Source organism: Hyphomicrobium sp. MC1 (genome assembly GCF_000253295.1).
In the GTDB taxonomy this organism is placed as follows: domain Bacteria; phylum Pseudomonadota; class Alphaproteobacteria; order Rhizobiales; family Hyphomicrobiaceae; genus Hyphomicrobium_B.
Genome location: NC_015717.1, coordinates 4664100 through 4721046 on the forward strand (window position 1 = coordinate 4664100; position 56947 = coordinate 4721046).

Here is a 56947-nt window from a genome sequence, read left to right on the forward strand (position 1 = left end):
TGGCATTGCGAACCTCGAGATCTCGATCTACAGCGAACTCTATTATAAGCGACTCACCCCGATCCGAGACGAGGCGGGTTAATCGGGCTTCTTCGGCGAGGCGGTGGCGCGCGATGATTGCGCTGGGATTGGCGCAATCCGATCGTGCGTTACAATTGTTCGCCCCGTGTCGGAGCGATGTGCTCTGTCGTCTATCTCGTGCTTCTGCGCGGCTAGTTCTGATGAAACGACAGGCCGGGAAGTCGAAAATCAGGCAGCGCAAACCTGCGGGGCTTTTTGTCTTTTTTTGCAGCGAATGTGGGGTCACGCAGTGTAGGCGATATTAGCACCGTACGTTCACGCCCTCGCGATACTTGATGTGGGTCATGGACTTTAGTCGGATTGATCCGTGTCCAGTGCTCTAGTGAACCTTAAGCTCGCGGCCACGGAGCGGACATTCCGGAAGCTCCCAGGCTGTGAGACCGCCTTCTAAAGTTCTTCGGCAGAACCTTCGCACCGTTCGGCCCGCTGGTGGATCTCAGGGAAGCATTTCAGGCTTTCGTGCGGCGAGTTGTGCCGAGTTTTCTGTTCAGCTGACCATGAGGGGATTTTGGCGTTTTGAGGTCGCTTGCTCGTGCCGCCGTCATCCCAAAGTTTGCTGCACCGAAATCGGAGCGTTCGAAGAGCGAAATCCATCTGCGCCGGGAATATTGAGCAGGTAGGAGCAATCATGACGTGCGAACAGGAACCTGTGAACGGCAATGCTGGCCGGCACAAGTTCAGGCGGCTGGCCGCGTTGGCGGCGATCGTCATTACTGTGTCGACGCCGGTCGTTTTCGGTGTGGCGTATGCCGACGGTAGACCAGCGTCGACTGTTACATTCGATGACAAGACGCTGGCCATCATCAAGAGCGGGGATGCAACGCGCGGCGCGGCTCTCGCCATTCAATGCAAGGCGTGTCACGGCCACGCCGGACTGAGCAACGCTGGATTGATGCCGACGCTTGCCGGCATGAATCCGCTGACCATCTACAAGCAGCTTCAGGATTTCAAGAACGACGATCGTCCTTGGCGGGACATGATCCAGATATCGCGTCTGCTTTCCACGCAGGATATGGCGGACCTTGCCGCCTTTTGGTCGGCGCAGCCGGGTTTGGGTAAGCCGCCATCAGGCGACGCGAACAGTCCAGGCGCCAAGCTCTACAATCAGGGCAATGCGGACAAAGGGATTCCGGCGTGCGCGTCGTGTCACGGTCCGGATGGACAATCGACGGGCGCTCCGCAGCTTGCAGGCCAGCAGGCCCCCTACATCCAGCAGCAGCTCGTCGAGTTCGCGTCCGGTATGAGGCACAACGATCTCGATGGGCAGATGCGCGGCATCGTCGGTTCCCTGACGCCGGAGGATTTTCGCGCTGTCGCAGCATATCTGGGCACGAACCAGCCTTGATCGCGCGCAAACGCCGATTCTTTGCACCCAGTCGGATTTTCACATCGTCCCAGAATTCGGGACTTACCGCGCCGGTATCCAGGCCTGCGCAGGAGAGACCTTAAATGCCAGAGAAACAATCTTCGGCTTCTATCGCGTTTCAGACGCCACGCAAGAACCTTCACTCACTCGCCGTCTTGGCGGCATGCGCCACGTCAGCGCTGGTTTTGCCATGGACGGCACACGTCCAGGCTGCTGAAGTCAATACGGCGCGCATCGTCCACGCCGACAAAACGCCGGGCGACTGGCTGACCTATGGTCGTACCTATAGCGAGCAGCGCTTCAGCCCGCTCAAGGGCATCAACGACAAAAACGCCAAAGACCTCGGTCTTGCCTGGTACGCAAACCTTGAGACCAATCGTGGCCAGGAAGGGACGCCGCTCGCAATCGACGGCAAGCTTTTCGTCTCGACGGCCTGGAGCATCGTCAAAGCCTATGACGGCAAGACAGGTGCACTGCTCTGGTCATACGATCCACTGGTGCCGCGAGCGAAGGGTGTCGATGGGTGCTGCGATTTCGTTAACCGTGGTGTCGCTGCCTGGAACGGCAAGATCTATATCGCGACCTTCGATGGTCGTCTGATCGCGCTCGACGAAAAAACCGGCAAGCCGGTCTGGAGCGTGCTGACGGTCGATCCCAAGGCGCCCATGACGCTGACACAGGCTCCGCGCGTCGCGAATGGTCGCGTGTTCCTTGGCGTGAGCGGCGCTGAATATCACATCCGTGGTTACACCTCGGCTTATGACGCCGAGACGGGCAAGCTCGATTGGCGCTTCTACACCATTCCCGGCGATCCCTCGAAGCCGTTCGAAAATAAAGCCATGGAAATGGCGGCGAAGACCTGGGACGGCGAGTGGTGGAAAGTCGGCGGTGGCGGCTCGGTTTGGGACGCGATCTCTTACGATCCGGAACTCAATTACGTCTATTTCGGCACCGGCAACGGACTCGAATGGAACCACGCCGTTCGTAGTCGCGGCGAAGGCGACAATCTGTTCGTGTCTTCGATCATCGCTCTGAAAGCCGACACGGGTGAGTACGTTTGGCATTATCAGGTGACGCCCGGCGAGGAATGGGATTACGACGCCGTCCAGCAGCTGATGCAAGCCGACCTCAAGATTTACGGCCGGACTCGCAAGGTTCTGATGCAGGCTAACAAGAACGGCTTCTTCTACGTTCTGGACCGCAAGACCGGTAAGCTGATTTCCGCAAACAACTTCATTCCCCAGACCTGGGCGAAGGGGATCGACATGCGGACCGGCCGTCCGATCGAGAACCCGGAAGTTCGCTACGATCAAACTGGCAAGCAGGTGACGATCCTGCCGGGACCGCTCGGCGGGCATAGCTGGCAGGCGATGTCGTATAGTCCGAAGACGGGCTTCGTGTACATCCCGACGCAGGAAATTCCTTGGTTCTACGGTCCGGATAAGAACTACAAGACCCAGGTCCAGGGCTGGAACTTGGCGACGGCCTCCGGCGCTTCTCCCGACCAGCCGGTGAAGGGTTATCTCCAAGCGTGGGATCCGGTGAATCAGAAGGAAGCCTGGCGCGTTCCGCATAGGGGGCCGTGGAATGGTGGCACTCTGGCGACTGCGGGTAACCTCGTGTTCCAGGGCACCGCGGCGGGTGACATCAACGCCTATCGCGCCGACAACGGGCAGCAGCTCTGGCTGTTCGATACGCAGTCGGCCGTAATCGCGCCGCCGATGACTTATGCGGTTGATGGCGTGCAGTACGTTGCGGTTCTCGTTGGCTGGGGCGGCGCCTATCCGCTGATGGAAGGTGTGAACTCAAATGCATCCGGCAATCTCCGCAACATCAGTCGGCTGATGGTGTTCAAGGTCGGTGGCACGGCGAAACTGCCTCCGCTTCCGCCGGAATCGAAGTTCGTCCTCAACCCGCCGCCGGAAACGGCAAGTCCGGAGACGGTTGCCAAAGGTGAGGCACTGTTCGATCAGTTCTGTGCGGTTTGCCATGGCGGCGGCGTTGTCAGCGGTCGCGTCAATCCCGATCTGCGCGCCTCGCGCTTCCTGAAGGATGATGCCTGGTTCGACATCCTGCTCAAGGGTGGTCTGCAGAATGCGGGTATGGCGTCATTCGCCAAGGTGCTCAATCATGACGATGCGGCTGCGATTCGAGCCTACGTCATTCACCGCGCAAACGTCGATAAGGACACCGGTAACGCGGCACAGTAATTCCCCTACCCCCAAGACTGGTCCGGACACAGCTTGCTGTGCCCGGACTTTTTTTATGCCTGGAGGAGCGCTGAGCTTTTTTATTCTAGCGCAATTTTAGGCTAAGCCCGATTGTGCACAGGCGTGTGATAATGTGATCCAGAAGCCCTATTTTGGTTTTGGTTACCGCGGGTGCGATGCTCATTACGGCCGGCGGCGGGGAGCGCTGGCGCAATCCGATCTCACCGCGGCCAATTCATCGGTGTCGGCTATCGTGGCCTTTCCGCTTCGGGCGCGAGGGACATCTTGAGATCCGGCGGCCAATGGAGGTTGCGGTGTTGTCTGACCGGATACGCTTGACGGCTAGCGCCCATGGACATTTGAGGTTCGTCTATGATCGATAAGTGTTTTGCCGTCATGATTGCCGCCGTTGCGTCGGTGTTTGCGACGCTGGGGACACATCCGGCGGCGGCTCAGTCTGCTTTCTATCAAGCGTCACCAGCTGAGATCGCCGGTCCGCCCGGTTCGATTATCCGAACGGAGCCGATGCGTGACAGCTGGTTCGGCGCGCGGACCCTGCGCGTGCTTTATCGCTCGACAGGTCTCAAAGGCGAGCCGATCGCCGTATCGGGCGCGGTGATCGTTCCTGGAGGAACGCCGCCGCCCGATGGATGGTCTGTGGTGGGTTGGGCACATCCGACGACGGGGATCGTTCCGCGTTGCGCACCGACGCTCGCGATCTTTTTCTTTCAGCAGATTCCGGGTCTCCGTATGATGCTGGAGCATGGCTTTGCCATCGCGGCGACGGACTATCCGGGATTGGGTACTCCGGGTCCGCATCCTTATCTGGTGGGAGACAGCGAGGGGCGCGCGGTTCTGGATTCGATCCGGGCGGCGCATGAGCTGCCGGGCGCGAATATCAGCACGCGATCTGTTCTGTGGGGGCATTCGCAATGTGGGCAAGCCGTGCTTTTCGCGGCGAAACTGGCGAAGAGCTATTCTCCCGATCTTTCGGTTCTCGGTGTGGTCGCGGCTGCACCGGCGACAGAACTCGGGGCACTGATGCGCGACGACATCGCGACGGCGGGGGGCAAGAACCTACTCGCGATGACATTATGGTCGTGGGACAGAGGCTTTGGCGCGCCAATGAGCGAGATCATCGTTCCGGAAGCGGTCCCGGACGTCGACAGATTGGCGAACATCTGTCTCGAATCCATCATCGATATTCGGCCGCGACAGACAATCGGCAAGGAGCTGACGCAACAGTTTTTAAAGGTCAAAGATCCGACCGCCATGGAGCCTTGGAAGCGTCTGCTGGCTGAAAATACGATCGGCACGCTGCCGCCGAGCGTTCCTGTTCTGATCGCGCAGGGGGCTGCCGATGTCGTCGTCGATCCACCGGTGACGGCTGTTTATGCGAAGTCGCTCTGCGCCGCGGGAAGCCGCGTCGCGATGTTGTCCTATCCCGGCGTCGGCCATGGAATGATCAGCCGCGATGCTGCAAAGCCGTCGGTCGATTGGATGGCAGATCGCTTCGCGGGGAGGAGCGCGCCGAGCGATTGCAATCACGCCGACTGATGCGCCTCACCTCGTAAACCAAGCCATTTTCGGATGGATTCCAATCGTCTCAATACGAGATCTTCGATGAGAAGCACGAGCGCAAGCGTCAGGCCAAACATCGGCATATAGACTGCGAGCAGCAGGATCGACACGATGAGAGCGGCGCCGACTTTCGGTCGCGCAAGCGCCATCGGCGCACCCAAAGTTCCAGCCGGACGCCGCTTCCACCACATGACGACGCCTGACACGGACAGGCCGACGAGGAAAAGCGCTGTCAGCGTACCGACGATCTGGTTTGCGATACCGAACAGCTGGCCTTCGTGCGCGGCAACGCCGTAGCCGATCGTCTGATCGATCCAGTGCCGCTCGGCGAAATCAGTTCGCTCGATAATGCGGCCTGTCGCGCCGTCGATGGTCAAATTACTTCGCAGCGGCCGATTGGCGGCTTCGGATGCAGCGAGCCACGGTCCTCCCGCTGCCGCAGGCGGTTTGATTGATACGGGTTGCGCGAGGTTCAATGGCCGGACCGTGGCAATGACCCGTTCGAGTTCGCCGGGACGACTGACGGATGCCATGTTTCCAACCGACATGTGCCCATGGTGCTCAGGTGTCATTGCGGCGGCTTTTGGGGGCTTGCCGCCAATGGTCCAATCGACCGGGCCACGCGCGCTGCCTGTGAGTTCGCGAATCTCGGTCAGGTAGGTTCCCCAGCCTTTCGCCCAGGGCAGTCCCGTTACGATCAGGAACAGCGCGAAGAACGAAATCCAGAAGCCCGCGGTCGCGTGAATGTCGCGCCATAAGCCGCGGCCGCCGCGTGACAGCCGCGGGTAGACGACGCCCGCCAGCCCGCGTCCACGCGGCCACCAGAGGTACATGCCGGTTATCAGCATCACGATCGTCCAGCAGGCCGCGATCTCGACCAGATAGCTTCCCACTGCGCCGGCAAGCAGTTCGCCGTGAAGGTGGAAGATCACTCTGAACGGGCGGCTCTCCTCGTCGGCGACGTTGAGTACTTGGAGCGTATAGGGATCGACGTAGACGCGAGACATTGCGCCGTCTTTGCCGACAAGAATTCGCGTCGCGTCAGTCGGTGATTGCGGAAGATAGTATTTTCGCAGCTGTGATCGAGGGACGGCTTTAAGAGCGGCGGAGACTTGAGCGTCGGGCGATGCAGGTGCGCCGTTGACTGAGAGGTTGTCGTAGGGCCGGTCGAGCCAGGCTTCGATCTGTGGACGCCACAAGTAAAGCGCGCCGGTGCAGGAGAGCCAGATGACGAACGGCATGCAAAAGAGACCGGCATAAAAGTGCCAGCGCCAAACAGCATTATACCAGCGCGAAGTCATGGAATGAACTTTCGTTACATTGAATTTGGTTGGAGGAGACGTTTTGTGGCGTCACAGGAGGCGCGGCGACATCGAATGCCGGCGCGACGGACATGAATGATCCTACTGACTACGACACGCACGGCATCAACCGCGTGCTGTCGCAAACAGGTTCAGGAGATTTGAGGTGGTGCGCGGGAGCCAAGGGCCGGTCCTGCTCGCGCAGGCGGCAAGACCTCGAATATTTGACCCCGCGTAATGACAGTCGCGAGGGCGCTTTGAATAATTGCGATCGTCGTCAGCGGCAGGTCGGGGACTGCAGAAATGGAAAATGCACAAGGCTGATGCTTTGAGCCGCCTGGCGTGGCGGGAAGCTTATGACCATTGGCGTCAAGGTCGATGGTTTGTTGTCCCAAGCCTGTGCAAATAACAATGCGGAAGGCGCCGATCGAAGTGCCGCTGAAGTCCGGCATGAAGCCGACGGGGATGAGCGAGCGAAGAACAAACACAAAAAGCACCAAGTGGCTAAGCCATTGGCGCATCGAGTCCGACCGTCTAACATCCCCTCGGATGTTCATTTTAAGCCTTGCCGAGCGAGGAGTATTCGCAGTTTTGGTTCGCAGCGCCGTCTAGCCTAACTGGCGGGCGTGTTTGGCTCAACTCCTCGTCAAGGCGATAGTCGCCGACGAGTTACCGTCCGAGCACAGTTCTGTGCCTAAGCCTGATTGGAAGCAGGCCCAATTTCCCATCGCATAGGATGCCTTCAAGAGGCGAGCTTGCGCATTGTGATCCGAATGATCGCGCGCAGAACTCATCGCTCTGGCCGAAACGCTGAGCGGCATTGAGCGCGCCAACACTTGGAGTCGATGATCGCTTTGGGTCGTGGGTGGCCGTTTGCGCGCAATTTCTATTGCTTCGTTTGTGCGTGGAACGCCGACGACATCCGTTTCGGGGTGGGGTGCTCCAGGTGCGAAGTAACTTTTAAAATATCAGTAAAGGGGTTATCTTGACGCAGTTAACTTGTTAAGGCAGGTTTCAGTGGTTACTTCGTGATGCGCGCTTACCTCATTCGCGAGCGGGGCTGAAATTTGGGACTGAAATGAGTGATCAGCGGCCTCCGGCGATGTTCATCGCAGATGCTCCGGGTTTGGACTTTCTGAATTCAATCGGCGTGCCATTCGACGAGACCGTTGAGTGGATTACAAATGGCGATGATTTGCTCGCGTGGCTGACTTCGGCAAAATTCATCTCTCCCGAAATTGGAAGTCTGCTCCGGAAGAATTCTGTGCCTGGCGAGCTTGACGCTGCGGCTGCACAGGCGAGGTCTTTCCGCGAATGGTTTCGTGGCTTCATATACGAATATAAAGGTCGGCCGCTGAAACGCGGCGCGCTCCAGAAACTCGGTCCGCTTAACCATGTCCTTAGTCGCGACGAAGAATTTGGGCAGATCGTCGTCACGACGGATTCGAAAGGCGGGAAGCAAGGTCGATCTGAACTTGCTTGGTTGCCGGAACGCCGCTGGCGGTCGCCGGAATCGCTCCTTCTTCCCATTGCAAAGGCGTTTGGAGACGTCATCTGCTATGAGGATTTTCGCTACATAAAGAAATGCGAATCACCAACATGCACGATGCTGTTTGTCGATAAAACCCGCGCCCATACCCGCCGGTGGTGCAGCATGGCGCTTTGCGGCAATCGTGCGAAACAGGCCGCCCACCGGGAGCGCGTTCGCGGCGAATAGAGATCCCGCGTCTCGCAAATAGAGAGACGAGGTCGACCCAATGCTTCCGGGGTCGATAGCCGTCGTTCCGCCCCGTCTCTGGTCGCGGGACCTTTCCGACATCCCTTTCGCAAATGGAACCCAAGCAGCACCGCAAGGTAATGCTCAAGGTGTCGCGCCGCCGTTTTTCAGGCGTTTATGTGGTCGCCCTCACGCTCAGTTGCCGGAGTGGAGGGCCAAGACATCCAAGGCTCTCAAATTTCTCAACCTATCCTCTCGCGGTAACCTTGAAAACGCAAATTGACAAGTTACGCGCCCGCTAGTAACCCAGTAAATACTGTTTTGAAGGTTACGTAAAAAGCCTTTCAGGAGACTGGTCATGAGTGCCGTGCGGTATGCCAAGGTCGATGTGGATGGTGTTAACGTTTTCTATCGCGAGGCCGGAGATGCAACGAAGCCGGTGCTGCTGTTGCTGCACGGCTTTCCGAGTTCCAGCCACATGTTTCGCGATCTCATTCCACTATTGTCGGATCGCTTTCATGTCGTGGCTCCAGACCTGCCAGGGTTCGGCCAGTCTGACATGCCATCGCGCCAGAGCTTCACCTACAGCTTCGATAACATCGCGACGGTCATCGACCGCTTTACCGAGATTGTCGGTCTCAAGAGATTCGCGATCTACATCTTTGACTACGGCGCGCCGACGGGCTTGCGCATCGCTGTGAAGCATCCTGAGCGGATCACGGCAATCATCTCCCAGAATGGCAACGCCTACGAGGAAGGTCTGAGTGAGGGGTGGAATCCCATCCAGGCCTATTGGAAAGAACCGTCAGAAGCCAATCGCGCCGCGCTTCGCCCGTTTCTCGCTCCCGAGACGACGCACTGGCAGTACACGCATGGCGTTTCCGACGTCTCGGTGATCTCGCCGGACGGGTATGGTCTCGACAACTTCTATCTTGCGCGACCCGGCGCCGATGACGTTCAGCTTGATCTCTTCGGCGACTACAAAAGCAACGTTGCGCTCTATCCGAAATTTCAAAACTTCTTTCGTTCCCATAAAACGCCTCTTCTCGCCGTTTGGGGCAAGAACGATCCATTTTTTGTTCCTGCAGGTGCGGAAGCGTTCAAGTGCGACAATCCGAACGCGGTCGTCAAATTCTACGACACGGGTCACTTCGCTCTCGAAACTCACGCGGATGAGATCGCGGCGGACATTCGCAGCTTCTTGTCTTGATCCTTCACACCGTCGGTCGCTGGGCTGGTCTGCTGACGACCACTTTTTTCTGCGGAGTATTCATCATGCGTGCCATCGTTCTTGAGAAATTCGGCGGCCTGGACAGCCTCGTCTATAAAGACATTCCGGAGCCCGAGCCAAAGGCGGGTTACGTTGTCATCGAAATCAAAGCTTTCGGTATCAATCACGCCGAAATGCATATGCGTCGAGGCGAATGGGCGGAAGCCGCCGAGGTTAGCGGGATTGAATGCGTCGGCATCGTAAAGTCGTGCCCCGGCGGTGAATTTCCCGTCGGTGCAAAGGTCGCTGCGCTCATGGGCGGCTTGGGTCGCACGATCAACGGCAGTTACGCGGAGTACACGCGTGCGCCGGTTTCGAACGTCGCGTTGATCGAATCCAATCTGCCGTGGGCTGAGCTTGCGGCGATCCCCGAGACATATGCCACGGCCTGGACTTGCCTGTTTCGCAATCTCGAAATTCAGAAAGGGCAGCTTTTGCTTGTCCGCGGCGCGACGTCGTCGTTTGGCTTGGCGGCGGTTAAGATGGCTGTGAACGCCGGCGCTCGCGTGATCGCCACGACACGGAGCAAGGAGCGGTTTGCCAAACTCGAGGCGCTCGGTGTTGAGCGGTGCGAAATCGAGGGGCCGAAAATGTCCGAGAGGCTGGCGGAGAGCAAGACGCTCGACGCCATCCTCGATCTTGTCGGTAACAGCACGATCATGGACTCGCTCAATATGCTGAAGCGCGGCGGCCGGGCCTGCTTGGCAGGCTGGTTGGGCGGTCTCGAACCGATACACGATTTCAATCCGCTTCTGCAGATGGCGAGCGGCGTCAACCTCACGTTTTTTGGCAGCTTCGTTTTTGGAAATCCCGGCTTTCCGCTGTCGGATGTGCCTTTGCAAGACATCGCGCGGCAAGTCTCGGAGGGAAAGCTGAGTGCGAAGCCTTCGCGAATTTTCAAATTCGAGGAAATCCGTGAAGCGCACCGCGTCATGGAAGCCAATGAGGCGAATGGAAAGCTGGTTGTCGTTCACGGCTGAAACATCAGCGCAGTGAGAACCGTATGGGCGTTGCCGACAAATCCAAAGCAGCGCGGAGAGATGGTAATTATGTCTGAAGTAGAAGACGTCGACGCCCTCATTTTGGGGAGCGGCCAGGGCGGCAAGCAGCTGGCATGGCACCTGGGCCGATCCGGAAAAAAGGTTGCTGTTGTCGAGCGGCGCTGGGTTGGCGGTTCTTGTCCGGCCGTCGCATGTCTTCCGAGCAAAAATGAGCTCTGGAGCGCTAAAGTCGCCCACATCGTGCACAACGCGAAAAATTTTGGCACCGAGATCGGTAGCGTGACGACGAACGTCGCAAAGGTTCGTCAGCGAAAGAATGACATGGTTGATCGCGAGAAGGTGCTTCACCTCAGCGCCTACAAGGCGAGCGGCGCAGAGCTGATCATGGGGAGTGGCCGGTTCACCGCTCCCAAGACTATTGAGGTCGGCTTGAATGATGGCGGAACGCGTATTTTGAGAGGCAACGACGTCGTTATTAACGTCGGCTCTCATGCTGCCATTCCGAATGTTCCAGGGCTGCTCGAATCTCGTCCTCTGACGCATATCGAGGCGCTGGAACTCGACTATGCTCCCGAGCGATTGATCATTCTCGGAGGCGGATATGTCGGAATCGAAATGGCACAAACGTATCGCCGCTTTGGCAGTCGTGTGGTCATCATAGAGCCCGGAGAGCAACTGATGGGGCGCGAGGATGCCGATGTCGCGTCCGAGATGCTGGGAATCTTGGTGTCCGAAGGGATCGAGGTTTTTCTCGGCGCAACTCCAATCGACGTCCAGGGAATGTCGGGGGACGCTGTTGCCGTCGTTATCCGTTCATCATCGGGAGATAAAAGGATCGAAGGCAGCGATTTGCTGGTTGCTGTTGGACGTGCGCCGAATACGTCCGGGATCGGATTGAATGCGGCCGGTGTTGATGTGACGGATCGCGGGTTCATTCGTGTCAACGAAAGCCTGCAGACGACGGCGCCTGGCGTTTGGGCAATTGGTGAGTGTGCGGGAAGCCCGCAATTCACGCATGTTTCCGTCGATGATTTCCGAATTGTGCGCGAGAACATGGCTGGAGGCACGCGGAAGACGAGCGACCGTCTCGTTCCCCACGTCATGTTTACCGATCCACCGCTTGCTCGTGTCGGCATGGATGAGGGAGAAGCTCAACGGCAAGGCGTTCCGGTACGCGTCGCCCGACTGCCGATGAGCCACGTGTTGCGCACGAACGCGACAGATGAGGTCGAGGGCTTTATGAAAATTCTGGTCGGCGCAGACGATGATCGAATCCTCGGATTTTCGATGATTGGAGCCGAGGCAGGGGAAGTGATGACGACCGTGCAGACCGCGATGCTTGCAGAGCTTCCCTATCCCAAGCTGCGTGATGCCGTTATTGCCCATCTCACCTATGCCGAGGGGTTGGGGCCGCTGCTTGGAAATGTGCCCGGCAGCGCCTGACGGACGATTTTGGCAATTGCTCCATGACTATAGTGGAAATCGAAGCGCCGTCATAAGCGCTTCGGTTTTCGTCTTGTTACGTTACTGATGGTCGAAAGACGCATCATTTTTTCAAGCTTTTGGCCATTCGCTTGAGAGATCGATGGTGAATGACGCGGACCGTCGCTTCCAGCATGTCGAGCTTCTTGGCCAGATCGCGTGCGGAATCTCCATTCAGCGAAATTCCCGCGACTATTTCCTGATTTCGTTCTGGCAGAGCTTTGATAAGCCGCTCAACATCGTACCTGGCGAGAGACTCTTCGGCGGTCGCGCTGACACTGACGGCCAGTTCTGCGAGCTTGCCTGGAAGCACATGGTGTCTACGTCGCCGTCTTAATTCATCGACGATTTTATTTTTTGCGATCGTTACAACCCAAGGCATGACCGGGAGTGATGTATCCCAGCGATGCCGCTGGGCGTGGAAAGCGATGAGAGTTTCCTGAAGGATATCGTCGAGGTCGCCGGTCGAAAGCTGATACCGCTGTAATTTTGAAACCAAAGCGGCGCGCAGCATTCCAGGAAGGCGCTTCAATAGCTCGCTGTATGCCTGATCATCGCCGGCAACGGCACGTCGCATCAATCCAGTGCAAAATGTCTCTTGCTGCTCTCGATGGGCCCGCCTCGGCGTGCTCGATGCGAGCGACTCGACGTTTATCGCCGCGCCACCGCGCGAGCGGTCGGCTGTTCGTTGCGAGTTGGGATTGTGTCCGCCATTGGCGTCTTGAGATCTCGATCGAGGCATCCGCGATATCTGACAGCAAAGATGTTCGAAGAGGGTTTTGACGCCGGCTCGTGGCGTCATTCGAAGTCTGAGATTGTGACTGCCGCTGCAGTTTCTGACGACTTTTATAGTAACCTAATAAATAGGCATGTAACGGTTATTATTTGTGAGCCGTACATGTCAACCTGAGGCAACAAAATTTAGCGAGGCGAATTGGCTCATGGCGATTTATCGCTGTTTTTATGGCGAGTTTTGCGACGGGAAGCAGAAGTCGCAATGTCCGATTTCCCCAAGGCAATCAGACCTCCATTCGTAACTGATAAATAAGATAAAAAGAGGTTATTAATGCGTAGAAGGCTGGCGAGGACTTCTAAGTGGCGGCATGCCGGAAAACACGGTCACGCGCCCATCTTTCTAGCTAATGCGGTCGCTCTCGATTTCCTAAACGCGCTCGCGCCGCCGCCGGGCGCCGAGATGAGGCCGCTTAAGTCAGGAACAGATTTTCTGCACTGGCTAGAGAGCGCGGAGCTGGTTTGCTCTAACGTTGCGCGGTATTTTCGCGAGGCGGTCAATTCCTCAGATCTGGATATTGTCGCGGACGACGCCAAGCGGCTTGGCGACTGGTTTCGCAGTTTCATAAATGAATATGCAGGTCGTCGGTTATGTCCATCTGCCGTGGAAGATCTGGCGCCGCTCAATGCGATCTTGAGACGGGATGCGCGCTTCGGTCAGATCGCGCAAACGACATGCGCAGAGCCAAAATTGTTCTGGGAGTTTAAGCGGCGTTTCATGACGCCGATGGACTTGTTATTTCCCGTTGCGAACGCGATGGCCGAGATGCTGTGCAAAGATGATTTGGCAAAAGTTAAGGTGTGCGAGGCAAAAGAATGCACGCTGCTTTTTCTCGATCGGACACATGGCGGCAAGAGACGGTGGTGCAGCATGAGTGCTTGCGGCAACCGCGCGAAGCAAAAAATCCGTAGGACACTGCCGAAGCCGCCGGAATGATTGACTTCGAATATGCTTGCCTCGTGCGGGAGGACTTTGGTGTCATCTCGAAATTTTATGTTCGGCGTGAAACGTCCTGCGTGAACCTTCCGAAGTTGGGCTTTGAGTACCTGCAAAAGCTGCAGCCGCTCGTGAGACCGTATTTCAGTCAGGAGGTTCCGTATGTCGACTTTTCTCAGATGCCTTTTCGTAGCGGTCGTCTTGTCCGCGATCGCAGGCAGCTTGGCTGTCGCCGGCGGCCACGATGATCCGCGCGCGTGTGACGATCACGCTTTCCGGCACTGCCGTTGATGCAAGACGTTCATCTATTGCGCGCGCAATGGATTTTTAAGTAGAGATTTGGGTGTCTGTGGTGGTCCGCTCCGCTGACACGGCTAGGGGCGGCTCGGGCTGAGTGAGCGATCCGGTTATTTCCAACGCTAACCGGATACTGCGATCCGCTCACTAAATACGAAATACCGTTCGCGTTCCGCTCTGTTGCAGGAGCGCGTGAGCAAGCTGGTCTCCGGCGGCGGTGAGCTGACCGTTCGCGTCGAGCCAGCCATGATCGGTCGCAAAGCGTGCCACTTCGTCGGCGCTGCCTCCGCCAGAGAGCATTCCAGTAAAGCCTAAAACGACACTCAGATGATCTTGGGAGGCCACGTCTTTATGATCAGGAGGTTGTTGCACGAATTTCCTCCGCTCGCGGTTAACTTCAAAGGGAGATCATCCCGGCTGGCGTGACGGTGCGCTATAAATTTGCTCCCTCGTCACCGGGGGGACGGGAACAGCTATATCGGTTTTAAATTCGTCAGGTAGGATCGATTGTTCATGGCTGTCGTGTCGTGCACGAATGCGCGCTCTCGCTATAGAGAGGGCTAGCCGCCTCATTGCTGGCCGCAGCCGGGCCCGATGGAAGGCACAAATTTTTTTGTTTTTTGAAATGGCGCGCCCGAAAGGATTCGAACCTCTGACCCCCAGATTCGTAGTCTGGTGCTCTATCCAGCTGAGCTACGGGCGCTTTTTTCGTTGCGGAGGGGCCGGATGCCCATCCGGCCGTAAGGCCGGGCGACGAAGGAACCCTCTCTAGTGGCTCACGGCGGCGAGCGCAAGACCCCTCTTTCGCAAGCATCGTGACGTCTCGCCGCGCTTGCAAGGGGCGGGCCGATCTCCGGCTTGCTCAGTCGACAGGTCGGTCCGGCAACTCGATGCGAAACCGGGCGCCGATTGCGCTGTCGACGAGCGTCAGGCTGCCGCCGTGGGCCTGTACAAGCTCAGCCGCGATGGCGAGCCCGAGGCCGGTGCCGCCCTTCTTCGTCGAAGCCTGAAAGGCCTTGAAAAGGTTCTCGCGTGCCTTCTGTGGCACGCCTGCGCCGTTATCCATCACATCAATAATGACCTTGCGGCTCTCGCGGTGGGCGGTGACGCGCACCTCGCCATCCGTTTTGCCTTCGATGCTCTCGATGGCCTGCACAGCGTTGCGGATGAGGTTCGAGAGGACACGGAACAGGTGCTCGTGGTCCGCATCAATCAGGAGTGCAGGGTCGATATCGGTCGTGAAAGCGATGGTGCCTTCCCGCGGCAGGCCTTGGCTGTCGGCCACCTCGTCGATGAGCGGTTTCAGCGGCATCAGCTCGCGCCGGGGTGCGGCCTCCGATACGCCGCCGAACTTGAGCGATGAATTGCAGAACTGAATGGCGCGGTCGAGCGAGGCGATCAGCTTCGGCACGAAGCGCTGCACAGTCGGATCGGGAATGGCAACGAGGCGATCGGAGATCAGCTGTGCGTTCGCCAGCATATTGCGGAGATCGTGGTTGATCTTGGAGACGGCCATGCCGAGTTGCGCGAGGCGGTTCTTTTGTACGAGCAAGCTCGAAAGCTGGCGCTGCATGCTTGCGAGTTCGCGCTCGGCAACCCCGATTTCATCGCGGCGGCCGGTATCGGGCATGATGCGGCTTTGGTCTTCGGGGTTCTCCGAAAAGTGCAGCATGTTGGTCGTGATCTGCGTCAGCGGCTTCACGAACAGGCGGCTCAGCGCGAAATAAACGACGACGGCCGTCAGCAGCGAAAGGATAATCGACAGCCACAGGATATTCATGCCGTAGCGGATCATCGCGGCTTTCAGCGGTGCTTCGGGAATGACAATTTCGATCAGGCTGTTGTTGTCGGGGCCGCTGTGGCCGATGACGCGGATGGTGCGATCGTTCGACAACAGGGTCGTCACGGCATCGCGAGCCTGCTCGATATGCGTCGACAGGCTTTGCCAGAAGGAATTGGATTCGGGCGGCAGGTAATAAACGTAGTCGATCGATAGGTCGCCGTCGGGCGGATAGACAAGACGGCGTTCGTTGACGGTGCGGGAGGCGATCGCCTTCACTTGTGCAGTTCGGAGAAGGTCGGCGCGCAGAGCCGAAGGGATTTGACCTCCTGGGAACGCATCCGATGCCAGTGCTGCAAGCTGGGCGGCGGTCAGGCGTTCCTGCAGCCAGGTCACGCGATAGCTCGATATCGATGGCAGGAAGATCAGGGCTTCGGCGACCAAAACGAAGATGGCCGTCAGCAGAATGAGTTTGGTCGGGAGGCCACGGCTTTCCCAGAAACGCGCCACGGCACGCCACGGCGCCACGAAGACCGAAGCCGCTCCCTTGGCGTCATGGTTGTTTTTATCGTCGCCGTTGAAAATTGCGCGCTGCACTGGACCGAGCATCTCCTACGCGGAGATCATTAACCGAGCTTCGCGAGCAACGCGATGACTTTACGCAAAAAGGGGTTACTCGGCACTGTTGCAAAGTAACGGATCGCCGCTTTTTTATTGATCTCGGAAAATGTCGGATAGGGCGAGATCCATTGCGTCATCGCTTTGATATTCAGGCGCTGGGAAATGGCGAGCGACCACATCTGAATGATTTCTCCGGCTTCGGCGCCGACGATGGCCGCGCCGAGAATTTGGCCGCGCTTCGTCGTGATGACTTTAATGTGGCCCTCCGTCTTACGCTCGATCTGAGCGCGGTCATTTTCGTGATAGGGCCAGCGCAGAACATTGACGCGGCCGTATTTGGTGCTGGCTTCAGCCTCGCTCAGGCCGACGCACGCGAATTGCGGTTCGGTGAAGACGACGCGCGGCGTGGAACGGCCAACCGTTTTTGCCGACTGACGAAACAGGGAGCGGCGAAGCACGACGTCGGCCTGCTCAGCGGCAACGTGTGCGAAGCGAAGGCCGCCTGCGGCATCGCCTATGGCATAGACGCGCTTGTTTGTGGTCATCAAGCTTTCGTTAACTTTGATCGCGTTGCCGGCGACTTTGATGCGGGCATTGTCGAGGCCGAGGTCGGCGACGTTGGCTTTGCGGCCTGCGGCGACGAGAATCGCTGAGCCTTCGATCCGTTCCGTTTCGCTTTCGCCGTTGCCTGCGATTTCGACCGTGATGTTGCCGACCGTGCCGGAGACGCGCGTGATGCGGACGCCTTCGCGGAATACGATGCCTTCAGCGGCAAGCTGCGTCAGCAACACGACAGCCAATTCAGAATCTTCATCGCCAAGCGCGTCGGCAGCGTCGATGACGGTGACACGGGAGCCGAGGCGCCGATGGGCCTGCGCCAGTTCGATGCCTGTCGTCCCGGCACCTACGACGATGAGATGCGGAATGGGCGCGTTGTTATCGAAGATCGTCTCGTTGGTGAAATAGGGAACGTCGGCCAAGCCCGGAATTGGCGGGATGGTTGGTGAGGATCCCGTTGCGATGACGAAGCGGCGCGCGGAGATGCGATATTCACCGGCGGCAACTGTGGTCGGGTTCAGGAATTTGGCGGCGGCGGAAATCACCTGGATGCCCATGCCGCCGAAGCGCTCGACCGTCGTGTTCGGCGCAATGCGGGCAATGACGTCCGTAACGTAGCGGTTGACCGCCGCATGATCGATCAGCGGTTCGACACCGCGAATACCGAAGGGCGATGCGGTCCGCATATCTTGGGCGCGCTTGGCAGCGGCCAGAAGAGCGTTGGCGGGAATGCTGCCGTAGTTGAGGCCATCGCCCCCCATCTTATGTTTTTCAATGAGCACGACTCGCTGTCCGAACGCAGCTGCCGTCGTCGCGACGGCGACGCCACCCGCGCCCGCGCCGATGACGCAGAAGTCAGCATTGACGGTGTGCGTCTCGGGATGGGGTTCGACAGTATCCTTGGGCATGGAGAAGGTATCCGGTCATCGCGAGGCCATAGCGATTAGATTAATACGGCGGCGCGACTTTTCACGCTGGAGATCGGGCCTATCCCCTGCCGGAAATGGGGGATACGAGCAGATGTCGGCCAATTTCGACGATGTGCAAATGCAAGCGGGCGGCGTTTTCTATCGTTTGCGCGCGCACGGCCTGCGTTGACTTGCCCGCGCAGCCCCACTATAAGAGCCCGAATTCCGGAGACATGCGCAATCGGCTGGGGTTTTTGCCCAGGCGACGCGTTTTTGTAAACATCGGAAAAATAATAGCAATTATGCTGCTTGGGCCGGCGCGGTAAGCGCCAGGACCGGTGGCTTTGAGAGACTTGGACGGAGACTTCCGTGAAGCGCACATATCAACCGAGCCGCCTTGTCCGCAAGCGCCGCCACGGATTTCGCAAACGCATGCTGACGGCTGGCGGTCAGAAGGTTCTGGCACGCCGTCGCGCGAAGGGCCGCAAGCGTCTTTCGGCCTAATCGGGTCTAAGGCCTAGGCCCCGCTGCCCGCGTCTTGCGGCTCTGGAGGCTGTCATTCCTATTTTGCCAACGCTCAAGGCGCGATCCGAATTTCTCGCTGTCCGCGGAGGTCGGCGTCAGTCTACGCCGGCATTCCTGATCGAAATGCGCGAACGCTCCGCTGCCACCATGCGTGGCGGCGGCTTTGTCGATTCTGCGGGGCCGCGCTTCGGGTTCACGATCACCAAGAAAATCGGCAACGCCGTTACGCGGAACCGTATCCGCAGGCGTCTCAAAGCGGCATTCGCCGCTGAAACCAAGGCGAAGAGCCTGGGCGCCTGCGATTATGTCGTGGTCGCTCGGCATGCCGCGCTTGACCGGCCGTTCGATCTGCTGCTTGGCGACGTCAATCGGGCGCTCGCCGCATTGCACAGTGTTAAGTCGCGCCACGCCGACCGAACTGACAAAAAAGGGTCAGCGTGACTGGGTGTCTACTTCCCTTTATGACCAGTTTCCTCCATCGCTTCCGGGCAACAAAAGGCCTGAAGAAGCCCGCTCCAGTTCGAGGATTTGATGAGCACGCCTAGCGATCCAAAAGACCAGAACAACCTGATCATCGCCGTAGTGCTGTCGATCCTTGTGTTGATCGGTTGGCAGTATTTTTTTGCAGCACCGCAGATCAAGCACGAGCAGGCGAAGCAGGCCTATAACAAGCAGCTCGACGCGCAGAACAAAGGCACGGCGACATCGGAAAGCCCGCCAAACGTTGCGAACGCTCCGATCGCGGGACCGTCTGCGAGCGTGCCGGCGAGCGGCCAGCCGACGACGGGTCTGCCGGTTAAATCACGCGAAGAAATTTTGAAGGAGACGCCGCGCGTACCGATCTCGACGCCGTCGCTTGAAGGCTCGATCGATCTCAAGACCGGCCGCATCGATGACCTCGTGCTCCGGAAATATCACGAGACGGTCGATCCCAACAGCCCGATGGTAACGCTGCTGTCGCCTGCGGGGTCGTTCGATCCCTATTTTGCGGAGTTCGGCTGGGTGCCGCAGGTCGGTTCGACGATCAGGGTGCCGGATCGCGATACCGTCTGGAAAGTCGAAAGCGGCGCGAAGCTGACGCCGGAGACGCCCGTTACCCTCGAATGGGACAACGGCCAGGGCGTCATCTTCCATCGCACGATTTCGATCGACAAAGACTACATGTTCAAGATCGTCGACGAGGTCGAGAACAAGACGAGCAGCGATATTTCGCTGCTGCCGTATGCGCGCGTGCATCGTAGCGGCCATCCGCCCGATCACGCTTATTACGTTCTGCATGAAGGTCTCGTTGGCGTTTCGGGCGATCACGGCCTGATCGAGGACACCTACGCCAACGCCGTCAAGGAAGGCGTGCCGCGCACGTTCGAAAACGTCGTCGGTGGTTGGCTCGGCATCACCGACAAGTATTGGGCGACGGCGCTCGTTCCCAATCAGACGGCGCCCTATCGCGCCATGTATTCAGCGCTTCCGGCGCGCGATCCGGCAGGCCGCGATGCTTTCCAGACCGACTATCTGCTCGGCGCGGTAACGGTTCCGCCCGGCGAGCGCAAGGGCGTCGAAGGCCATCTTTTTGCCGGCGCCAAGCAAGTGTCGCTGATCGACGGCTACGAAAAGGCGCTCAACATTCTGCGCTTCGACCGGCTGATCGACTGGGGCTGGTTCTATTTCATCACGCGGCCGCTCTTCAGCCTGATGGAGATGATCAACGGCGTGGTGCACAACTTCGGCATCACCATTCTCGTGCTGACCGTGATCGTGAAGGCGGCGTTCTATCCGCTCGCGAGCAAGCAGTATGAGAGCATGGCGCGCATGAAGAAGATGCAGCCGGAAATGCAGCGGATCAAAGAGCAATATAAAGACGATCCGCAGCGTCAGCAGAAAGAGATCTTCGATCTCTACCGCACGCAGAAGATCAATCCGCTGGCGGGATGCTGGCCGATCCTCTTGCAGATCCCGGTGTTCTTCGCGCTCTATAAGGTGCTGTTCGTCACTATCGATATGCGTCACGCGCCGTTCTTCGGCTGGATTCACGACCTGTCGGCGCCGGATCCGACGACCGTGTTCAACCTCTTCGGTCTGCTGCCGTATGACGTGCCGACGTTCCTGCACATTGGTGCGTGGCCGCTCGTCATGGGCATTACGATGTGGGTCCAGATGCAGCTCAACCCGCCGCAGCCCGATCCGATCCAGCAGCAGATCTTCCAGTTCATGCCGGTGATGTTCACCTTCCTGCTGGCAAGTTTCCCGGCCGGTCTCGTGATCTACTGGGCGTGGAGCAACACGCTGTCGATCTGCCAGCAGCTCCTGATCAACAAGAGGAGCGGCGCGGAGATTCATTTGTTCGGGAATCTCAAGCGAGCGTTCGCACCACTGTTACGACTATTCGGGGCGAGCGGCAGCGGTAGCGGCGGCTCCGGTAAGTAGCATTTCTCAAAGGCCCGGCTCGTTCCGGGCCTTTGCAATTGGAGCCTGGTCATGGCTGAAACAGAGACCCTATCGGCAGATGAGATCGAGAATGGACGGCGGCTTTTCACGCGCGCGTGGACGTTCTCGCGCGGCACGCCCGATCTCGATCATCTCCCGCCCGACGACCGGCCGGAAATCGCGTTCGCAGGCCGGTCGAATGTCGGCAAGTCGAGCCTGATCAATGCGCTTGTCGGACAGCTTCGATTGGCGCGCGCCTCGAACACCCCAGGCCGCACGCAGGACCTCAACTTTTTCACCGAACCCAATGACGAGCTCTATCTCGTCGATATGCCGGGCTATGGCTTCGCGGAAGCGCCGAAGGACAAGGTTGCGGCGTGGAACAAGGTGCTGCGCGCCTATCTCGCTGGGCGGCGCACGCTTCTGCGCGTGTTCCTGCTGGTCGATGCGCGGCACGGGCTGAAGCCGGTCGATGATGAGATCATGGCGCTGCTCGACGGCGCGGCGGTGTCCTATCAGGTGGTGCTGACGAAGGTCGACAAGATCAGCAAGACCGATCTCGAAAAAGTCGCCGAGCGGACGCAGGAGGCGCTCGCGAAGCACCCGGCGGCGTTTCCGCAGCTCATTCTGACGTCGTCGGAAAAAGCCCTCGGTTTCGAAGAGCTGCGCGGAACGATCGCGCAGTTGCTTGCATCCCACGGCAGCTAAGGCTCAGTGGCCGAACTTCTTCATCAACGTCGTCACGATCGCCATGCCTTGCTCGCCGAACGTCGCGAGCGCGCCGCCGATCACGGCTGCGACCGTCCAGCTGAAAATGCGAACGATGGTGCGGCCGATGTTGGCGCGAACTTTCACTTCAACGATTTGATCGGGAAGTGCCGTTTCAGCGGCAACGCCGTCAGCGCCGATCGAGCGTGCCGAGACGATGATCTGGAGATCCGACCAGCCGCGATACTGCGGCGTGATGTTGAAGCGCCAGCTCGCGAAATCATCGCTCGAATAGCCGAGATTGCTCTCAATCCACTGCGTCTCGGGCGAGGTCGATTCAATATAGAAGCCGCCATCGGGCGCGCGGATGCGGACTGACATCGCCTTCGTCACGGCGACCGTGTGCTGCCAGACCTGACCGCCGCCATCGAGACCTTCCGTCAGAGCTTTCACGGAAGACTTCGCGATGCGGATCTCGGCGCGGACGGTTTTGCCGACGCGCATTGCGCGCGGAATGTTTTCAGCAAGCTGACCGGTTTCGACGTTCGCGCCTTTGCCACGCTTCGGTGCGGGAGCGCGGCGCTGGGCTTGCGGCGGTGCCGGCGATTGCGGTGCGGAGGGCGCGCCGATCGGTGCGCCAGGACGAAAGACTGTATCCTGCCCGAGATTCGGTCGCTGAGCCTGGATGGGTGCAGGTGCTGCGCCTGGAGCGCCCATTGGAGGCGCGCCCATCGGGCCTGTTGGCGACAGGCTCGGTCCGGGCGGCCCGAATTGCGGCGATCCGCCTTGCATTGGGACTGGTCCTTCCGGACGCGGCCGGGCCGATGCCGGACCACCTAAGCCCGGCGCGGGAATTGGCGGCGGCTGGACGGACGAGGGCTGCGGGCGTGGCGGCAGATCGAACATGCCGCGCTGGTGCGGAGCGACAGCGCCTGGATTTCCTGCCGGTCCAGGAGGTGCCGATTGCTGGTCTCCGGCCGGCTGATAGGGCGAGGGAAAAGCTTGTGGGCCCTGCGGCGCACCGGGACCGGGCTGTTGCGGCTGCCGCGAGGGCAGCCGCAGGGACGGTTCGCGCGGATACTGCGCTGGTGTACCAATTTGGCCTGGGCCGGGGGCAGGGCGCGGTCCGGCACCCTGGCTGGGTCCGCGATCCAAGGCAGGGGCGGGCGCCCCGAACGATGGTTCATGCCGCGGTTCTTGCTTCGGCTCGCCGACGCCGGTCGGCAGACGCGGTTCCTGGGCCGCTGGTGCCGGTGTAGAAAACGGCCGCGACGGCATGGGCGCAGGGGCGGGTTCGGCTGCAGCCGGAGATGATCTCGGAGGTTCGGCTTGGTGCGGTTCCGCTCCGGGGCCGGCGTCGAACGAATGCGGTGCCGGCGGACCGATCGGCTCGCCCTGCTCCCCGCTGGACGCGTCCCGGCCAAATGGCCCGTCGAATGCGGGGGTCTGAGGAAATGGCGGCGCGGGGATGGGATCTGAGTGTTGGGACTGCTCCGGAAATGCCGTTTGCGGAGAGGGATCATGCGCCGACGGCGGAGCGGTAGGCAGCGGATCGGAGCGCTCGGATAGCGGATGCCGCGGCATGTCCTTCATGATGTCGCGCAGAGACGGTGCGGAGCGCGACTGCACGCGTTCGCGGGCGCGGGCCAGGACATCGTCGGCTACGGGCGGCTGGGGCTGTTGCGGCGGCGCTGGTGCTTCACGCGGCGGATTGAGCGCAGCTTGAAGCGCACGAATGGCGTTTTCGAAGGTCAAACCGTGCGCTTCGAGGATTTCAGCGGCAATGCTTCTGGCATCGCCGACGATGGCGGCGAGCACGATGGCGCCGTTGATGTCACGCCTGCGGCTGCCACGCGCTGCGGCCGCTGCGGCTTCGAGAATGCGGCGAACCTCGGCCGAGACGCCGAGCGAATCCTGCGGCGGTGCACCGCTCGGAGTGCCTTCGAGCACGCGGGAAATGACGTCGCCTTTGATCCGTTCACCGCTGATATGGCTCGCGTCGAGCACGGCAACGGCATCGGGATCGTCACAAAGGGCTGCGAGCAAATGCTCAAGCGAGACCTCTGACGCCCCCGTCGCGCCGGCAAACTCGGCGCCGCGCGCCAACGTTGCCGCCAGTTCCGACGACATCGGGATTTGGGTAATATCTGGTGCCGTCACGCCCACGACATCTCCTGAAACGAAGGCCAAGACGGGCAGACTGGCCAAGACTCGTTGCGATAGCGTGTCGAAAACACACGCTGATGGCAAGGTTATAGCAATGGCACGCGCGTTGGCAGGCCGAGAATGGTTTTCGTCCCCAGATGGCGGGCGTTTACCTGCGTCAGGACCGCCCGCAGGGCAACAACGCCTGGAAATCCATTGAGACCCGCCACCGAGCCGCTATAAGACCGCGACAACGCGCCCGGCTCCCCGCCAGGCGGTGCATTTTGGCCATAGGGGGAAACTCGTGACGTCAGCGAAACCTCTCTCGGAAAAAGTTGCCGCAACTCAAGCCGCTTCGTCGGCCGAAAGTCCGCTGACAGCGCATCAGCAGGCGCGCATTCTCGCGGAAGCGATTCCACACCTCATTGATTACGACGAAAAGAACGTCGTCATCAAATTCGGCGGTAACGCCATGGGCGATGAGGCGCTGTTCAAGGCGTTCGCGCAGGATGTCGTCTATCTGAAGCAATCGGGCATCAACCCGATCGTCGTGCACGGCGGCGGGCCGCAGATCGGCAATATGCTGCAGAAGCTCGCGATCAAATCCGATTTCGTCCATGGGCTGCGGGTGACGGACAAGCCGACCGTCGAAGTCGTCGAGATGGTGCTTGCGGGCAAGATCAACAAAGAGATCGTGTCGGCGATCAACCGGCAGGGCGGCAAGGCCGTTGGCATCTCGGGCAAAGATGCCAATCTGATGATCGCGAAAAAGATCACGGAGATGCCCGATCCGCAGTCGAACATCATGAAGCATGTCGACATTGGATACGTCGGTGATCCGCTGGAAGTTAATCCGCATATCGTCGAAGTGATTTCGAAGTCCGATCTCATTCCGGTCATCGCGCCGGTTGCGATCAGCCGCGAAGGCGAGACGCTGAACGTCAACGCCGATACGTTCGCTTCGGCGCTTGCGGCGCGCATGCAAGCCAAGCGCCTGCTGCTGCTGACCGACGTCACGGGTGTTCTCGACGAGAACAAGCAGCTCATTCCGAGCCTGACGATCGACGAAGCGAAAGCGATGATCAAGAAGGGCGCGATCTCGGGCGGCATGATCCCGAAGATCGAGGGCTGTATCGAAGTCGTCGAAGCAGGTGTCGAGGGCGTCGTCGTGATCGACGGGCGGGTGCCGCATTGCGTGCTGCTCGAGCTCTTCACCGAGCATGGTGTCGGTACACTCGTCAAACGGGCCGAGCGCAAGAAGGGCCGTAGCTAATGGCAGCTCCGGCAGGACAGGCAGGCTTGCCGGCTGCAGCCATGACGCGACCTGGTTTCGATCACGTCGAGACGTGGATTTTCGATCTCGATAACACGCTCTATCCGGCGTCGTGCGATCTGTTCGCGCAAGTCGATCAGCGCATGAGCGCCTTTATTGCGAAGACGCTAGGTGTGCCGCGTGAGCATGCGCGGCATTTGCAGAAGGCGTATTACCGGCAATTCGGCACGACGCTTGCGGGCCTGATGAAGGTGCATAAGCTGCAGCCAGGGCCGTTTCTCGAATACGTGCACGACATCGATTTGTCGGTGGTGCCGGAGTTGCCCGATCTTGCCGCGGCGATTGCCGCGCTGCCGGGGCGGCGGTTGATTTTCACCAACGGCTCGCGGCGGCATGCCGAGAACGTGGCGCGGAAGCTCGGCGTGCTGCATCTGTTTGAGGATATCTGCGATATCGCGGCGCTCGACTATGTGCCGAAGCCCGAGCGCGAAGCGTTCGACAGAATGCTGAAGCTTCACGCCGTCTCGGGCGCGCGTGCGGCGATGTTTGAAGACATGCCGCACAATCTGGAACCGGCGTCGAGCCTCGGCATGACGACGGTGCTCGTTCATTCCGACTACATCGACCATCCGGCGCAACTGAAGGTTCGCGAGTGGCGCGAGCTTCCAGAGCACGTGCATTACCTGACGCGGGATTTGACGGGGTTTTTGACGACGGAAGCGAAGCCGAAGCTCTCTCGCTGAAGCGGCAATGGTTATCTCAACCGCGGCCGATGAAGGGCATCGTGGTCGCCATCAGCGTCATGGATTGAACATTGGCGTCGAGAGGCAGGTTAGCGATGTAGAGTACGGCATCCGCCACATGCGAAACGTCCATGCGCGGTTCGATCATGGTCGTGCCGTTCGCCTGCAGAATGCCGCTGCCCATCTTTGAGGTCAGGTCCGTTGCGGCGTTGCCGATGTCGATCTGCGAGCAGGCGATGTTGTCGGTGCGGCCATCGAGAGACAGCGATTTCGTCAGCCCAGTGATGGCATGCTTGGTCGCCGTATACGCGACCGAGAAGGGGCGCGGGACTTGAGCCGAAATCGAGCCGTTGTTGATGATGCGGCCGCCTTTGGGATCTTGCGCCTTCATAATACGAACGGCTTCGCGGGCGCAGAGGAAACATCCCGTCAAATTCACATCAACGACGCGTTTCCATTCGCTGAGCGGCAGTTCGTCGATCGGAACGCCTTGGGTGAAGGTGCCGGCGTTGTTGAAGAGAAGATCGAGGCGGCCGAACGTTTTGCGGGTTGCGTTGAAGGCTTTTGCAACCGCCGTTTCATCCGCGACGTCAGCAGGCGCGATGAGGCATTTGCCACCATCGGGCGTTGCGAGGTTTGCCGTTTTTTGCAGCTCATCGACGCGACGACCGAGCAGCGCGACGTCGAAGCCGTTGGCCTGAAGTTTCAGGGCCACCGCTCGGCCGATGCCGGAGCCGGCACCCGTCACCAAAGCTACGCGCTTCGTATGAACCATGTTTTCATTCCATCCCGACGGCGTTGGCGCTGCATAGCGTGGAATGTCCGCGGGCGCCAGTTTCTGGCGTCGGGCGGCCATGCTAAAGGTGCGCCGGACCTGAGCGCTGCGTGGGGGCACGATCATGACCGAGGCGGGAATGGCAAGCGCGCGTTTTTGCGCCAATTGCGGGACGGCTCTGCAGGGAAAATTCTGCACTTCCTGCGGGACGCAAGCGGCCGCGGCGTCAGCGCCGGCGCCAAGCTCCGAAGGCTGGGGCAGCCTGTCGTCGGAATTTTTCAGCTCGCATGGTCGCAACGGTATTCACTCCGTCGCGCTGTCGTTTCTGCGCCATCCTGTCGATACCATCATCCGGTTGACGGACGATCCGACCTATCGCTCGCAGTGGGGGTTTCTGACGGCCACGGTCGGCGCGCAGATGACGCTCATCTATGTGTTGCTGCCGCGCGCCTTTGCGGCGCTGTTTCATGTGCCCAACACGGCGAACAGTTCGGCGGTCATCACGAACGAGATCGTGCAATACGTCGGCATGGCGATCCTGACGCCGATCCAATATTACGTTTGCCGGTGGCTCGGGACGCGGAAACGGTCGCCGATGTCGTATGTGAAGCTTTGCGTTTTGAGTGTTAGTTATGGCGCGCTGCTGTCGAGCCTTGTCGCGATCTTTTTCTTTCTGCTCGCTGTCGGCTTGTTGAAAAACGGAACCGCTGTCGATCTCGGAACGCTATGGCAAGGGCTGGCGGTGCTGACGTTGATTGCCATCCTGGTGTTCGTCACCGAAAGCCATCGTCGGTTCTGGGGGATGGCGTGGCCGATTGCGATCGGCGTGACGATCTCAATCGCGGCGCTGTCGTGGCTGGTCGTCTATCCGGGGCTTGGGGCGCTGATCGAACGCGGCGGCATTGCGGGCGCAGTCAGCGGGCTTTTCGGAAGTTGATGCGTTAGCGTGTCGGGACGGGCTTCTCGCCGCGGTAATCGTAGAAGCCGCGCTTGGTCTTGCGGCCGAGCCAACCGGCTTCAACGTATTTCACGAGCAGCGGGCAGGGGCGGTATTTCGAATCCGACAGGCCTTCGTAAAGCACCTGCATGACGCTCAAGCAGGTGTCGAGGCCGATAAAGTCGGCGAGTTCGAGCGGGCCCATTGGATGGTGGGCGCCAAGCTTCATCGCCTTGTCGATGGCTTCAACGGTGCCGACGCCTTCATACAGCGTGTAGACGGCCTCGTTGATCATCGGCAGCAGGATTCGGTTGACGATGAAGGCCGGAAAATCTTCCGACACGGCTGTGGTCTTGCCGAGGCTTTCGACGAAGGTTTTGGCGGTCGCGAACGTTTCGTCTTCCGTGGCGATGCCGCGGATCAGTTCGACAAGCTCCATCACCGGCACCGGGTTCATAAAGTGCATGCCGATGAAGTCTTCGGGACGATCGGTGCCCGACGCCAAGCGCGTGATCGAAATCGACGAGGTGTTGGACGCCAGCATCGCCGTCGGCTTCAGGTGCGGACAGAGTGCTGCGAAAATTTTGTGTTTCAGACTTTCGTCTTCGGTGGCGGCCTCGATGACGAGATCGCAATCGCCGAAGGCTTCGAGCGTCGGCGCGAAGGAGATGCGCTCTAACGCCTGGTCGCGCTTTTCCTCGGTGATGAGGCCCTTCGAGACCTGACGCGCCAGGTTCTTTGTGACGGCCTCAAAGCCCTTGTCGTAGGACTCTTTCTTGAGGTCGTTGATCGCGACCGAATACCCCGAGAGGGCCACGACGTGGGCGATGCCGCTGCCCATCTGGCCGGCGCCGATGACGCCGACCTTGCTGATCGTCCGGGCAGGCTGGACGCTGACCTTGCCTTTTTCCATCAGCTTCTGAGCTTGCGACATGAAGTCGGGTCCTCGCGGGTTTCGATGTTGTCTAGCGCGTTTATCTCAGGCCTTGGCTTTCTGCAGTTCGGCATCAAGCTCGGGCAGCGCCTGGAACAGGTCCGCGACAAGCCCGTAGTCGGCGACCTGGAAGATCGGCGCATCGCCGTCCTTGTTGATTGCAACGATGACTTTGGAGTCTTTCATGCCGGCGAGATGCTGGATGGCGCCGGAGATGCCGACCGCGATGTAGAGGTCGGGAGCGACAACCTTGCCGGTCTGGCCGACCTGCCAATCGTTCGGCACGAAACCGGCATCGACGGCGGCACGCGACGCACCCATCGCGGCGCCAAGCTTATCGGCAATCGGCTCGATATACTTCGTGAAGTTCTCGCCGTTGCCCATGCCGCGGCCGCCGGAGATGATGATCTTGGCGGACGTCAACTCCGGGCGATCCGACTTCGACAACTCGGCCTTCTCGAAGGTCGAGATGCCGACTGCAGCCGGAGCCGAAATCGTTTCGGCGGTGGCTGAGCCACCATCTGGCGCGGCCGCGAACGCAGCGGTGCGGACGGTGATGACTTTCACCGGTTCAGCCGACTGCACGGTCTGGATGGCGTTGCCGGCATAGATCGGACGCTCGAACGTGTCGGGCGCGACGACCTTGGTGACGTCGGAGATCTGCATCACGTCGAGCTTGGCGGCGACGCGCGGCAGTACGTTTTTGCCGAACGCCGTCGCAGCAGCAACAATTGCGGAATAATCCTTCGCAATCGACAGGATGACCGCGGCCACCTCTTCCGCCAAGCCATTGGCGAGCTGAGGGGCGTCCGCGACGAGAACCTTCGAAACGCCTGCGAGCTTGGTTGCGGTCTCGGCGGCGCTACCAACGTCGGAGCCAGCAACCAGGATGTGGACGTCTCCGCCAAGGTCCTTCGCCGCGGAAAGCGCTTTGGCAGTGGCAGGTGCGAGCGTCTTGCCGGAAAGTTCGGCGAGGAGAAGTGTCGTCATGATTAGAGAACTCCCGCTTCGCTTTTCAGCTTCTCGACCAGCTCTGCAACGCTGCCGACCTTGACGCCTGCTTTGCGCGTCGCCGGTTCGGCAGTCTTCAAAACTTTGAGCCGCGGTGCGATGTCGACGCCGAAGTCTTCCGGCTTCTTGACATCGAGCGGCTTCTTCTTGGCCTTCATGATATTCGGCAGCGACGGATAACGCGGCTCGTTCAGCCGCAGATCGGTCGTGACGATCGCGGGCAGGTTGAGCTTGATCGTTTCCAAGCCGCCATCAACTTCGCGCGTGACAGTGATGGAGCCTGCTTCCGGCACGACTTTCGAGGCAAACGTGCCTTGCGGCCAGTCGAGCAAGCTGGCGAGCATCTGGCCCGTCTGGTTGCTGTCGTCGTCAATTGCCTGCTTGCCCAGGATGACGAGATCGGGCTTTTCGGCTTCAACCAGTGCTTTCAAGAGCTTGGCGACGGCGAGCGGTTCGACGACGGCGCCTTCAGGCGTTTCGATCAGGATGGCGCGGTCGGCGCCGATGGCAAGCGCGGTGCGCAGCGTTTCCTGCGATTTGGCCGATCCGATCGAGATGGCAACGACCTCTTTGGCGCCGCTTTTTTCCTTAAGGCGCACAGCCTCTTCGACGGCGATTTCATCGAACGGGTTCATCGACATCTTGACGTTCGCCAGGTCGATTCCAGAGCCGTCCGGCTTGACGCGAATTTTAACGTTGTAGTCAACGACGCGTTTGACCGGCACTACGATCTTCATGCCTTCCGCCAGATTCTCTGGCGCTCCCCTGTTTGTTGTTTCCCGCGTTTCGGACGAACGCGGGTTTCTTCACAGTGCATTTCCGCTCGCGGGTCGAGCGGGACGCGCCCGCGGGGTTCAAGTTCCAGCAAAAAAGCGCGATTTTCGCAACTGCGAAGAGCGAAAGCTAAGGTTGGGTTGGGTTCAAGTCAATCGTCGCTTGCGTCGCGGCGGAGGTTAACAAGGCCAGCCTTGGATAAGTCTTTCGCCTAATGGCGCGCGACGTCTATTAGAATATTGCGAAGCTTGGGGTTGTGCGGATTTGCCCATGCGTGCAGGGCTTTGGCGTCAGCGATTTTTCCCCGGAACCCACAGGATATCGCCCTTGCCGCGGTCGTTGACGTAGCGGCTTGCGACAAAGAGGAAGTCGGACAGACGGTTGATGTATTTCAGGGCCGGCGCGCTGACCGCTTCGTCGGGCACGGCGGCCAGTTCGACCATCATCCGCTCGGCGCGGCGCGAGACGGTGCGCGCTACGTGCAAGGCGGCGCCTGCTGGCGTGCCACCGGGAAGAATGAAGGAGCGCAGAGGTGTCAGCTCGGCATTCATCTGATCGATCTCGGCTTCGAGGCGCGTCACCTGGGCATCGGCAACACGAAGCGGCTCGTATGCCAGCTTTTCACCCTTGTCAGGAACGCAGAGATCGGCGCCGAGATCGAACAGGTCGTTCTGGATGCGAAGGAGCATGGCGTCCACGTCAGGTTCGCTCCCGGCGAGGTGGGTACGAGCGACGCCGACGGCCGCGTTTGTTTCGTCCACGGTGCCGTAAGCCGCTATTCTCGGAGACGTTTTCGGGACGCGCTCGCCCGTTCCGAGTGCCGTCGTGCCGGCATCGCCGGTCTTGGTATAGATGCGATTGAGTACGACCATCGTCTCAAATCCGGTTTATCTTGTTTCGCCATAAATCGGCGGTGACGCCCCGGAGGGCACTTCGGCCATTAGTGGGTCACAATGACGTAGGCAAGAATAATGAGAATCGCGACGAACTGGAGCCCGACGCGCCATCGCATCAGCTTCTGGCTCAGGTTGGGGCTGCTGCCGCGCATCATGTTCCACAAGCCCAAGAGCAGGACGATCAGAACGGCAAAAACGGCAACCGTAGTGGCATGATAGAGAAAATATTGCATTCAGCCTGTCCGCAGCGAAATCGAACGATGTGCTTAAGCCTTCCGGAGGGGCAGGGCAATCTGCAAGTGGCCAAGGCGTCGAAGACTGTCCGTCCGCATAGCATTACGCATTTGAAATTTGCTCTCCGCTGCAAATCCCTTAATTTTTCAGCCGCATCATTCGCACAACCGGTTTCAAGGCGGGCGAGATCCGTCCTTCCCGGTCCTATGCGCCCATCAACCTGAGGCCTCGTGTCAAAGAACCAACCTGCGTTGCGGACGTTTCGGCCTCGCATCGGCGACGTGAGCGGACGCGTGGGTTTTGCCGGCGTGCTGGCGCTGTCGTTCGCGCTGCTGCCGTCGCCGCTGTTCGCTGAGGATCCGCTGCCGACCGATGCCGAGACGGCCAAGCGCGTCCTGCAGGAAAAGAAGCACGAGCTCGACGTTAACGCGGCCAAGGAGCTGACGATCCAATCGGACGTCGCGCAGCTCGATGCGGAACGCGAGCAGTTGAATGGCCGGCTTATCGATACGGCTGCTCTCATTCAGCGCAGCGAAGGCAAGATGACCGCGATCGAAGGCCGGTTGTCGGAACTCGAAGAGCAGGAGCGGATCGTTCGCGGTTCGCTGGCGCAGCGGCATGTCGAGATCGCGGCGCTGCTCAGTGCACTTCAACGCATGGGGCGCAACCCGCCGCCGGTTCTCGTGACGCGACGCGAGGATGCGCTCAAGATGGTTCGCAGCGCGATGCTGTTGTCGTCGGCGTTTCCGGGGCTCAGAGATCAGGCGGTGGCGCTTGGAACGCAGCTCGCCGATCTGCAGCGCGTAATGGGCAACATTCGCACCGAAGGCGCGCGACTTCAGGCCGAGACGGACCGGCTCAATGAAGCTCGCACCCGGCTCGCGAGTTTGATGGAAGCCAAGAAGCTGACGTTGCAGGACCGGAAATCGCAGCTTGCGTCGGTGCGCACCGCGACCTCGGACATTTCCAAGAGTGTCACAAGCCTTTCCGATCTCATCAACAAGCTCGACACGGCCGTTTCTGAAAAGACCGGACTCGGCACTTACGATGAAGAGCTGAAAGCGCGTCAGCGGACGCAAAGCCAGCAGGTGGCGTCGGCTGCTCCGGCATCGGGACCGCAGATCATCAAGCCACCACCGGCGGACGACGCTGCGGTCAAAACTGCCAAGGTCGCCGAGGCGACGCCGTCAGTGCAGCCTGCGCCTCCGCCTGCAACAGCAGCGAAAGCGGCAACGGCCGCCGCGGCGTCGAAGGTTGTGGCTCAAGGCACGCAGCCAGCGTCTGCCACCACTGCCCCCAATGGCCAGAAGGTTGCGATGGTTGAGCTTGAGCCGGGGGGAGCATCGCTCATTCCCGGTAGCCCGGGCCGCATCAAACCGGCCATCCCGTTTTCGGATGCACGCGGCAAACTGCCGTTACCGGCCCAGGGTCGGCGGGCCCTTGGATTCGGCGAGAAAACGCAATTTGGCGGACAATCCAAGGGGATTGTCATCGAGACGCGGTATTCCGCCCAAGTTACGTCGCCATGCGATGGCTGGGTTGTCTACGCCGGTGAATTTCGCAGCTATGGGCAACTCTTGATCATTAATGCAGGCGACGGCTATCATGTTCTGCTCGCGGGCCTATCGCAGATCGATGTTCAGCCGGGACAGTTCGTACTGACCGCAGAGCCCGTCGGTACAATGAGTGGTGGTCAAAAGAATTCGTCGTCCGCGACACCAGTAAGCGGACCCGTATTATACGTTGAACTTCGTAAAGATGGACGTCCTATCGATCCCGATCCCTGGTGGGCATCAGGTCAGCAGAAGGTACAAGGCTAATGCGCAAGACAGACTATGCATTCTGGACATTCCTGCTGATGACGGGTTTGGCCGGAGCGACAACGCTCCTGAATGTCACCCAGACGTACTCGGCGACGTCATCGCAGAATTCCGAACTCTATAAGCAGCTCGATCTTTTCGGCGACGTTCTTGAGCGCGTTCGCTCCGACTACGTCGACAAGCCCGACGATACGCAGCTTATCGAAGCCGCGATCAACGGCATGCTGTCGTCGCTCGATCCGCATTCGTCTTATATGAGCCCGAAGAATTTCCGGGATATGCAGGTCCAGACGCGCGGTGAGTTCGGCGGTCTCGGCATCGAAGTGACGATGGAGAACGGCGTTATCAAAGTCGTTTCGCCGATCGACGATACGCCTGCCTCCAAGGCTGGCCTGATGGCCAACGACCTCATCACGCATCTCGATAACGAAGCCATCTCGGGTCTGACGCTCGAGCAGGCGGTCGAGAAGATGCGCGGTCCGGTCAACACGCCCATTACGCTGACGATCGTCCGCAAGGGCAAGGATGAGCCGTTCGACGTCAAGGTTGTGCGCGACGTGATCCGCATCAACCCGGTCAAGTCGCATGTCGAAGGCGATGTCGGCTACATCAAGATCTCGACCTTCAACGAGCAGACGCATGCCAACCTCGTGAAGGCCGTCGAGAGCCTCGACAAGGAAATCGGGCCGAACATCAAGGGCTACATCATCGACCTGCGCAACAATCCGGGCGGTCTTCTCGATCAGGCGATCGCGGTTTCCGACGACTTTCTGGAGCAGGGCGCGATCGTGCTGACCAAGGGCCGCAACAACGAAGAGACGCAGCGTGCGAACGCACGTCCCGGCGATATCAGCGACGGCAAGAAGATCGTCGTGCTGATCAACGGCGGTTCGGCTTCGGCGTCTGAAATCGTTGCTGGTGCTTTGCAGGATCACAAGCGTGCGACGGTCATCGGCACCCGCTCGTTCGGCAAGGGTTCGGTGCAGACGATCATTCCGCTCGGCGCCAACGGTGCGATCCGTCTGACGACGGCGCGCTACTACACGCCGTCGAACCGGTCGATCCAGGCTAAGGGCATCGATCCGGATATCAACGTCGCCGAGGCTGTGCCGGATGACCTGAAGGACAAGATCGCTGCTGAAAAGCCGCGCGGTGAAGCGAGCCTTCGCGGCCATCTGAAGAACCCGAGCAATCCGGACCAGACGAAAGACGACGATCTGGCGGAACCGTCGGGCTCGCCGTCCTACGTCAACAAGGACGCGGCGAAGGATACGCAGTTGCAGTACGCAATCTCGTTCCTCGACGGCAAGGCGAAGGGACCGGAGACGTCCAGCGCGGCGCCGTCTCCTTCGGACACGCCGGCCGCCAAGCCGTCGACCGACGCTGACGACAAGAAGGCCCCGGCGGCACCGTCGTCCGACGACGACAAGAAGGTGACGCCGAACTAAGGCTACGCCGTCTGAACTCAAGGCATTCAAAGGGCGCTGGAAACGGCGCCCTTTGTGTTATGGAGCGGCCGGAACAAGGGACGAGGCAATCGCACATGAGTAAGTCAGGGAAACCGAACATCAAGCCCGAGGATCTGCCCTATCGGCCGTGTGTGGGGCAGATGGTCATCAACGCCGAAGGGCTCGTTTGGGTAGGCCGCCGCGCCGACATTCCGGGTGATGCGGAAGGGCGCGGGACCTGGTGGCAGATGCCGCAGGGCGGCATCGATGCTGGCGAAGAGCCCGCCAAAGCAGCGAGGCGCGAACTGTTTGAGGAAACGGCGATGGTTTCCGTCGAACAGATCGGGGAGCTATCGCGCTGGGTCACTTACGACTTGCCGCCTGAATTGATCGGCGTCGCCTGGGGCGGTCGCTATCGCGGGCAGAAGCAGATATGGTTTGCCTATCGCTTCCTGGGAACGGACAGCGAAATCAACATCACGCCCGGCGAAGGGCTGGAACCTGAGTTCGTGGAATGGCGTTGGGCTAGCGCGCATGACCTTCTCGACCTTATCGTTCCATTCAAGCGCGCGGTCTACCGCGAGGTTCTGAGGGAGTTCGCGCCGTTAGCGCGCCCGACGCGCGGCTAGCGTCGCCCTAACGCTGCATTTTTGCTTCAGATTCTGATTAAAAAAGCGACTTGTCCTCGCTTCCTGTTTATATGACAGTCTAATGTCATACGGCTGCTACGTTTTTCTGCAGAATCAGGATGCGCCATCAATCAACTCACAAATGCGAGGGTTGCAACCAGGAATGACAGTGTTGCCGACACCAGCCAGCTTGTCTCCGAATGCTCTGCCTTTCCGGACCGGCGTCGGCATCATGCTCATCAATCGCGACGGTCTCGTTTGGGTTGGCCGGCGGCGTCCGAAGTGGGCCAGCGACGGCCAAGCGCATATCTGGCAGATGCCGCAGGGCGGAATCGAGAAGTTCGAAGCGCCGCGCATCGCCGCGTTGAGGGAGCTTCGCGAAGAAACCGGCGTGACGCATGTCGAGATGCTGGCCGAGCACCCGGAATGGCTGTCGTATGAACTGCCGCCTCACCTTCTCGGCGTGGCGCTGAAGGGCCGTTATCGCGGCCAGCGGCAGAAATGGTTTGCGATGCGCTTCCTCGGTGAGGACAGCGATATCGACATTGCGGCGAAGGCGGAAACCAAAGCCGAGTTCGATATGTGGCGCTGGGCGCCGATGGAAACCCTTCCCGAACTGATCGTGCCGTTCAAGCGCGGGATTTACGAGCGGGTTACGACCGACTTCGCCTATCTGGCGCGTCCGGCGACCGAGCCGTCTGCGGAAGACTAAAGTTTTGCTGGCTTGTCGGTTCAGACGGTGAGGCCAGCTTGCGTCATCAGAAGGCGCATCAGGCCGGCGACCGCGCCGAGCGCCAGCACGCTCAACGTCCAAATCAGCACGAGCCAGCCGACGCGCCGCGCCCAGGATGGGGGCTTCGTTTCGGCGTTGCCCGGCATCAGTGATACCCCTCTCCCGCTTTCACTTTGCCGCGGAACACGTGGTAGGCCCAGGCGGTGTAGAAGAGAATGAACGGGATCGTGAACAACGCGCCGACGAGTGTGAAGCCTAAGCTTTGCGGCGGCGAGGCTGCGTCCCAGATCGAGATCGACGGCGGCACGATGTTCGGCCACAGGCTGATGACGAGCCCGCTGTAGCCCAGAAAAACGAGACCCAACGCGAGCAGGAACGGCATTGCGTGCGTGTCGCGTGCGATGGCCCACAGCAACGCCACTGCCGCGACGACAACCAAAATCGGCACCGGCGAGAAAAATACGATGTTGGGGAAGGAAAACCAACGCGTGGCAATCTCAGGATGGCTCAGTGGCGTCCATAGGCTGACGATGGCGATGGTCGCAAGCAAGGCCAAGACGATCGGCTTGGAGAGTTCACGCATGCGTTCGAGTAAAGCGCCCTCGGTCTTCAGGATCAGCCACGTCGCGCCAAGCAGCGCGTAGGCGACGATCAAGCCCAGTCCGGAAAAAATTGCGAAGGGCGTCAGCCAGTCGAAGGCACCGCCCGAATAGACGTGATTTTCGACCTGGAAGCCGTTGATGAACGATCCAAGCACGACGCCTTGCGAGAATGTGGCGATGTACGATCCGCCGGCGAACGCCTTATCCCAGATCGGCTTGTGCGCATCGTCGGCCTTGAAGCGGAATTCGAATGCGACGCCGCGCAAGATCAATCCGAGCAGCATGGCGATGATCGGCAAATACATGGCCGAGAGAACGATGGAATAGGCGATCGGGAAGGCCGCAAGAAGACCGGCGCCGCCAAGCACCAGCCACGTCTCGTTGCCGTCCCAGACCGGAGCGACGGTATTCACCATCGTATCGCGGTCGGTGCGGTCTTTGACGAAGGGAAAGAGAATGCCGATCCCGAGGTCGAAGCCATCCATGATGACGTACATCATCAGGCCGAAGCCGATGATCACGGCCCAGAGAAGCGGGAGGTCGATACCGATGTCCATGGTTCGCGTCTCCTCAAATGGCCGGATTGTCGATTTTGTCTTCGACCGCAGAGAGCGGGCGCGCAGGACGCAGGTGCGGATCTTTGTCCGCATCGGGTTGCGGTCCGCCGCTTTCGTCGGGGCCTTGATCGACGACCTTCAGCATGTAGCCGACACCTGTGCCGAACACTGCGAAATAGACAACGACGAAAGCGCAGAGCGTGATCGACAGCGCAAGGACCGAATGGTTCGAGACGGCGTCGGCGGTCCGCAATTGCCCATAGACGACCCAGGGCTGGCGGCCGATCTCCGTCGTTAGCCAACCGGCGAGAATGGCAATCAGCCCCGCCGGACCCATCAGCAATGCGAAGCGGAGGAAGTAGTCTGACGAATAGAGCCGCTCCTTCCAGCGCAGCCACAGGCTCCAGACGCCAAGTGCCACCATGAGCAGGCCGAGCCCGACCATGATGCGGAACGTCCAGAAGATAATCGTGGAGTTCGGACGGTCTTGCGGCGGGAATTCCTTGAGGCCTGGAATGTGGCCGGTGAGACTGTGCGTCAGCACGAGCGAGCCGAGTTCGGGGATTTCAAGCGCGTAGCGCGTCGTCTCGGCCTTCATGTCGGGCCAGCCAAAGAGGATGAGCGGGACGCTCTGGCCCGGCTCGTTTTGCCAGTGTCCTTCGATGGCTGCGATCTTGGCGGGCTGGTATTTCAGCGTGTTCAGGCCGTGCTGATCGCCGACGAGAATCTGGATCGGCGCAAGGATCAGGATCAGCCACATCGCCATCGAGAACATGGTGCGGATCGCAGGCGATGATCGGCCTTTAAGCAGGTGCCACGCGGCGGAAGCGCCGACGAACAAGCCAACGGCAAGCTCGGATGCAACGACCATATGCGCGAGGCGATAAGGGAATGACGGATTGAAAATGACTTTCAGCCAATCAACGGGAACGACGCGGCCGTCGATGACCTCGAAGCCCGCGGGCGTCTGCATCCAGCTATTGGATGCTAAGATCCAATTGGCCGAGAGCAGCGTTCCGAGCGACACCATGATCGTCGCGAAGAAGTGGAGGCCGGGACCGACCTTGTTCCAGCCGAACAGCATGACGCCGAGAAAGCCGGCTTCGAGGAAAAAGGCCGTCAGAACTTCGTACGTCAGAAGCGGGCCGGTGACGCCGCCAGCGAAGGCCGTGAAGCCGCTCCAGTTGGTGCCGAACTGGTAGGCCATGACGAGGCCCGAGACGACGCCCATGCCAAAGTTGATCGCAAAGACCTTCGACCAGAAATGATAAAGATCGCGGTAGGCCGTATCCTTCGTTAACAGCCACATCCCCTCAAGAACGACGAGATAGGTTCCGAGGCCAATGGTGATGGCGGGAAAGATGATGTGGAAGGAGACGGTGAACCCAAACTGGATGCGAGCGAGCTCAAACGCACTCAATGCGGATACGGTCGTTATCATTTGCGCCTCGGCATCTCGTCGTGACACGACCCTGCATTCGACGCGATGCCGAACCGATCGCCTTGCCTATGTTGAGCCATTCGTCGCCGAATAGAAAGAACGGATGCGACGCTGACTTAATACGGGTTCTTCAGCAACGGTCTGACGGGCGCATATGTCTGGAGGACAAGCGCCATAAGTGATGACGAGCAGTCCGCTATGGACTGTCAATTAGAAAAGCCGATGCGTGTTGCGAAGTAGACAAGACGCCCAACCGCGTATGCCGGACGCGTTTATCGTGCCAATCGGAAATCGGGGCGTGCCAATTGGCAATTCGCCTAACGGCGATTGCTTCGCATGCCGGTATTGCCCGTGACGGGATTTCCGAACCGGCCATAGCTCGCAGCGGGGTTGTTATAATTCTGCAGTCGCGGCGGATACATCGATGTCGGCGCGCCGACATTTCCGGATGTCCCGTAGCTGCTGCCATTATTGCTGCTCGACGGGGTTCGAATGATCGATTCAGTTCCGCCCGTCGGCGCCGGACTGACGCTTTGCTGCGCGTGAGCCTGGACGACGCTTCCCAGAACCAGGGCTGCAGCCAATATTCCTGTTCTCATTGTGACGCTCCTACCGTTTAGCCACGAGACCGCGTCTATCCCGCCTGAGACATAGCCTACGCAAAACATAGGACGTCCGGGACTGGCTGCAAGCAGCCGCCCCGCCAGCACGAAGTGCGTTGCGGCCTTCTTTGGATACAACCCTCAGCGGACCAAAAAGATCGTCCAGGTCGCTATTGCAACCAGAACAGCGCACAGGACCGTCAGCATGACGGGTGAGTTGGCTGGAGGCCGGCCGCGGTTGTCGGAAGGATCGGGAGTTGCCATTGAGCGGATCAAATTCGAAATAGATTTAAGGCGAGAATGAAAGAAACTTTAGCCGATTTTTCAGCGATATAGTTGCACAACGCTCTTCGCTGGTTGACGAACGGTAAATTACGCAAAATCAATGGCGCAGGTTCGTTCGTCATCCAAATAACGTATGAAAGTGACCGATCCGTTGGGGAATTTGGGTGAAAAGTTGGGGTCACATGTTTATTTTCGTCGCAGGTCAGGAAGGGGCCGCAAAAGGCCAAGGAGCATAAGATGCAGCGTTATCGCAAACTTCGCCGCGGTTCCCTGCTGATGACGGTCGGCGCATTGGCGATCCCGGCGATCGGGAGCCTCGCATTTGCCGATTCCGTCCCGGAAAGCATTCGCATTCAGGAAAAGGCCGAGAAGGCCTATGAGTCCGCCCCCGTTGTTCCGATCGAACGGGGCAATGCGCACCATCGCGATCTAAAGGACGAAGATGGTGGCGATGGCGGCACGGGCGGATCCGAGGCGCTTCCTCCGCCGGAGCCGCCGGCAGCCAAGCACAACAAAACGAACAAATAGAGCGTGGGGGACTCCGGGCTTCTGTTCACGGCTGCTGATGCAACATCGGCGGTGCGCGGTGTACCTAATGCATAAAATCCCGGCGATCTGGGGAACCCCGGTTTAACGGCGCGAGGGCTATGCTCAAATCCGAAATTTTCGGAGGGGTCATGTCATTCGCAGATGCTTATAGCAAGCGCCGTCGCGTCCTGATCGAGATCACACCGTCGTTGGGGGCTCGCTTGCGCCTCTGGATTCACAAGCTGCGGCATCCGCGCCATCGCTGGTTCGCAGGTCGCGGCACTGGCGCGACCAAGCCCGCATCCGGTTCGCAGTCTTGAGCGTTCAATCCTGACGGCCTCTCGGGCCGGGATGCGCGCTCGACCGGCCTTCGCTCCCCTCTAAAACACACGTCATTGCATCCTCGGGCGCCGAAGTGGCTTGGCAAACCCCCGGGGATCAAGGCAAAAGCTTTGAAAAGCCGTTTTCTGCGTCATTGGCACATTGGACAATTTGCCTAATGCCCTCGGGCGGGAACCCGGGACAGAAGCTACGTTGAGTGGCTCGCGAATATTTTTGCGCGCAGAGCCAGAGCATGGTTCAAGGAGCATGAGCGGCCGATGAGTGGAGCCACAGCCACGTTCGAGCGGAACACAGCATCTGCGGATGGCGGGCACGGCGATGTCAGCCCGGGCGAAATCGCCATTGGCGTCATCATTGGCCGGACTTCGGAATTTTTCGACTTTTTCGTTTATGCCATCGCATCGGTCATCGTTTTTCCGAAGCTCGTCTTTCCGCATCTCGATGCCCTGACCGGGACGCTCTATTCGTTCGCGATCTTCGCGCTGGCGTTCATTGCCCGTCCGGTCGGCACGGTCATGTTCATGGCCCTCGACCGCAATTACGGGCGCGCGGTGAAGCTGACGTTCACGCTGTTCCTGCTCGGAACCTGTACGGTCGCGATTGCCTTCTTGCCGGGTTACGAACAGATCGGCCTGGCGTCCGCCGTTCTGCTGGCGATCTTCCGCATCGGCCAGGGTCTGGCGCTTGGCGGCGAATGGGACGGTCTGCCGTCGCTGCTGGCGATGAACGCGCCGGAGAATCGTCGCGGCTGGTACGCCATGATCCCGCAGCTTGGCGCGCCGCTCGGCCTGATGGTCGCGGCCGCGCTGTTCGCTTATTTCGCAGCCAACCTGTCGAGCGAAGATTTCCTGGATTGGGGCTGGCGCTACCCGTTCTTCGTTGCCTTCGCGATCAACGTCGTGGCGCTGTTCGCGCGTCTGCGCATGGTCGATACACCGGAATACATCGAGCACTTCGAGCAGCAAGAGCTTGAGCCGATGCCGATCGGCGAGACGCTGCAAAAGGAAGGCCGCCATGTTATCATCGGCGCCTTTGCACCGCTGGCGAGCTTCGCGCTGTTTCACATGGTGACGGTGTTCCCGCTGTCGTGGGTATTCCTCTTTACGACCCAGAGCCCGTCGCGCTTCCTCGTCATCGAGATCATCGGCGCCATCGTCGGTCTATTCGCGATCGTGGCGTCGGGGTTCGTTGCGGACCGAGTCGGCCGTCGTAACCTGCTCTCGGCCACGGCGGCGGTAATCGCGGTGTTCAGCGGTTTCGCTCCGCAGCTCCTCAACGGCGGTGACGTCGGTGAGATCGTGTTCATGGTGCTGGGCTTCACGCTGCTCGGTCTGTCGTTCGGACAGGCGTCGGGCGCCGTCGCCTCGAACTTCGCCAAGATCTACCGCTATACCGGCTCGGCGTTGACGACCGACTTGGCGTGGCTGGTCGGCGCCGGGTTCGCGCCGTTCGTTGCGCTCTGGCTGTCGAGTCACTTCGGCCTGATGGCGGCGGGCGGCTATCTGCTCTCCGGTGCGGTCTGCACGCTGATGGCGCTCGCGATGAGCCGCCAGCTCGAGTCGGGCGATCGCTAACGCCAGCCGCTTCAGCTTCGGACAATAAAAAAGCGCCCAGTGATACCGGGCGCTTTTCTTTGTCTTCATCGCCCTAGCGCGTCAGGCGAGGCCAAGCTTCTGGGCCAGGCCGATACGCTGTAGCTTGCCTGTCGCGCCCTTGGGGATCTCCGGCAGCAGCAGGATCTTGCGGGGCACCTTGTAATGGGCGAGGTGCTCGTTCGCGAAGTCGCGAAGCTCGCGCTCGGTCGCTTCCTGGCCTTCGCGCAGCACAACGGCGGCGGCGACATCTTCGCCGAGCTTGTCGTGCGGCACGGCAAACGTCACGACCTGCAATACGGCGGGATGATCCATCAGGACTTCATCGACTTCGCGCGGGGAAACCTTCTCACCGCCGCGATTGATGATCTCCTTCAGACGGCCGGTTATCGTGATGTAGCCGTCGGCGTCGATGGTGCCCTGGTCGCCGGTGCGGAACCAGCCGTTGGTGAAGGCTTCGCCGTTGGCCTTGGCGTTGTTCTCGTAACCGCTCGTAACGTTGTCGCCGCGAATGACGATTTCGCCGACTTCGCCGGGCTGCAAGAGATTGCCTTCGGTATCCATGATGGCGACCTCGGGTCCGGCGGCCAGGCCGACCGTGCCGGGCTTGCGGACGCCACCGATGGGGTTCGACGCCATCTGATGCGAGGCTTCCGTCATGCCGTAGGCTTCGACGACGGGGGCACCGAAGGTCGCTTCGAGTTCGCTCAGGACCTGCGGCGGGAGCGACGATGACGAGGAGCGGATGAAGCGCAGCTTGTGGCGCGCGATCGTCTCGGCGTTGTGGCTGGCGCGCGAGAGGATTGCCTGATGCATGGTCGGGACGCCAGTATACCAGGTCGGCGCCGCCTCTTCCATGGCGTGGAAGAACTTCAGCGCATTGAAGCCCGGCGTGCAGAAGATCGAGCCGCCGCGAGACAGCGGGGCCAGCACGCCCGCGATCAGACCGTGGATGTGAAACAGCGGCATGATGTTCAAGGCGCGGTCGCCGGCCGAAAGCTGCAATGCGGTGGCGATATTGCCAGCGGAGGCCGCAACGTTCTTATGGCTGAGAGGCACGATCTTCGGACGCGACGTCGTGCCCGACGTATGCAAGATCAATGCGGTGTCGTCGCTCTGCGCCGGGCCAGTCTGAGCTGGTTTCTCGGCAGGCGTTTCAGCCGACAGCGTGAATGCGCCGGCGCCGCTCGCAGGATCGGGCTTCAGCGTGATGAGCATGATGCCGCGCTCTTTCGCAACGGCGACTGCGGGTGAAGTGCTGCCATCCTCGACGATGAGCGCCTTGGTGTTGATGTCCGACATGTAGAAGTCGAACTCGTCGTGGCGGTAGGAAGGATTGAGCGGCGCGGCCGTCGCGGCCGATGCCGTTGCAACGAAGGATGTCGCCATCTCGGGGCCGTTCGGCAGCACGATCGCAACGCGGTCGCCGCGGCCGATGCCAAGCGCATTCAGGCTGTCGATGGTTCGCGTCACAAGGTCGCGAAAGCCGGCGTAGGTCAGCGCTTCGATGCCGGACGCCCGGATGGCCGGCGCTCGGCCGTCTCCGGCATTCAGAAGCTCATGCAGTGTCGTGGGTGTTGCCATCGTCGTTCTCATATCTCCGGTGCCTGTGCCGTCGGCGGCGTTGTCAGGCCTTTTCAACTCTCAATCGTCCGCCTTCGCGCGATAAGGTCGCGGAAAGCAATTTCACGCAGGCATAGATCGTTTCGATCTGTGGCGTCGGAACGTTTGCGACCTGACCGAGCTCTATCACCGAGCCGATCAGTGCGTCGGCTTCGATGCCGCGACCGGCTTCGATGTCCTGCAGCATCGACGTCTTGTGTGGCCCGACGGCTTCGGCGCCTGCAATGCGCTTTTCGAGCGGGATGCGGAAGCGAATGCCGAGTGCTTCGCCGACGGCCTGGGCTTCCCTCATCATGCGGGCAGCGGCATCGCGGGTCGGCTGATATTTGCAGATATCTTCCAGCGTCGCATGCGTCAGTGCGCTGATTGGATTGAAGCTCAGATTGCCCCAGAGTTTCGTCCAGATCTCGGCGCGAATGTCGGAGACGACCGGGGCTTTGAAACCGGCTTTCTGCAACGCCTCCGAAACGCGGGTGACGCGCTCGGTTTTCGAATTATCGATTTCGGCAATCGAGAACCGGTTGCCTTCGATATGCTTAATTACCCCCGGCTCGGCGATTTCGGCCGCGGGATACACCACACTGCCAAGAACACGCTCAGCAGGCAGATTATCTGCGACCACGCCACCGGGATCGACGCTTTCCAAGCGATGGTTTTCGTGCGGCCCGCTGACGCGCATGAAGTACCACCACGGAATGCCGTTCTGGGCGGTGAGCACGGCCGTGTCGCGACCATACATCGCGGGAAGATCGCGCACGACGGCTGCGACCTGATGTGCCTTCATTCCGAGGATAACGAGATCCTGTTCGGAAACGTCGGCGATCTTATCTGTTGCGGCAATGCGAGAAACGCTCTCGCTACCGTCCTCTTCGATCAGTTTGAGGCCATTGGCGCGGATCGCCGCAAGGTGCGGGCCGCGGGCGATCACGGTTACATCTTCGCCCGATTGCGCAAGCCGCGCGGCGAGCAGGCCACCGATTCCGCCTGCGCCGACGACGCAAATTTTCATCGAACTTCGTCCCTCGATTTCTGTGTGGCGGTGCAGCAAAAAACTTTGTTGGCGCTTAGCTTTAATGCTGCACTTGTCGAACGTGATTTTTCACGTTTTATGGTTGGGCGCTTTTAGTGCGAAATGAAAAAGAATTACAAGCCCGAGGGGACTGCCAAGGATGACTATTCAAACGGAGTCGCGCGCTCCGGCTTCTGGCATTGCGACGTCAACCACCGGACGGTGGGCGCAGCTCGCGCTGGGGGTGCTGTGCATGACGATGATCGCCAACCTGCAATATGGTTGGACGCTCTTCGTCAATCCGCTTCACGCCAAGTTCGGCTGGGAGATGGCGGCGATCCAGTGGGCGTTCACCATCTTCATTCTGACCGAGACGTGGCTCATTCCCTTCGAAGGCTATCTTGAAGATCGCCTCGGGCCGCGGCCGCTCGTCCTGGTCGGCGGCATCATGATCGGCCTATCGTGGCTTTTGAACTCGCAGGCGGACTCGCTGGCGATGCTCTATGTCGCGCAGGCCATCGGCGGTATCGGCGCAGGGTGTGTTTACGGCACGTGCGTCGGCAATGCGCTCAAATGGTTTCCGGATCGTCGCGGTTTGGCGGCCGGTGTGACGGCAGCCGGCTTCGGCATGGGCTCGGCACTGACGATTATTCCAATCTCGATCGTGATCGCATCGCAGGGATACGAAGCGGCGTTTCTTTATTTCGGTCTGCTGCAGGGCATCGTCATCATTCTTGTGTCGTTCCTATTGCGGTCGCCGTCGAAGGATCAGTTCGGTGCGCGCGTCGAGCTGCTTTCGGCCAAGCGGTCGTTCGCACCGACTGAGATGCTGAAGACACCGGTCTTCTGGATCATGTATTTGATGTTTGTGATGATGGCGGCGGGCGGCCTGATGGCGACGGCGCAGCTCGCGCCCATCGCGAAGGACTTCAAGGTTGCAGATGTTCCGGTGTCCCTCGTCGGCATTACGCTTCCGGCGCTCACGTTCGCGCTGTCGCTCGACCGCATTCTCAACGGCGTCACGCGTCCGTTCTTCGGCTGGGTGTCGGACAAAATCGGCCGCGAAACGACAATGTTCATCGCGTTCGGCATTGAGGGCGTCGGCCTGCTGGCGCTGGCGCGCATGGGGCACGATCCGATCCTGTTCGTGGTGCTGACGGGGCTGGTGTTCTTTGCGTGGGGTGAGATCTACAGCCTTTTCCCGGCAACGTGCGGCGACACCTTCGGCTCGAAGTTCGCAACGACGAATGCGGGCCTGCTCTATACTGCCAAGGGCACCGCGTCGCTGCTCGTGCCGTTTTCCAGTCTGCTGACACAGGCGACGGGCAACTGGCATGCCGTGTTCTATACGGCGGCCGGCATGAACATTCTCGCGGCGATTCTCGCGCTTGCCGTTCTACGCCCGATGCGTCAGCGGATGGCGCGGAACATCTAACAGCTCGCTTTTGGGTGCAGTTTTAGAAGGGTCGGAACTCTGTTCCGGCCCTTTTTCGCTTTTTTCAGGGGTGGTGCTCAGGCGGTTCTTGGCGGGCCGCCGCGGCCTCTGAAGAGCAGCGCAATCGCGAGACCGGCAACGAAGCCGCCGACATGCGCCATGTAAGCGACGCCGCCGGCGTCGGCAGTTTCATCGGTATGGGCAATGGAGCCGACGCCGCTGAAGAGCTGAAGCACGAACCAGAAGCCGATCACGATCAGCGCCGGCATCGACATGACGGCCCGCGCGACAAGCACATCGACGCGAGCCTGCGGGAATAGAAGCAGGTAAGCACCGAGCACACCGGCGATCGCGCCCGAAGCGCCGACGTTGGGAATGTTCGAGTGCGGATTGAAATAGAACTGAGCGAATGTCGCTGCGATACCGGCGATCAGGTAGAACGCCAGATACTTCACATGTCCGAAGTTTTCTTCGACGTTGTCGCCGAAGATGTAGAGATAGAGCATGTTGCCGAACAGGTGCATCCAGCCGCCGTGCATGAACATGGCGGTGAAGATGGTCGGCCAGTTCGACGCGGGATCTTCGGCGAAGCGACTCGGGATGAACGACCAGCGCTGAATGAACTCGTTGCCGCCGTTCAGCTCGATCAGGAAGAAAAGCACGTTGACGACGATAAGCGCCGTCGTAACGATGGGCGAAATGCGGACCTGCGAATCATCGTCCCCGATTGGAAACATCGCACCTTCCCCCTCTCAATGCGTCGCCGAGTGGGCGAGCGCCGTCACGATGGTTTCGGTTTCCGTGCCGACATCAGATAGTTCACGTCCGTATTCGGATTGCGCGACCAGGAATCCTGCAGCGGATTATACGTGATGCCTTCGAACCGGACATCGTCGAGCCCCGCGGCTTTGACGTAACCGGCCAGCTCGGCCGGGGTGATAAAGCGGTCCCACTGGTGCGTTCCGCGCGGTAGCCAGCCGAGCACATACTCGGCGCCGACGATGGCGAGCGCCCAGGCCTTGAAGGTGCGGTTCATCGTCGAGAACACGCCGAGGCCGCCGGGCGCGACGAGGCTCACGCATTCGCCGATGAATTTCGCCGGGTCTGGGACGTGCTCTACAACTTCGAGGCAGGTGACGATATCGAACGTGCGGCCTTCGGCGACGAGGTCTTCGACGCGCACGGCACGATAGTCGATGGCGATGCCCTGACCTTCGGCGTGCGATTTCGCGATGGCGATGTTCTTTTCCGACGGGTCGATGGCAGTGACGGTTGCGCCCATGCGTGCCAAAGGTTCCGCGACGAGGCCACCGCCGCAGCCGATATCGACGGCCGTCAAGCCGGTGAGGGGCCGGAGGGCCTTGGGATCGCGGCCGAAGCGTTCGACGGCGCTATCGCGGATGAATGACAGCCGCGGCGGCCCGATCTGGTGCAAAGGGCGGAATTTTCCACGTGGGTCCCACCATTCGGTGGCCATGCGGGAAAAGCGCTCGACCTCTTCGGTATCGAGGGTGCGTTTACCGGCGTCGGATTGCTGCGTTGCGGTCATTGTCGTCTCCGTCTTCCGCCATACACGTCAACCCGGCGGTCATCTTGTCAAGCTATTGTCCCGGATGGGTCAATTTTCGGTTGTTGCCGGGGGGCTCGCGAGCCGCTAATAAGCGCCGGACTCAATCCAAATCTTAATGCTCGTCAGACCCATGCCAGGGGCCGTGCGGGCATGCACAGGCCAAGGGAAGCGCTTCGAGAATGGCGACCGTAGTCATGAAATTTGGCGGCACGTCGGTCGCCAACATCGAGCGCATCCAGAACGTCGCACGTCACGTGAAGCGCGAGGTCGACGCCGGCAACAAGGTCGCAGTCGTCGTCTCAGCCATGGCCGGGGTGACGAACCAGCTCGTTGCCTGGGTCAAGGAAGCCTCTCCGCTTTACGATGCGCGGGAATACGATGCCGTCGTCGCCACCGGCGAGCAGGTGACGGCGGGGCTTCTCGCCATCACGTTGCAGGCGATGGGCCTGCACGCGCGGTCGTGGACCGGCTGGCAGGTTCCGGTGAAGACCGATACGGCGCATGGTGCGGCGCGAATTCTCGATATCCCAGGCGCCGAGATCAAATCGCGGATCGAAGCCGGCGAGATTGCCGTCGTCACCGGCTTTCAGGGCATCGAGCCCACCGAGAACAGGATCGCAACGCTCGGCCGGGGCGGCTCGGACACGAGTGCGGTCGCGATCGCCGTCGCGCTCGAAGCCGACGTTTGCGATATCTACACCGACGTTGACGGCGTTTACACAACGGACCCGCGCATCGTTTCCAAAGCGAAACGGCTTGCGAAAATTTCCTACGAAGAGATGCTCGAAATGGCGTCGCTCGGCTCGAAGGTCCTGCAGACGCGGTCTGTCGAGCTGGCAATGGTCTACAAGGTCAAGACTCGGGTACTGTCGAGCTTCGTAGCGCCGGACGCCATGCAACCCTTCAGAGCCGATAATATCGAGAATATCGGCACCATCGTATGCGACGAGGATGAGATCGTGGAACAGCAGGTCGTAAGCGGCATCGCCTATGCGAAAGACGAAGCGAAAGTTACGCTTCTGAATGTCGACGACAAACCGGGCATCGCCGCGCGCATCTTCGGACCGCTCGCAGATGCGAATATCAACGTCGATATGATCGTGCAGAACATCACGCCGGACGGCAAGCATACGGATATGACGTTTACCGTGCAGGCGGCCGAGCTGCCGCGCACGCTTGAAGTCTTGAAACAGGCGAAGACCGACATCGGCCACGTCGACGTCAAAAGCTCGGCAGACGTCGTAAAGATTTCGGTCATCGGCGTCGGCATGCGCAGCCATGCGGGCGTTGCAGCGCAGATGTTCAAGACGCTCTCGGAAAAGGGCATCAACATTCACGCGATCTCGACGTCTGAGATCAAGGTCAGTGTTCTGATCGATGCAGCCTACGCCGAACTCGCGGTTCGTGCGTTGCACTCGGCCTACGGGCTCGACAACGACTAGAGGCCGGGCGCTCTTACCAGCCCCGTCTCTTTGTGACTAAGGTGCATTTGCCGGAGTAGTTTTGCCGGCGAGACGAATGGGCAAGGCAAGATGGTGCGGCGCGACGATCCGAGACCTTTACCAAGCGAGACCTCGCTTCGGGTCATCATGCGCCATCTGCGCGAGATCATGTCCGATGGCGGCGAGGGCCAGGAAAAGCTCGATCGTATCGTGCGGCAGATTTCCGGCGTCATGGTCGCCGAGGTTTGCTCGATCTATCTGAAGCGGCAAGATGGCTCACTCGAACTTTTCGCGACCGAAGGCCTCAATCCGAGTGCGGTGCATACGACGCGACTGAAGCGCGGCGAGGGTCTCGTGGGACGCGCTGCCGAGCTTGGCGTGACCGTCAACGAACCGGAAGCGTCGAGCCATCCGGCGTTCTCCTACCGGCCGGAAACAGGTGAAGAAATTTATCATTCTCTGCTCGCCGTGCCGATCGCGCGGTCGGGGCAGGTGCTTGGCGTGCTCGTCATCCAGAACCGGACGCCGCGCGAATATTCCGACGAAGATGTTGAGGTGATGCAGGCGACCGCGATGGTGATCGCGGAAAATCTCGTCTCTGGCGCCGTGGCGGGGACAGTCGCGGCCATCGAAGCCTCGCGCTCGCAACCGCTCGTCATCGAGGGCGAACCCATCTCGGACGGTATCGCGCTCGGGCATGTGGTGCTGCACGAGCCGCGCATCGTCGTGACGCAGTTGATGGCGGAAAATCCGGCGCTCGAATTGGAGCGGCTGTCGCTCGCGCTCGAAAAGCTGCAGTTGAACATCGATGAGATGTTTGATCATGAGCATTTGTCGAACATCGGCGAGCATCGCGATGTGCTCGAAGCCTATCGCATGTTCGCGCATGACAAGGGCTGGCACCGGCGACTGCGCGAAGCCGTCGAAGGCGGGCTGACGGCTGAGGCGGCCGTCGAACGAGTTCAGAATGCGATGCGCACGCGCATGCTGCGCCAGCACGACACCTATTGGCGCGAGCGCCAGCGTGATCTCGATGATCTTTCCGACCGGCTACTGCGCGTGCTCGCGGGGCGGCTCAAGAGTTCGGAAGATGACGGCGGCCTCCCGCCCGATACGATCCTTGTTGCGCGAACGATGGGACCGGCAGAACTACTCGATTACGATCGCAGCAGGCTCAGAGGGCTCGTCGTCGAAGACGGGTCGAGCCAAAGCCACGTTGCGGTTGTAGCGAAGGCGCTCGGCATCGCCGCAATCGGGCAGGCCGCGGGAATCGTCGATCGCGTCTCTGCGGGCGATGCGGCGATCGTCGATGCTGTTGCGGGTGAAGTGCATCTGCGGCCGACGGCCGAAGTGATCTCGGCTTATTCTGACAAAGTGCGGTTTCGCGCGCGCCGGCAGAAGCGCTATCAGTCGCTGCGCGATCGCCCGGCGATCACCAAGGATGGCGTGCCGATTGCGCTGATGATGAATGCGGGTCTGCTCGTCGATCTGCCGCATCTAGACGAAGCCGGTGCGGACGGCATCGGGCTCTATCGCACCGAATTGCAGTTCATGCTGTCGGAGTCGTTCCCACGCCTCGACCGGCAGACGCAGCTCTACAAGGCGGTGATGGACGAAGCCCGCGGCAAGCCCGTCGTGTTTCGCACGCTCGATATCGGCGGCGACAAGGTGCTTCCCTACCTTCGTCAGCCGAAGGAAGAAAACCCGTCGATGGGGTGGCGGGCGATCCGCATGGCGCTCGACCGGCCGGAATTGTTCCGGCTACAGGTGCGGGCCTTGCTCAAGGCGGCGGCAGGGCGTGAGCTGCGGGTGATGATCCCGATGGTTTCGGCGACGTATGAGCTGGGGGCCATCCGTGCGCTGATCGAGCGCGAGAAGGCATTTCTGACGGAGCACGGCCATCCCCTGCCGCAGATCATTCTCGTCGGGGCGATGTTCGAAGTGCCTGCACTTCTGTTCGAGCTCGATGCGTTTCTGTCGCGGGTCGATTTCGTGTCGGTCGGCTCGAACGATCTGATGCAGTTCCTGTTTGCCGCAGACCGCACCAATGCGCGGGTGGCGAGCCGCTTCGATGTGCTGGCGCCAGCACCGCTCCGGGCGCTGAAGTCGCTCATGACGGCTGCCAGCGCGCACAACGTGCCGGTGACACTATGCGGCGAGATGGCAGGCAGCCCGCTCGAAGCCCTGACGCTGATTGGTCTCGGCTTCCGGTCGCTGTCGATGGCGCCGGCCTCCATCGGCCCTATCAAGTCCATGGTGCTGTCGCTCGACGCCGCGAAGGTGACCGCTTTCCTCGACGATCTTTTGAAAGAGGGTGCGAAGGACGTGCGCATGTCCTTGCAGCAGTTCGCAGAAACGGAACACGTCGCGCTCGACGGTTAACAGCTCCTCCCCAACGACGCACGGAGGCTTTGACAAATAAGGATTTTTAGCCGACAATATCCTTAACATCGGGGACCGGCGCGTTTTGCCGGGTAGAGGGTATGCGTCGAAGCGTTGGGCGGAACGTTTCGGTTGGAAGTCATGAGTACGAGCGGCAGGGGCATAGCCGTTTCGAAGCACCAGTGCCAACGGCGTCGGTGCAGGCTCAGGCGGAAAGCCGAGCGCTAATTGCGCGATTTTTTATCGATTTGCGGCAGGCGCTGCGGCTGACGGTGCCGCAGGCAGCTCATTATCTCGCGGTTCGACCGGAAGTTGTCGAAGCGCTGGAGACGGGGCAGGTCGAGTACCTGCCGCAGTGGCAGGAAACGTCGGCCATCATCATGACTTATACGTCGATGGCGGGCGTCAATGGACGGCCGGTTCTGAATGCCATCGGGACGCTGTTCACGCAGCTTTCCGTCCGCGCGGCGCCGACCGCAAATCAGCTTCCGGCGCCCACGCCAGATGTGCATTTCCGCGAGCCGACGTCGTATTTTCAGCAGCAGCCGTTTTTTCAACAGCCGGCGGTTCAGCCGCAGGCATATGCGGCTCCTCAGCAGCCGTACGATCACGGTCGGCACGAGCCTTACGACCCGCCGCAAGGGTATTCGCCGCTACAGGGGGCAATGCCGCAGCAAAGCTCGATCCCTCAGCAGGGCTTGATGTTCCAGGGCCATGGTGGCTTCCCACCTCGGCCAAGGCCACAGCAGCCGGTGCACGTTTCCGATCAGGAGCCGGATATCGCCCGGTCAGGGCTCGCAGTTTCGAGCCGGAACCTGTTACGGGCCGGATCGGTCATCGCGAGCGGGGCGCGGCGTCTGCCGCAGGAAGCGCTGCACCGGGTTCGGGAACGTCCGCAGCGGGCCGTTTATGCCCTTTCGCTGCCGCTCGCTCTGCTGCTGCTTATGATGCATTCGTCGATATTTGCTACGATCTCGCAGCCGTTTTCGGTGGCCGTGCAGTGGGTCAGCGGCTACATGCAGGAGCACTACGGCCCGATCCGGGACGGCATGCGCTATATCGAAGTTGACGATCCGGAAACGCGCCGGGCGGATAAATTGCAGATCGGCAGCGGTTCGTAGTAGATACCCGTGCCTGAGGCGTGGCGATGGGCTCAATCGCCGTCGCCACCTCTTTCGGCCGCTTTTTTCGCGGCTCGCTATTCATAAAAACATCGGACTCAATGTCAGCTCTGCCGCGCGATAAACTCGACCGTCTATCCGAACGCTATATGGCCATCCAGGACCTGATGAACCACGGGGTTCCGCAGGCGGAATTTGTGAAGCTCTCGAAGGAGTTTTCCGAACTCGGACCGGTCGTCGCTCAAATCGATGCGTTGCGTAAAGCCGAGGCCGAGAGCGCGGATCTCGAACAGATGATCAATGATCCGTCGGCCGACAAGGAAATGGTCGATCTCGCCTATGCGGAGCGGGCGTCGCTTGCCGAGCGGATCACGGAGCTGGAGCAACAGCTGCGCATCGCGCTGCTGCCGAAGGACGCGGCCGACGAAAAGAGCGCCATCCTGGAAGTCCGCGCCGGAACGGGTGGTGATGAGGCGGCGTTGTTCGCGGCCGATCTTTTCCGCATGTACACGCGCTATGCCGATCTGCACGGCTGGAAGACCGAGATCATCTCGGCGTCCGAAAACGATCTTGGCGGCTACAAGGAAATCATCGCGTCGATCACGGGCTCGGGCGTTTTCGCGCGATTGAAGTTCGAGTCCGGTGTGCATCGTGTGCAGCGCGTTCCGGCGACAGAGGCGAGTGGGCGCATTCACACCTCGGCCGCGACCGTTGCGGTGCTGCCGGAGGCCGAGGAACTCGACGTCGACATCCGACCCGAAGACATCCGTATCGATACGATGCGTGCTGGCGGCGCCGGTGGCCAGCACGTCAACAAAACGGACAGCGCCGTGCGCATGACGCATATTCCGACCGGAATCGTCGTTGTTTCCGCAGAAAAATCGCAGCATCAAAACCGGCGTCTTGCGATGGCGGTTCTGAAATCGCGCATTTACGAGATGGAACGCGAGCGCGCGGCGACCGAACGCTCAGACGCGCGTAAATCACAGGTCGGATCGGGCGATCGCTCGCAGCGCATCCGGACGTACAACTTTCCGCAGGGGCGGGTTACCGACCATCGGATCAACCTGACGCTCTACAATCTCGATGAAGTGATGACGGGCAACGGGCTCGACGAGCTGATCGATGCTTTGATCACCGATCATCAGGCGACGATGCTCGCCGAATTGAGCGCAGCATGACGACGCCGGCTGCGCGCGCTGATAACGGGGCGGCGTCCGGCTTCCGGCCAGAGATGAGTCTCGCCGAGGCGTTGAGCCTGCTGACGCGAACGCTGATCGAGGCCGGGCTCGATACGCCGCAGCGGGATGCGCGCTTTCTGATGCAAGGGCTGCTCGGGCTCGATGGCGCTCAATTGCTGACGGGATCGGGGCGCCCACTTGGGGACGCCGCTGGCCTCCTCAGGGATGCAGCAGCCCGGCGGGCAGCGCACGAACCCGTCTCGCGCATTCTCGGACGCCGAGGTTTTTACGGGCGGGATTTCATTGTGACGCCGGACGTTCTCGATCCGCGTCCCGATACCGAAGTCGTCGTCGAGCTGGCGCTCGATCTGGTCAAGGGCCGCGGGTTGGCGGAAGCGCCGCTGTCGATCGCAGACATCGGGACGGGCTCTGGCATTCTGATCGTCACGCTGCTGGCCGAGCTGCCGAATGCGCGCGGGTTGGCAACGGATATCAGCCCGGCGGCTCTGGCCGTCGCGCGCCGGAATGCGGAAGCCCACGGGGTTGTGGATCGAATTCAGTTTGTTGCGACAACTGGTCTCGACGGTTGTCCGGGGCCGTTCGACCTTGTGATTTCGAATCCACCCTATATATCCACGGAAGAGATCGCTGGTCTCGAGCCGGACGTGAAGGACTTCGATCCGGTGCTGGCTCTCGATGGCGGCGACGACGGGCTTCGCGTTTACCGTGATATCGCCCGAAATATCATGGAATTGCAGGCGTCTTGCCTGGTGGTTCTGGAAATCGGCGCGACACAGGCCGAAGCGGTTGAAGACATTTTCTCAAAATCCGGGGCGCAACCCATTGGGCGACGTCAGGATTTGGGTGGCCATACGCGCGCTGTTGCGCTGGAGATACATCTCTAACCCAAGCGATCATTTCTATTTGCGGAATTACGTTTCCGGGGTAATATCCGGGCCGAAGAGTTTGATCGGATGTGCCTGGCCAATATACCGCTAGAGCGGTTACCGAGCCGGCCTTCCCATCTCAGATCATCAGCACAAACTTTCGCGGACCCCTCTGTCCGTTGATTGGCGAGTGTCGGGCTTATCCTTCTCGGCATATGTGCTGGGCAAGCTCCTTTGAGGCGGCTCTAGTATCTTTGCTGGCGTGATGATTGGGATGACTGCGATTTTGCCCGAGGCCGTGGGGGCGAGAGCTTGGGCTGCGATCCTTGGTGTGATCCGTCTTGATCGGATCCATGGGGCACGATCCATAGGACTGTGGTGACGTTAAGAGACAGCTTTTTTGAATTGGATCGAAGGATCCAGGGCGTCGCCCCGGGAAATTGGCGTGCGCAGATGGCAATACCAACAAGCATGAACGGGAGCCCATGAGGCAAGGTCAACAGAACCGTCGCGGTCGCGGACGAAACAACAACAATAATAATAACCGCAAATCGCAAAATCCTCTGATGCGCAGCTTCGAGAGTTCGGGGCCCGACGTGAAGATTCGCGGTACGCCCTCGCATATCGCCGAGAAGTACATCAGCCTGGCGCGCGATGCGCTGTCGTCGGGCGATCCGGTGCTCGCTGAGAACTATCTCCAGCACGCCGAGCATTATAATCGCATCATCCTGGGCTATCGCGAGCAGATGGCGCAGCAGGGCGGCGTGGACCCGATGGGGAACGGCGCCGCGCGGACGCATTCGCTTGCCGGGCCTGAAGGCGCCGACAGCGACGAGTTCGGCGATGAGGATGGTGACGAGTTCGGCGGGGGCCAACAGCAGGCTATCGCCGGTCAGGGTAACCAGCCGGACGTGCAGCCGCCTTTCCCGCAGCAGCAGCGCAATTTCGATAATCAAAACCGTTACGACAATCGCCAGCCGCGCCACGAGCGGTTCAACAACAATCGCCATGATCGTGGTGATCGCGGCGATCGGCAGGATTTCCGGGGCGACCGCGGTGACCGGTACGAACAGCGCAACGGCCAAGGCGGCGAGGGTCGCTTCCGTGAGGATCGGCGCCCACAGCACAACGGCAACGGAGACTCGCATCAGGGTGAAGGCGGTTTCCGCCGTCGCGAGCGCTATCAGGCCCCGAGTGGGGCTCCGAACGGCGCCGAGCGCGAGCCCGCGAACGGCGGAAGTTTCCAGCCGTCGGTCGCGACGTCTTCTCCGGCACCGGCTCCGGCTGCCGAACGTGAACGTCCCGAGCGGTCAGAGCGGTCTGAACGCCCTGAGCGTTCCGAGCGTCCGGAACGTTCAGCGCCGCAAGCTGCGGCTTCGATCGACCAGCAGGAGCAGCCCGCCTTCCTGCGCCGCCCGGTTCGCCGGCCGCGTCGCGAAGAGCCGGCCGAAGCTCCGGCCGTGCCGCCAGCCGCAAACGAAGACAGCGAATAAAGCGAATTAGAAAAGAGCCTCGATTTCGGGGCTCTTTTTTGTTTGTCCCTGGCGACACCGCTTCGCGGAGCCGGCCGCCAGGAACGGCTCTTTTTTGTTGGCGCGAGCGACTCCCCTGCGTGGAGCCGGCCGCTCGCGCGAGGCTTTTAATTTGGTCCCCGGCGACTCTCGTTCCGAGAGCCGGCCGCCGGGGACGAGCCTGTTCCCACGCGGCCTGCGCCGGGCGGGCTCTTCTTCGACATTCGCGCAATTCGCTTGCAATCGCTCTCAGGCAGCCGTGCTTGCGCGCTGTGCCAGCACGTGAACGCGTTCGAAGATCGCGATCATGTAGCGGCTCGCGGGGCAGTAGGACCAATGCTTGCTTGCGAACTCAAATCCAGCGGGACTGTCCGGCCGCAGCGCCTGGCGCGTTTTCAGCAGAACGAGGGCGTTCGCCGGAACTTCTTCTGAAATGCCTGCAAATCTCAGCGGCGTTTTGTTTTGCCGCGTGAGCATCGCTGGCGCGGTGCGCACCTTCCTCCAATCGAAGGGCGCTCCGGTCGCCGTTCTGGTTAGGCGCACAGCGAAGGACGCACGAAGATTTTCGAGAATGATTTCGGAATTGGCGAGGGTGATGCCGACGGCATGCAGGCCGTAATCGTCACCGCCTGTCATCCTCAGAATTTCTTGCTCAGCACGGCGGTCAACACCGAGGAGGCGACTTAGCAGTCCTTTCCAACTCTGGCGGGCGAACTTCAGTCGTTGGTATTGCTCGAACAAGTCGCCAAACTTTGCCGCCTCGAACGGGATGGGCGTTTCCCTGCCATCGGCCGCAAGGAAGGGATAGGCCGTCGCGTAGGTCAAGGCGGCGAGGGCGGCGTCGCGGTTCGTACCGTTCGCGACATAGGCCGCCATGGTGGCAAGCGCGTCGTTGGACCAAGGCGCCTGCTGGGCAAGCGCATCCA

Annotated in this window: 51 protein-coding genes and 1 tRNA gene (2 of these 52 only partly in view); 30 read left to right on the top strand and 22 right to left on the bottom strand. The window is 60.3% G+C overall.

Annotation, left to right across the window (positions count from 1 at the left end; translation table 11 throughout):
* The 4 genes from HYPMC_RS23500 to HYPMC_RS22495 all read left to right on the top strand — a co-directional run.
* Window positions 1-82, top strand: partial view of an Lrp/AsnC family transcriptional regulator gene (locus HYPMC_RS23500; RefSeq protein ID WP_013950457.1) — the 3' end only. 908 nt of this gene lie to the left of the window's left edge; 82 of the gene's 990 nt are visible here — the last part of the coding sequence; its start codon lies off the left edge, out of view; it ends in the stop codon at window positions 80-82.
* Window positions 83-709: 627 nt separating this feature from the next.
* Window positions 710-1426, top strand: a complete 717-nt coding sequence (locus tag HYPMC_RS22485; protein WP_013950458.1) for a c-type cytochrome — start codon at window positions 710-712, stop codon at window positions 1424-1426.
* A 104-nt stretch (window positions 1427-1530) separates the two neighbouring features.
* Complete coding sequence (locus HYPMC_RS22490; RefSeq protein ID WP_013950459.1) at window positions 1531-3657, top strand: PQQ-dependent dehydrogenase, methanol/ethanol family; 2127 nt, start codon at window positions 1531-1533, stop codon at window positions 3655-3657.
* Window positions 3658-4029: 372 nt separating this feature from the next.
* A complete protein-coding gene (locus HYPMC_RS22495) occupies window positions 4030-5214 on the top strand; it encodes a lipase family protein (protein WP_013950460.1) in 1185 nt (394 codons plus the stop codon).
* Here HYPMC_RS22495 and HYPMC_RS22500 read toward each other — a convergent pair.
* Window positions 5202-6539 carry a PepSY domain-containing protein gene (locus HYPMC_RS22500; protein WP_013950461.1) on the bottom strand — a complete coding sequence of 446 codons (1338 nt, stop codon included), beginning with the start codon at window positions 6537-6539 and terminating at the stop codon, window positions 5202-5204. The genes HYPMC_RS22495 and HYPMC_RS22500 overlap by 13 nt on opposite strands.
* A gap of 1078 nt (window positions 6540-7617) precedes the next feature.
* Here HYPMC_RS22500 and HYPMC_RS22510 point away from each other — a divergent pair.
* The 4 genes from HYPMC_RS22510 to HYPMC_RS22525 all read left to right on the top strand — a co-directional run bounded on the left by HYPMC_RS22510 (window position 7618) and on the right by HYPMC_RS22525 (window position 11970).
* Window positions 7618-8256 (top strand): CGNR zinc finger domain-containing protein, encoded by a 639-nt coding sequence (locus HYPMC_RS22510; RefSeq protein WP_013950463.1) that lies wholly within the window; start codon window positions 7618-7620, stop codon window positions 8254-8256.
* Between the two features lie 358 nt (window positions 8257-8614).
* Entirely contained in the window at window positions 8615-9466 is an 852-nt protein-coding gene (locus HYPMC_RS22515) for an alpha/beta fold hydrolase (RefSeq protein WP_013950465.1), read from the top strand.
* A gap of 65 nt (window positions 9467-9531) precedes the next feature.
* On the top strand, window positions 9532-10506 hold the full coding sequence (locus tag HYPMC_RS22520; RefSeq protein ID WP_024275083.1) for a zinc-binding alcohol dehydrogenase family protein: 975 nt from the start codon (window positions 9532-9534) through the stop codon (window positions 10504-10506).
* Window positions 10507-10575: 69 nt separating this feature from the next.
* The gene (locus HYPMC_RS22525; protein WP_013950467.1) at window positions 10576-11970 is read left to right on the top strand and encodes an NAD(P)/FAD-dependent oxidoreductase; all 1395 of its coding nucleotides are present in this window, start codon (window positions 10576-10578) and stop codon (window positions 11968-11970) included.
* A gap of 103 nt (window positions 11971-12073) precedes the next feature.
* Here HYPMC_RS22525 and HYPMC_RS22530 read toward each other — a convergent pair whose 3' ends face one another.
* Window positions 12074-12586, bottom strand: a complete 513-nt coding sequence (locus tag HYPMC_RS22530) for a sigma-70 family RNA polymerase sigma factor (RefSeq protein ID WP_013950468.1) — start codon at window positions 12584-12586, stop codon at window positions 12074-12076.
* 489 nt (window positions 12587-13075) lie between these two features.
* On the opposite strand from HYPMC_RS22530, the gene HYPMC_RS22535 reads away from it, so the two are divergent.
* A complete protein-coding gene (locus HYPMC_RS22535; protein ID WP_013950469.1) occupies window positions 13076-13738 on the top strand; it encodes an ABATE domain-containing protein in 663 nt (220 codons plus the stop codon).
* Between the two features lie 444 nt (window positions 13739-14182).
* Here HYPMC_RS22535 and HYPMC_RS24430 read toward each other — a convergent pair whose 3' ends face one another.
* The 4 genes from HYPMC_RS24430 to HYPMC_RS22550 form a co-directional block, all read right to left on the bottom strand.
* Entirely contained in the window at window positions 14183-14407 is a 225-nt protein-coding gene (locus HYPMC_RS24430) for a hypothetical protein (protein ID WP_155831108.1), read from the bottom strand.
* A 254-nt stretch (window positions 14408-14661) separates the two neighbouring features.
* Window positions 14662-14738 (bottom strand) — tRNA-Arg (locus HYPMC_RS22540).
* Between the two features lie 159 nt (window positions 14739-14897).
* Entirely contained in the window at window positions 14898-16412 is a 1515-nt protein-coding gene (locus tag HYPMC_RS22545; RefSeq protein WP_244420941.1) for a HAMP domain-containing sensor histidine kinase, read from the bottom strand.
* 29 nt (window positions 16413-16441) lie between these two features.
* Window positions 16442-17902 (bottom strand): NAD(P)/FAD-dependent oxidoreductase, encoded by a 1461-nt coding sequence (locus HYPMC_RS22550; RefSeq protein WP_013950472.1) that lies wholly within the window; start codon window positions 17900-17902, stop codon window positions 16442-16444.
* A gap of 369 nt (window positions 17903-18271) precedes the next feature.
* Here HYPMC_RS22550 and rpmH point away from each other — a divergent pair, with 369 nt between their 5' ends.
* From rpmH to yihA, 4 genes are all read left to right on the top strand, one after another.
* A complete protein-coding gene (gene rpmH / locus HYPMC_RS22555) occupies window positions 18272-18406 on the top strand; it encodes a 50S ribosomal protein L34 (protein WP_024275086.1) in 135 nt (44 codons plus the stop codon).
* A 63-nt stretch (window positions 18407-18469) separates the two neighbouring features.
* Window positions 18470-18868 carry a ribonuclease P protein component gene (gene rnpA, locus HYPMC_RS22560; RefSeq protein ID WP_013950473.1) on the top strand — a complete coding sequence of 133 codons (399 nt, stop codon included), beginning with the start codon at window positions 18470-18472 and terminating at the stop codon, window positions 18866-18868.
* A 90-nt stretch (window positions 18869-18958) separates the two neighbouring features.
* Window positions 18959-20851 (top strand): membrane protein insertase YidC, encoded by a 1893-nt coding sequence (gene yidC, locus HYPMC_RS22565; protein WP_013950474.1) that lies wholly within the window; start codon window positions 18959-18961, stop codon window positions 20849-20851.
* Between the two features lie 51 nt (window positions 20852-20902).
* Window positions 20903-21559 carry a ribosome biogenesis GTP-binding protein YihA/YsxC gene (yihA, locus tag HYPMC_RS22570; protein WP_013950475.1) on the top strand — a complete coding sequence of 219 codons (657 nt, stop codon included), beginning with the start codon at window positions 20903-20905 and terminating at the stop codon, window positions 21557-21559.
* 3 nt (window positions 21560-21562) lie between these two features.
* Here the strand turns inward: yihA and HYPMC_RS23995 are convergent, their stop codons facing one another.
* Complete coding sequence (locus HYPMC_RS23995; protein WP_244420942.1) at window positions 21563-23719, bottom strand: Clp protease N-terminal domain-containing protein; 2157 nt, start codon at window positions 23717-23719, stop codon at window positions 21563-21565.
* A 289-nt stretch (window positions 23720-24008) separates the two neighbouring features.
* On the opposite strand from HYPMC_RS23995, the gene argB reads away from it, so the two are divergent.
* Together argB and HYPMC_RS22585 are read left to right on the top strand one after the other, a co-directional pair.
* Window positions 24009-24977, top strand: coding sequence for an acetylglutamate kinase (gene argB / locus HYPMC_RS22580; protein ID WP_013950477.1), 969 nt, complete (start codon window positions 24009-24011; stop codon window positions 24975-24977).
* Complete coding sequence (locus HYPMC_RS22585) at window positions 24977-25720, top strand: pyrimidine 5'-nucleotidase (RefSeq protein WP_013950478.1); 744 nt, start codon at window positions 24977-24979, stop codon at window positions 25718-25720. Before argB ends, HYPMC_RS22585 begins: the two co-directional genes overlap by 1 nt.
* 16 nt (window positions 25721-25736) lie before the next feature.
* On the opposite strand, the gene HYPMC_RS22590 is transcribed toward HYPMC_RS22585, so the two are convergent.
* On the bottom strand, window positions 25737-26495 hold the full coding sequence (locus HYPMC_RS22590; RefSeq protein WP_013950479.1) for an SDR family oxidoreductase: 759 nt from the start codon (window positions 26493-26495) through the stop codon (window positions 25737-25739).
* Window positions 26496-26619: 124 nt separating this feature from the next.
* Here HYPMC_RS22590 and HYPMC_RS22595 point away from each other — a divergent pair, with 124 nt between their 5' ends.
* Window positions 26620-27432, top strand: a complete 813-nt coding sequence (locus HYPMC_RS22595; RefSeq protein WP_013950480.1) for a zinc ribbon domain-containing protein — start codon at window positions 26620-26622, stop codon at window positions 27430-27432.
* Window positions 27433-27436: 4 nt separating this feature from the next.
* Here the strand turns inward: HYPMC_RS22595 and HYPMC_RS22600 are convergent, their stop codons facing one another.
* The 5 genes from HYPMC_RS22600 to HYPMC_RS22620 form a co-directional block, all read right to left on the bottom strand.
* Entirely contained in the window at window positions 27437-28366 is a 930-nt protein-coding gene (locus HYPMC_RS22600) for a 3-hydroxybutyryl-CoA dehydrogenase (protein ID WP_013950481.1), read from the bottom strand.
* Window positions 28367-28411: 45 nt separating this feature from the next.
* Window positions 28412-29356: an electron transfer flavoprotein subunit alpha/FixB family protein gene (locus tag HYPMC_RS22605; RefSeq protein WP_013950482.1), complete on the bottom strand. Its 945-nt coding sequence runs from the start codon at window positions 29354-29356 to the stop codon at window positions 28412-28414.
* Between the two features lie 2 nt (window positions 29357-29358).
* On the bottom strand, window positions 29359-30114 hold the full coding sequence (locus HYPMC_RS22610; RefSeq protein WP_013950483.1) for an electron transfer flavoprotein subunit beta/FixA family protein: 756 nt from the start codon (window positions 30112-30114) through the stop codon (window positions 29359-29361).
* 327 nt (window positions 30115-30441) lie between these two features.
* Window positions 30442-31023, bottom strand: a complete 582-nt coding sequence (locus HYPMC_RS22615) for a cob(I)yrinic acid a,c-diamide adenosyltransferase (RefSeq protein ID WP_013950484.1) — start codon at window positions 31021-31023, stop codon at window positions 30442-30444.
* 68 nt (window positions 31024-31091) lie between these two features.
* A complete protein-coding gene (locus tag HYPMC_RS22620; protein ID WP_013950485.1) occupies window positions 31092-31280 on the bottom strand; it encodes a twin transmembrane helix small protein in 189 nt (62 codons plus the stop codon).
* Between the two features lie 231 nt (window positions 31281-31511).
* Between HYPMC_RS22620 and HYPMC_RS22625 the strand changes: the two genes are divergently transcribed.
* The 4 genes from HYPMC_RS22625 (at window position 31512) to HYPMC_RS22640 (ending at window position 35890) form a co-directional block, all read left to right on the top strand.
* On the top strand, window positions 31512-33101 hold the full coding sequence (locus HYPMC_RS22625; protein WP_013950486.1) for a murein hydrolase activator EnvC: 1590 nt from the start codon (window positions 31512-31514) through the stop codon (window positions 33099-33101).
* Window positions 33101-34549 (top strand): S41 family peptidase, encoded by a 1449-nt coding sequence (locus HYPMC_RS22630; RefSeq protein ID WP_013950487.1) that lies wholly within the window; start codon window positions 33101-33103, stop codon window positions 34547-34549. The genes HYPMC_RS22625 and HYPMC_RS22630 overlap by 1 nt, the downstream gene beginning before the upstream one ends.
* A 95-nt stretch (window positions 34550-34644) precedes the next feature.
* Entirely contained in the window at window positions 34645-35178 is a 534-nt protein-coding gene (locus tag HYPMC_RS22635; RefSeq protein WP_013950488.1) for an RNA pyrophosphohydrolase, read from the top strand.
* A gap of 163 nt (window positions 35179-35341) precedes the next feature.
* Window positions 35342-35890 carry an RNA pyrophosphohydrolase gene (locus HYPMC_RS22640; protein ID WP_013950489.1) on the top strand — a complete coding sequence of 183 codons (549 nt, stop codon included), beginning with the start codon at window positions 35342-35344 and terminating at the stop codon, window positions 35888-35890.
* Between the two features lie 20 nt (window positions 35891-35910).
* Here HYPMC_RS22640 and HYPMC_RS23935 read toward each other — a convergent pair whose 3' ends face one another.
* The 4 genes from HYPMC_RS23935 to HYPMC_RS22655 all read right to left on the bottom strand — a co-directional run bounded on the left by HYPMC_RS23935 (window position 35911) and on the right by HYPMC_RS22655 (window position 39110).
* The gene (locus HYPMC_RS23935) at window positions 35911-36057 is read right to left on the bottom strand and encodes a DUF2474 domain-containing protein (protein WP_081740925.1); all 147 of its coding nucleotides are present in this window, start codon (window positions 36055-36057) and stop codon (window positions 35911-35913) included.
* A complete protein-coding gene (gene cydB, locus HYPMC_RS22645; protein WP_024275089.1) occupies window positions 36057-37064 on the bottom strand; it encodes a cytochrome d ubiquinol oxidase subunit II in 1008 nt (335 codons plus the stop codon). Before cydB ends, HYPMC_RS23935 begins: the two co-directional genes overlap by 1 nt.
* Window positions 37065-37083: 19 nt before the next feature.
* Complete coding sequence (locus HYPMC_RS22650) at window positions 37084-38511, bottom strand: cytochrome ubiquinol oxidase subunit I (protein ID WP_013950491.1); 1428 nt, start codon at window positions 38509-38511, stop codon at window positions 37084-37086.
* 317 nt (window positions 38512-38828) lie between these two features.
* A complete protein-coding gene (locus HYPMC_RS22655) occupies window positions 38829-39110 on the bottom strand; it encodes a hypothetical protein (protein ID WP_013950492.1) in 282 nt (93 codons plus the stop codon).
* 525 nt (window positions 39111-39635) lie between these two features.
* Between HYPMC_RS22655 and HYPMC_RS22660 the strand changes: the two genes are divergently transcribed.
* The 3 genes from HYPMC_RS22660 to HYPMC_RS22670 all read left to right on the top strand — a co-directional run bounded on the left by HYPMC_RS22660 (window position 39636) and on the right by HYPMC_RS22670 (window position 41842).
* Window positions 39636-39926: a hypothetical protein gene (locus tag HYPMC_RS22660; RefSeq protein ID WP_013950493.1), complete on the top strand. Its 291-nt coding sequence runs from the start codon at window positions 39636-39638 to the stop codon at window positions 39924-39926.
* A 149-nt stretch (window positions 39927-40075) separates the two neighbouring features.
* Entirely contained in the window at window positions 40076-40246 is a 171-nt protein-coding gene (locus HYPMC_RS22665) for a hypothetical protein (RefSeq protein WP_013950494.1), read from the top strand.
* Window positions 40247-40525: 279 nt separating this feature from the next.
* Window positions 40526-41842, top strand: a complete 1317-nt coding sequence (locus HYPMC_RS22670; protein ID WP_013950495.1) for an MFS transporter — start codon at window positions 40526-40528, stop codon at window positions 41840-41842.
* Window positions 41843-41923: 81 nt separating this feature from the next.
* On the opposite strand, the gene HYPMC_RS22675 is transcribed toward HYPMC_RS22670, so the two are convergent.
* Window positions 41924-43444: an acyl--CoA ligase gene (locus tag HYPMC_RS22675; protein ID WP_024275092.1), complete on the bottom strand. Its 1521-nt coding sequence runs from the start codon at window positions 43442-43444 to the stop codon at window positions 41924-41926.
* Window positions 43445-43487: 43 nt separating this feature from the next.
* Window positions 43488-44492, bottom strand: coding sequence for a ketopantoate reductase family protein (locus HYPMC_RS22680; protein WP_013950497.1), 1005 nt, complete (start codon window positions 44490-44492; stop codon window positions 43488-43490).
* A gap of 160 nt (window positions 44493-44652) precedes the next feature.
* On the opposite strand from HYPMC_RS22680, the gene oxlT reads away from it, so the two are divergent.
* Window positions 44653-45927 carry an oxalate/formate MFS antiporter gene (gene oxlT, locus HYPMC_RS22685; RefSeq protein ID WP_013950498.1) on the top strand — a complete coding sequence of 425 codons (1275 nt, stop codon included), beginning with the start codon at window positions 44653-44655 and terminating at the stop codon, window positions 45925-45927.
* A 77-nt stretch (window positions 45928-46004) separates the two neighbouring features.
* Here oxlT and HYPMC_RS22690 read toward each other — a convergent pair whose 3' ends face one another.
* Together HYPMC_RS22690 and ubiG are read right to left on the bottom strand one after the other, a co-directional pair.
* Window positions 46005-46664, bottom strand: coding sequence for a rhomboid family intramembrane serine protease (locus HYPMC_RS22690; protein WP_013950499.1), 660 nt, complete (start codon window positions 46662-46664; stop codon window positions 46005-46007).
* A gap of 44 nt (window positions 46665-46708) precedes the next feature.
* Complete coding sequence (ubiG, locus tag HYPMC_RS22695) at window positions 46709-47476, bottom strand: bifunctional 2-polyprenyl-6-hydroxyphenol methylase/3-demethylubiquinol 3-O-methyltransferase UbiG (protein ID WP_013950500.1); 768 nt, start codon at window positions 47474-47476, stop codon at window positions 46709-46711.
* A 200-nt stretch (window positions 47477-47676) separates the two neighbouring features.
* On the opposite strand from ubiG, the gene HYPMC_RS22700 reads away from it, so the two are divergent.
* The 6 genes from HYPMC_RS22700 to HYPMC_RS22730 all read left to right on the top strand — a co-directional run bounded on the left by HYPMC_RS22700 (window position 47677) and on the right by HYPMC_RS22730 (window position 56003).
* Window positions 47677-48939, top strand: a complete 1263-nt coding sequence (locus tag HYPMC_RS22700) for an aspartate kinase (RefSeq protein WP_013950501.1) — start codon at window positions 47677-47679, stop codon at window positions 48937-48939.
* 90 nt (window positions 48940-49029) lie between these two features.
* Window positions 49030-51321, top strand: coding sequence for a phosphoenolpyruvate--protein phosphotransferase (gene ptsP / locus HYPMC_RS22705; RefSeq protein WP_013950502.1), 2292 nt, complete (start codon window positions 49030-49032; stop codon window positions 51319-51321).
* 101 nt (window positions 51322-51422) lie between these two features.
* The gene (locus HYPMC_RS24830; RefSeq protein WP_013950503.1) at window positions 51423-52442 is read left to right on the top strand and encodes a helix-turn-helix domain-containing protein; all 1020 of its coding nucleotides are present in this window, start codon (window positions 51423-51425) and stop codon (window positions 52440-52442) included.
* Window positions 52443-52543: 101 nt separating this feature from the next.
* A complete protein-coding gene (prfA, locus tag HYPMC_RS22720; protein WP_024275095.1) occupies window positions 52544-53623 on the top strand; it encodes a peptide chain release factor 1 in 1080 nt (359 codons plus the stop codon).
* A complete protein-coding gene (gene prmC / locus HYPMC_RS22725) occupies window positions 53620-54528 on the top strand; it encodes a peptide chain release factor N(5)-glutamine methyltransferase (RefSeq protein ID WP_013950505.1) in 909 nt (302 codons plus the stop codon). The genes prfA and prmC overlap by 4 nt, the downstream gene beginning before the upstream one ends.
* A gap of 467 nt (window positions 54529-54995) precedes the next feature.
* The gene (locus HYPMC_RS22730) at window positions 54996-56003 is read left to right on the top strand and encodes a DUF4167 domain-containing protein (RefSeq protein WP_024275097.1); all 1008 of its coding nucleotides are present in this window, start codon (window positions 54996-54998) and stop codon (window positions 56001-56003) included.
* Window positions 56004-56270: 267 nt separating this feature from the next.
* Here the strand turns inward: HYPMC_RS22730 and HYPMC_RS22735 are convergent, their stop codons facing one another.
* Window positions 56271-56947 carry the 3' portion of a hypothetical protein gene (locus tag HYPMC_RS22735; protein ID WP_013950508.1) on the bottom strand. Its footprint extends 247 nt past the window's final position, so 677 of the gene's 924 nt are visible here — the last part of the coding sequence; its start codon lies off the right edge, out of view; the stop codon is at window positions 56271-56273.

What these genes read in the sequence shown, in the direction of transcription:
- prfA (WP_024275095.1), top strand. Translation starts at nt 52,544, where the DNA reads ATGTCAGCTCTGCCGCGCGATAAACTCGACCGTCTATCCGAACGCTAT.
- HYPMC_RS22635 (WP_013950488.1), top strand. Translation starts at nt 34,645, where the DNA reads ATGAGTAAGTCAGGGAAACCGAACATCAAGCCCGAGGATCTGCCCTAT.
- HYPMC_RS22515 (WP_013950465.1), top strand. Translation starts at nt 8,615, where the DNA reads ATGAGTGCCGTGCGGTATGCCAAGGTCGATGTGGATGGTGTTAACGTT.
- HYPMC_RS22520 (WP_024275083.1), top strand. Translation starts at nt 9,532, where the DNA reads ATGCGTGCCATCGTTCTTGAGAAATTCGGCGGCCTGGACAGCCTCGTC.
- HYPMC_RS22585 (WP_013950478.1), top strand. Translation starts at nt 24,977, where the DNA reads ATGGCAGCTCCGGCAGGACAGGCAGGCTTGCCGGCTGCAGCCATGACG.
- HYPMC_RS22610 (WP_013950483.1), bottom strand. Translation starts at nt 30,114, where the DNA reads ATGAAGATCGTAGTGCCGGTCAAACGCGTCGTTGACTACAACGTTAAA.
- HYPMC_RS24830 (WP_013950503.1), top strand. Translation starts at nt 51,423, where the DNA reads ATGCGTCGAAGCGTTGGGCGGAACGTTTCGGTTGGAAGTCATGAGTAC.
- HYPMC_RS22595 (WP_013950480.1), top strand. Translation starts at nt 26,620, where the DNA reads ATGACCGAGGCGGGAATGGCAAGCGCGCGTTTTTGCGCCAATTGCGGG.
- HYPMC_RS22490 (WP_013950459.1), top strand. Translation starts at nt 1,531, where the DNA reads ATGCCAGAGAAACAATCTTCGGCTTCTATCGCGTTTCAGACGCCACGC.
- HYPMC_RS22615 (WP_013950484.1), bottom strand. Translation starts at nt 31,023, where the DNA reads ATGGTCGTACTCAATCGCATCTATACCAAGACCGGCGATGCCGGCACG.
- HYPMC_RS22620 (WP_013950485.1), bottom strand. Translation starts at nt 31,280, where the DNA reads ATGCAATATTTTCTCTATCATGCCACTACGGTTGCCGTTTTTGCCGTT.
- HYPMC_RS22600 (WP_013950481.1), bottom strand. Translation starts at nt 28,366, where the DNA reads ATGTCGCAAGCTCAGAAGCTGATGGAAAAAGGCAAGGTCAGCGTCCAG.
- HYPMC_RS22535 (WP_013950469.1), top strand. Translation starts at nt 13,076, where the DNA reads ATGCGTAGAAGGCTGGCGAGGACTTCTAAGTGGCGGCATGCCGGAAAA.
- HYPMC_RS22680 (WP_013950497.1), bottom strand. Translation starts at nt 44,492, where the DNA reads ATGAAAATTTGCGTCGTCGGCGCAGGCGGAATCGGTGGCCTGCTCGCC.
- HYPMC_RS22510 (WP_013950463.1), top strand. Translation starts at nt 7,618, where the DNA reads ATGAGTGATCAGCGGCCTCCGGCGATGTTCATCGCAGATGCTCCGGGT.
- HYPMC_RS22500 (WP_013950461.1), bottom strand. Translation starts at nt 6,539, where the DNA reads ATGACTTCGCGCTGGTATAATGCTGTTTGGCGCTGGCACTTTTATGCC.
- HYPMC_RS22700 (WP_013950501.1), top strand. Translation starts at nt 47,677, where the DNA reads ATGGCGACCGTAGTCATGAAATTTGGCGGCACGTCGGTCGCCAACATC.
- HYPMC_RS22650 (WP_013950491.1), bottom strand. Translation starts at nt 38,511, where the DNA reads ATGATAACGACCGTATCCGCATTGAGTGCGTTTGAGCTCGCTCGCATC.
- yihA (WP_013950475.1), top strand. Translation starts at nt 20,903, where the DNA reads ATGGCTGAAACAGAGACCCTATCGGCAGATGAGATCGAGAATGGACGG.
- HYPMC_RS22665 (WP_013950494.1), top strand. Translation starts at nt 40,076, where the DNA reads ATGTCATTCGCAGATGCTTATAGCAAGCGCCGTCGCGTCCTGATCGAG.
- HYPMC_RS22605 (WP_013950482.1), bottom strand. Translation starts at nt 29,356, where the DNA reads ATGACGACACTTCTCCTCGCCGAACTTTCCGGCAAGACGCTCGCACCT.
- ptsP (WP_013950502.1), top strand. Translation starts at nt 49,030, where the DNA reads ATGGTGCGGCGCGACGATCCGAGACCTTTACCAAGCGAGACCTCGCTT.
- HYPMC_RS22495 (WP_013950460.1), top strand. Translation starts at nt 4,030, where the DNA reads ATGATCGATAAGTGTTTTGCCGTCATGATTGCCGCCGTTGCGTCGGTG.
- oxlT (WP_013950498.1), top strand. Translation starts at nt 44,653, where the DNA reads ATGACTATTCAAACGGAGTCGCGCGCTCCGGCTTCTGGCATTGCGACG.
- HYPMC_RS22660 (WP_013950493.1), top strand. Translation starts at nt 39,636, where the DNA reads ATGCAGCGTTATCGCAAACTTCGCCGCGGTTCCCTGCTGATGACGGTC.
- HYPMC_RS22730 (WP_024275097.1), top strand. Translation starts at nt 54,996, where the DNA reads ATGAGGCAAGGTCAACAGAACCGTCGCGGTCGCGGACGAAACAACAAC.
- HYPMC_RS22530 (WP_013950468.1), bottom strand. Translation starts at nt 12,586, where the DNA reads ATGCGACGTGCCGTTGCCGGCGATGATCAGGCATACAGCGAGCTATTG.
- HYPMC_RS22675 (WP_024275092.1), bottom strand. Translation starts at nt 43,444, where the DNA reads ATGGCAACACCCACGACACTGCATGAGCTTCTGAATGCCGGAGACGGC.
- HYPMC_RS22630 (WP_013950487.1), top strand. Translation starts at nt 33,101, where the DNA reads ATGCGCAAGACAGACTATGCATTCTGGACATTCCTGCTGATGACGGGT.
- prmC (WP_013950505.1), top strand. Translation starts at nt 53,620, where the DNA reads ATGACGACGCCGGCTGCGCGCGCTGATAACGGGGCGGCGTCCGGCTTC.
- ubiG (WP_013950500.1), bottom strand. Translation starts at nt 47,476, where the DNA reads ATGACCGCAACGCAGCAATCCGACGCCGGTAAACGCACCCTCGATACC.
- HYPMC_RS23935 (WP_081740925.1), bottom strand. Translation starts at nt 36,057, where the DNA reads ATGCCGGGCAACGCCGAAACGAAGCCCCCATCCTGGGCGCGGCGCGTC.
- HYPMC_RS22690 (WP_013950499.1), bottom strand. Translation starts at nt 46,664, where the DNA reads ATGTTTCCAATCGGGGACGATGATTCGCAGGTCCGCATTTCGCCCATC.
- yidC (WP_013950474.1), top strand. Translation starts at nt 18,959, where the DNA reads ATGAGCACGCCTAGCGATCCAAAAGACCAGAACAACCTGATCATCGCC.
- HYPMC_RS22550 (WP_013950472.1), bottom strand. Translation starts at nt 17,902, where the DNA reads ATGCCCAAGGATACTGTCGAACCCCATCCCGAGACGCACACCGTCAAT.
- HYPMC_RS22640 (WP_013950489.1), top strand. Translation starts at nt 35,342, where the DNA reads ATGACAGTGTTGCCGACACCAGCCAGCTTGTCTCCGAATGCTCTGCCT.
- HYPMC_RS22655 (WP_013950492.1), bottom strand. Translation starts at nt 39,110, where the DNA reads ATGAGAACAGGAATATTGGCTGCAGCCCTGGTTCTGGGAAGCGTCGTC.
- HYPMC_RS22485 (WP_013950458.1), top strand. Translation starts at nt 710, where the DNA reads ATGACGTGCGAACAGGAACCTGTGAACGGCAATGCTGGCCGGCACAAG.
- HYPMC_RS22525 (WP_013950467.1), top strand. Translation starts at nt 10,576, where the DNA reads ATGTCTGAAGTAGAAGACGTCGACGCCCTCATTTTGGGGAGCGGCCAG.
- HYPMC_RS22670 (WP_013950495.1), top strand. Translation starts at nt 40,526, where the DNA reads ATGAGTGGAGCCACAGCCACGTTCGAGCGGAACACAGCATCTGCGGAT.
- HYPMC_RS22590 (WP_013950479.1), bottom strand. Translation starts at nt 26,495, where the DNA reads ATGGTTCATACGAAGCGCGTAGCTTTGGTGACGGGTGCCGGCTCCGGC.